This is a genomic window from Streptomyces yamdrokensis (assembly GCF_053890455.1).
The window spans coordinates 6,039,717-6,096,080 of the sequence record NZ_CM132679.1 but is presented as its reverse complement, the minus strand read 5'-3'; the positions used below and the strand labels follow the sequence as shown (position 1 = coordinate 6,096,080).

The 56,364-nt window shown below is 71.4% G+C and carries 48 protein-coding genes and 4 pseudogenes (2 of these 52 running past the window's edge); 29 read left to right on the top strand and 23 right to left on the bottom strand.

Translation table 11 applies throughout. The features are described from left to right. Positions 1 to 97: pseudogene (locus ACWZEH_RS27120) on the top strand (DUF5999 family protein); its annotated part reaches 17 nt to the left of the window's first position; the annotation flags it as partial. A gap of 75 nt (positions 98 to 172) precedes the next feature. Here ACWZEH_RS27120 and ACWZEH_RS27115 read toward each other — a convergent pair. Next, entirely contained in the window at positions 173 to 607 is a 435-nt protein-coding gene (locus ACWZEH_RS27115) for an NUDIX hydrolase (RefSeq protein WP_456199850.1), read from the bottom strand. A 285-nt stretch (positions 608 to 892) separates the two neighbouring features. On the opposite strand from ACWZEH_RS27115, the pseudogene ACWZEH_RS27110 reads away from it, so the two are divergent. After that, a pseudogene (locus ACWZEH_RS27110) lies at positions 893 to 2,101 on the top strand (IS3 family transposase). A gap of 12 nt (positions 2,102 to 2,113) precedes the next feature. Then, the gene (locus ACWZEH_RS27105) at positions 2,114 to 2,782 is read left to right on the top strand and encodes an IS630 family transposase (RefSeq protein ID WP_456193700.1); all 669 of its coding nucleotides are present in this window, start codon (positions 2,114 to 2,116) and stop codon (positions 2,780 to 2,782) included. A 33-nt stretch (positions 2,783 to 2,815) separates the two neighbouring features. Here ACWZEH_RS27105 and ACWZEH_RS27100 read toward each other — a convergent pair whose 3' ends face one another. Then, entirely contained in the window at positions 2,816 to 4,009 is a 1,194-nt protein-coding gene (locus ACWZEH_RS27100; protein WP_456193699.1) for an MFS transporter, read from the bottom strand. Between the two features lie 105 nt (positions 4,010 to 4,114). Between ACWZEH_RS27100 and ACWZEH_RS27095 the strand changes: the two genes are divergently transcribed. Continuing rightward, complete coding sequence (locus ACWZEH_RS27095) at positions 4,115 to 4,723, top strand: TetR/AcrR family transcriptional regulator (protein WP_456193698.1); 609 nt, start codon at positions 4,115 to 4,117, stop codon at positions 4,721 to 4,723. Between the two features lie 175 nt (positions 4,724 to 4,898). Here the strand turns inward: ACWZEH_RS27095 and ACWZEH_RS27090 are convergent. Then, a pseudogene (locus tag ACWZEH_RS27090) lies at positions 4,899 to 5,357 on the bottom strand (tyrosine-type recombinase/integrase); the annotation flags it as partial. On the opposite strand from ACWZEH_RS27090, the gene ACWZEH_RS27085 reads away from it, so the two are divergent. The 3 genes from ACWZEH_RS27085 to ACWZEH_RS27075 all read left to right on the top strand — a co-directional run bounded on the left by ACWZEH_RS27085 (position 5,331) and on the right by ACWZEH_RS27075 (position 7,220). Then, positions 5,331 to 5,513, top strand: a complete 183-nt coding sequence (locus ACWZEH_RS27085) for a DUF5999 family protein (protein WP_456193697.1) — start codon at positions 5,331 to 5,333, stop codon at positions 5,511 to 5,513. The pseudogene ACWZEH_RS27090 and the gene ACWZEH_RS27085 sit on opposite strands and share 27 nt — an antisense overlap. A 170-nt stretch (positions 5,514 to 5,683) precedes the next feature. Continuing rightward, positions 5,684 to 6,496 carry a PaaX family transcriptional regulator gene (locus ACWZEH_RS27080; protein WP_456193696.1) on the top strand — a complete coding sequence of 271 codons (813 nt, stop codon included), beginning with the start codon at positions 5,684 to 5,686 and terminating at the stop codon, positions 6,494 to 6,496. Between the two features lie 289 nt (positions 6,497 to 6,785). Continuing rightward, positions 6,786 to 7,220, top strand: coding sequence for an ATP-binding protein (locus tag ACWZEH_RS27075; protein WP_456193695.1), 435 nt, complete (start codon positions 6,786 to 6,788; stop codon positions 7,218 to 7,220). Between the two features lie 28 nt (positions 7,221 to 7,248). On the opposite strand, the gene argF is transcribed toward ACWZEH_RS27075, so the two are convergent. Next, positions 7,249 to 8,259 (bottom strand): ornithine carbamoyltransferase, encoded by a 1,011-nt coding sequence (gene argF / locus ACWZEH_RS27070; protein WP_456193694.1) that lies wholly within the window; start codon positions 8,257 to 8,259, stop codon positions 7,249 to 7,251. Between the two features lie 415 nt (positions 8,260 to 8,674). On the opposite strand from argF, the gene ACWZEH_RS27065 reads away from it, so the two are divergent. Then, positions 8,675 to 10,357: an IS1182 family transposase gene (locus ACWZEH_RS27065; RefSeq protein ID WP_456193693.1), complete on the top strand. Its 1,683-nt coding sequence runs from the start codon at positions 8,675 to 8,677 to the stop codon at positions 10,355 to 10,357. A gap of 427 nt (positions 10,358 to 10,784) precedes the next feature. On the opposite strand, the gene ACWZEH_RS27060 is transcribed toward ACWZEH_RS27065, so the two are convergent. Further along, positions 10,785 to 11,135: a putative quinol monooxygenase gene (locus ACWZEH_RS27060; protein ID WP_456193692.1), complete on the bottom strand. Its 351-nt coding sequence runs from the start codon at positions 11,133 to 11,135 to the stop codon at positions 10,785 to 10,787. A 143-nt stretch (positions 11,136 to 11,278) separates the two neighbouring features. Between ACWZEH_RS27060 and ACWZEH_RS27055 the strand changes: the two genes are divergently transcribed. Then, positions 11,279 to 11,653, top strand: a complete 375-nt coding sequence (locus tag ACWZEH_RS27055; RefSeq protein ID WP_456193691.1) for a MerR family transcriptional regulator — start codon at positions 11,279 to 11,281, stop codon at positions 11,651 to 11,653. Between the two features lie 608 nt (positions 11,654 to 12,261). Here the strand turns inward: ACWZEH_RS27055 and ACWZEH_RS27050 are convergent. From ACWZEH_RS27050 to ACWZEH_RS27040, 3 genes are all read right to left on the bottom strand, one after another. Next, entirely contained in the window at positions 12,262 to 13,485 is a 1,224-nt protein-coding gene (locus ACWZEH_RS27050) for an arginine deiminase (RefSeq protein WP_456193690.1), read from the bottom strand. Between the two features lie 380 nt (positions 13,486 to 13,865). Then, entirely contained in the window at positions 13,866 to 16,445 is a 2,580-nt protein-coding gene (locus ACWZEH_RS27045) for a polynucleotide kinase-phosphatase (protein ID WP_456193689.1), read from the bottom strand. Continuing rightward, the gene (locus tag ACWZEH_RS27040; RefSeq protein ID WP_456193688.1) at positions 16,442 to 17,905 is read right to left on the bottom strand and encodes a 3' terminal RNA ribose 2'-O-methyltransferase Hen1; all 1,464 of its coding nucleotides are present in this window, start codon (positions 17,903 to 17,905) and stop codon (positions 16,442 to 16,444) included. The genes ACWZEH_RS27045 and ACWZEH_RS27040 overlap by 4 nt, the downstream gene beginning before the upstream one ends. A 790-nt stretch (positions 17,906 to 18,695) precedes the next feature. Between ACWZEH_RS27040 and ACWZEH_RS27035 the strand changes: the two genes are divergently transcribed. Together ACWZEH_RS27035 and ACWZEH_RS27030 are read left to right on the top strand one after the other, a co-directional pair. Further along, positions 18,696 to 20,369: a PP2C family protein-serine/threonine phosphatase gene (locus ACWZEH_RS27035; RefSeq protein WP_456193687.1), complete on the top strand. Its 1,674-nt coding sequence runs from the start codon at positions 18,696 to 18,698 to the stop codon at positions 20,367 to 20,369. Next, on the top strand, positions 20,366 to 20,833 hold the full coding sequence (locus tag ACWZEH_RS27030; RefSeq protein WP_456193686.1) for a response regulator: 468 nt from the start codon (positions 20,366 to 20,368) through the stop codon (positions 20,831 to 20,833). Before ACWZEH_RS27035 ends, ACWZEH_RS27030 begins: the two co-directional genes overlap by 4 nt. Here the strand turns inward: ACWZEH_RS27030 and ACWZEH_RS27025 are convergent. Continuing rightward, the gene (locus ACWZEH_RS27025) at positions 20,815 to 23,103 is read right to left on the bottom strand and encodes an ATP-binding protein (RefSeq protein WP_456193685.1); all 2,289 of its coding nucleotides are present in this window, start codon (positions 23,101 to 23,103) and stop codon (positions 20,815 to 20,817) included. The genes ACWZEH_RS27030 and ACWZEH_RS27025 overlap by 19 nt on opposite strands. Positions 23,104 to 23,716: 613 nt before the next feature. Here ACWZEH_RS27025 and ACWZEH_RS27020 point away from each other — a divergent pair. Continuing rightward, positions 23,717 to 23,986 (top strand): hypothetical protein, encoded by a 270-nt coding sequence (locus tag ACWZEH_RS27020; protein WP_456193684.1) that lies wholly within the window; start codon positions 23,717 to 23,719, stop codon positions 23,984 to 23,986. A 134-nt stretch (positions 23,987 to 24,120) separates the two neighbouring features. Here the strand turns inward: ACWZEH_RS27020 and ACWZEH_RS27015 are convergent, their stop codons facing one another. The 5 genes from ACWZEH_RS27015 to ACWZEH_RS26995 all read right to left on the bottom strand — a co-directional run bounded on the left by ACWZEH_RS27015 (position 24,121) and on the right by ACWZEH_RS26995 (position 27,947). Further along, the gene (locus tag ACWZEH_RS27015) at positions 24,121 to 25,044 is read right to left on the bottom strand and encodes an LLM class F420-dependent oxidoreductase (RefSeq protein ID WP_456193683.1); all 924 of its coding nucleotides are present in this window, start codon (positions 25,042 to 25,044) and stop codon (positions 24,121 to 24,123) included. A 95-nt stretch (positions 25,045 to 25,139) separates the two neighbouring features. Further along, positions 25,140 to 25,610, bottom strand: coding sequence for a DUF6099 family protein (locus ACWZEH_RS27010; RefSeq protein ID WP_456193682.1), 471 nt, complete (start codon positions 25,608 to 25,610; stop codon positions 25,140 to 25,142). A 218-nt stretch (positions 25,611 to 25,828) separates the two neighbouring features. Then, entirely contained in the window at positions 25,829 to 26,152 is a 324-nt protein-coding gene (locus tag ACWZEH_RS27005) for a nucleotide pyrophosphohydrolase (protein ID WP_456199848.1), read from the bottom strand. 37 nt (positions 26,153 to 26,189) lie between these two features. Further along, complete coding sequence (locus ACWZEH_RS27000; protein ID WP_456193681.1) at positions 26,190 to 27,443, bottom strand: AAA family ATPase; 1,254 nt, start codon at positions 27,441 to 27,443, stop codon at positions 26,190 to 26,192. 105 nt (positions 27,444 to 27,548) lie between these two features. After that, positions 27,549 to 27,947 carry a cell division protein SepF gene (locus ACWZEH_RS26995; protein WP_456193680.1) on the bottom strand — a complete coding sequence of 133 codons (399 nt, stop codon included), beginning with the start codon at positions 27,945 to 27,947 and terminating at the stop codon, positions 27,549 to 27,551. A gap of 394 nt (positions 27,948 to 28,341) precedes the next feature. Between ACWZEH_RS26995 and ACWZEH_RS26990 the strand changes: the two genes are divergently transcribed. Both ACWZEH_RS26990 and ACWZEH_RS26985 read left to right on the top strand, forming a co-directional pair. Continuing rightward, positions 28,342 to 29,700, top strand: a complete 1,359-nt coding sequence (locus ACWZEH_RS26990) for a hemolysin family protein (RefSeq protein WP_456193679.1) — start codon at positions 28,342 to 28,344, stop codon at positions 29,698 to 29,700. Further along, entirely contained in the window at positions 29,697 to 30,716 is a 1,020-nt protein-coding gene (locus ACWZEH_RS26985) for a hemolysin family protein (protein WP_456193678.1), read from the top strand. The genes ACWZEH_RS26990 and ACWZEH_RS26985 overlap by 4 nt, the downstream gene beginning before the upstream one ends. A 115-nt stretch (positions 30,717 to 30,831) precedes the next feature. Here the strand turns inward: ACWZEH_RS26985 and ACWZEH_RS26980 are convergent, their stop codons facing one another. From ACWZEH_RS26980 to ACWZEH_RS26960, 5 genes are all read right to left on the bottom strand, one after another. Continuing rightward, positions 30,832 to 31,014 (bottom strand): hypothetical protein, encoded by a 183-nt coding sequence (locus ACWZEH_RS26980; protein ID WP_456193677.1) that lies wholly within the window; start codon positions 31,012 to 31,014, stop codon positions 30,832 to 30,834. Between the two features lie 22 nt (positions 31,015 to 31,036). After that, positions 31,037 to 32,527 (bottom strand): glycoside hydrolase family 3 protein, encoded by a 1,491-nt coding sequence (locus tag ACWZEH_RS26975; protein ID WP_456193676.1) that lies wholly within the window; start codon positions 32,525 to 32,527, stop codon positions 31,037 to 31,039. 7 nt (positions 32,528 to 32,534) lie between these two features. Next, on the bottom strand, positions 32,535 to 33,365 hold the full coding sequence (locus tag ACWZEH_RS26970) for a carbohydrate ABC transporter permease (protein WP_456193675.1): 831 nt from the start codon (positions 33,363 to 33,365) through the stop codon (positions 32,535 to 32,537). Then, the gene (locus tag ACWZEH_RS26965; protein ID WP_456193674.1) at positions 33,362 to 34,357 is read right to left on the bottom strand and encodes a carbohydrate ABC transporter permease; all 996 of its coding nucleotides are present in this window, start codon (positions 34,355 to 34,357) and stop codon (positions 33,362 to 33,364) included. Before ACWZEH_RS26965 ends, ACWZEH_RS26970 begins: the two co-directional genes overlap by 4 nt. 82 nt (positions 34,358 to 34,439) lie before the next feature. Beyond that, positions 34,440 to 35,714: an extracellular solute-binding protein gene (locus tag ACWZEH_RS26960; RefSeq protein ID WP_456193673.1), complete on the bottom strand. Its 1,275-nt coding sequence runs from the start codon at positions 35,712 to 35,714 to the stop codon at positions 34,440 to 34,442. Between the two features lie 370 nt (positions 35,715 to 36,084). Here ACWZEH_RS26960 and ACWZEH_RS26955 point away from each other — a divergent pair, with 370 nt between their 5' ends. Both ACWZEH_RS26955 and ACWZEH_RS26950 read left to right on the top strand, forming a co-directional pair. Continuing rightward, a complete protein-coding gene (locus tag ACWZEH_RS26955; protein WP_456193672.1) occupies positions 36,085 to 36,849 on the top strand; it encodes a GntR family transcriptional regulator in 765 nt (254 codons plus the stop codon). Positions 36,850 to 36,980: 131 nt separating this feature from the next. Next, positions 36,981 to 37,919: an aldo/keto reductase gene (locus ACWZEH_RS26950; protein WP_456193671.1), complete on the top strand. Its 939-nt coding sequence runs from the start codon at positions 36,981 to 36,983 to the stop codon at positions 37,917 to 37,919. Between the two features lie 68 nt (positions 37,920 to 37,987). Here the strand turns inward: ACWZEH_RS26950 and ACWZEH_RS26945 are convergent, their stop codons facing one another. Continuing rightward, entirely contained in the window at positions 37,988 to 39,166 is a 1,179-nt protein-coding gene (locus tag ACWZEH_RS26945; RefSeq protein WP_456193670.1) for an endonuclease/exonuclease/phosphatase family protein, read from the bottom strand. A gap of 141 nt (positions 39,167 to 39,307) precedes the next feature. Between ACWZEH_RS26945 and ACWZEH_RS26940 the strand changes: the two genes are divergently transcribed. The 7 genes from ACWZEH_RS26940 (at position 39,308) to ACWZEH_RS26910 (ending at position 47,107) form a co-directional block, all read left to right on the top strand. Continuing rightward, complete coding sequence (locus tag ACWZEH_RS26940; protein WP_456193669.1) at positions 39,308 to 40,309, top strand: glycosyltransferase family 2 protein; 1,002 nt, start codon at positions 39,308 to 39,310, stop codon at positions 40,307 to 40,309. Beyond that, positions 40,306 to 41,274 (top strand): lysylphosphatidylglycerol synthase domain-containing protein, encoded by a 969-nt coding sequence (locus tag ACWZEH_RS26935; RefSeq protein ID WP_456193668.1) that lies wholly within the window; start codon positions 40,306 to 40,308, stop codon positions 41,272 to 41,274. The genes ACWZEH_RS26940 and ACWZEH_RS26935 overlap by 4 nt, the downstream gene beginning before the upstream one ends. After that, positions 41,261 to 42,661 (top strand): aspartate aminotransferase family protein, encoded by a 1,401-nt coding sequence (locus ACWZEH_RS26930; protein WP_456193667.1) that lies wholly within the window; start codon positions 41,261 to 41,263, stop codon positions 42,659 to 42,661. The genes ACWZEH_RS26935 and ACWZEH_RS26930 overlap by 14 nt, the downstream gene beginning before the upstream one ends. Next, positions 42,655 to 43,677 (top strand): NAD-dependent epimerase/dehydratase family protein, encoded by a 1,023-nt coding sequence (locus ACWZEH_RS26925; protein WP_456193666.1) that lies wholly within the window; start codon positions 42,655 to 42,657, stop codon positions 43,675 to 43,677. Before ACWZEH_RS26930 ends, ACWZEH_RS26925 begins: the two co-directional genes overlap by 7 nt. A 10-nt stretch (positions 43,678 to 43,687) precedes the next feature. Further along, on the top strand, positions 43,688 to 44,782 hold the full coding sequence (locus ACWZEH_RS26920) for a UbiA prenyltransferase family protein (RefSeq protein ID WP_456193665.1): 1,095 nt from the start codon (positions 43,688 to 43,690) through the stop codon (positions 44,780 to 44,782). A gap of 97 nt (positions 44,783 to 44,879) precedes the next feature. Continuing rightward, the gene (locus ACWZEH_RS26915) at positions 44,880 to 45,884 is read left to right on the top strand and encodes a glycosyltransferase family 2 protein (RefSeq protein WP_456193664.1); all 1,005 of its coding nucleotides are present in this window, start codon (positions 44,880 to 44,882) and stop codon (positions 45,882 to 45,884) included. Further along, positions 45,881 to 47,107: an endonuclease/exonuclease/phosphatase family protein gene (locus tag ACWZEH_RS26910; protein WP_456193663.1), complete on the top strand. Its 1,227-nt coding sequence runs from the start codon at positions 45,881 to 45,883 to the stop codon at positions 47,105 to 47,107. Before ACWZEH_RS26915 ends, ACWZEH_RS26910 begins: the two co-directional genes overlap by 4 nt. A gap of 198 nt (positions 47,108 to 47,305) precedes the next feature. Here the strand turns inward: ACWZEH_RS26910 and ACWZEH_RS26905 are convergent, their stop codons facing one another. After that, on the bottom strand, positions 47,306 to 48,052 hold the full coding sequence (locus tag ACWZEH_RS26905) for an AfsR/SARP family transcriptional regulator (RefSeq protein WP_456193662.1): 747 nt from the start codon (positions 48,050 to 48,052) through the stop codon (positions 47,306 to 47,308). Between the two features lie 267 nt (positions 48,053 to 48,319). Here ACWZEH_RS26905 and ACWZEH_RS26900 point away from each other — a divergent pair, with 267 nt between their 5' ends. From ACWZEH_RS26900 to ACWZEH_RS26875, 6 genes and pseudogenes are all read left to right on the top strand, one after another. Beyond that, positions 48,320 to 49,855, top strand: a complete 1,536-nt coding sequence (locus tag ACWZEH_RS26900) for a glycoside hydrolase family 3 protein (RefSeq protein WP_456193661.1) — start codon at positions 48,320 to 48,322, stop codon at positions 49,853 to 49,855. A 201-nt stretch (positions 49,856 to 50,056) separates the two neighbouring features. After that, complete coding sequence (locus ACWZEH_RS26895; RefSeq protein ID WP_456193660.1) at positions 50,057 to 51,100, top strand: phytanoyl-CoA dioxygenase family protein; 1,044 nt, start codon at positions 50,057 to 50,059, stop codon at positions 51,098 to 51,100. Then, complete coding sequence (locus ACWZEH_RS26890) at positions 51,097 to 52,473, top strand: DUF6271 family protein (protein ID WP_456193659.1); 1,377 nt, start codon at positions 51,097 to 51,099, stop codon at positions 52,471 to 52,473. Before ACWZEH_RS26895 ends, ACWZEH_RS26890 begins: the two co-directional genes overlap by 4 nt. Then, positions 52,470 to 53,627, top strand: a pseudogene (locus ACWZEH_RS26885) (type III PLP-dependent enzyme); the annotation flags it as partial. The gene ACWZEH_RS26890 and the pseudogene ACWZEH_RS26885, both read left to right, overlap by 4 nt. Continuing rightward, entirely contained in the window at positions 53,622 to 54,224 is a 603-nt protein-coding gene (locus ACWZEH_RS26880) for a GNAT family N-acetyltransferase (protein WP_456199846.1), read from the top strand. The pseudogene ACWZEH_RS26885 and the gene ACWZEH_RS26880, both read left to right, overlap by 6 nt. 20 nt (positions 54,225 to 54,244) lie before the next feature. Beyond that, positions 54,245 to 55,462, top strand: a complete 1,218-nt coding sequence (locus ACWZEH_RS26875; RefSeq protein WP_456193658.1) for an MFS transporter — start codon at positions 54,245 to 54,247, stop codon at positions 55,460 to 55,462. 62 nt (positions 55,463 to 55,524) lie between these two features. Here the strand turns inward: ACWZEH_RS26875 and ACWZEH_RS26870 are convergent, their stop codons facing one another. Continuing rightward, positions 55,525 to 56,091, bottom strand: coding sequence for a TetR/AcrR family transcriptional regulator (locus ACWZEH_RS26870; RefSeq protein WP_456193657.1), 567 nt, complete (start codon positions 56,089 to 56,091; stop codon positions 55,525 to 55,527). Positions 56,092 to 56,098: 7 nt separating this feature from the next. Beyond that, positions 56,099 to 56,364, bottom strand: the 3' end of a protein-coding gene (locus ACWZEH_RS26865; RefSeq protein WP_456193656.1) for a sugar O-acetyltransferase. Its footprint extends 316 nt past the window's final position; only the last 266 of its 582 coding nucleotides appear in the window; its start codon lies off the right edge, out of view; its stop codon occupies positions 56,099 to 56,101.

Sequence of the window (56,364 nt, the reverse complement as noted above, 5' to 3'; positions counted from 1 at the left end):
GTCATGCCCCCGGACCCGTGTGCAGGTCCCCCATGTGGTCGCCGCCCACCCGGAGCAGGGCTGGAACCTGCTGTGCGACGGGGTGCTGCTCTTCGACGTTATGCCGATCTCCGGCTTAGGTCATGCACTTGACCTGCCTATTTGCGAGATGGACATGTCTTCTTCGCGGCCTTCAGCTTGGGTCCTGTGTGAGCCGGGCCAGGTATGCGTCGAGTGGCTGAACGCGTCCTGGAAGGGGCTCGTAGAGGTCCCACCAGCGGATGGCCGAGATCTCATCGTTCGCACGAAAGCTGCGGGGATTTGTGATGTGGCCGGTGAACAGCGCGGCGTATTCAGCGTGCTGGTCGGGCGCAAGCACGAATCCCGCGTAGCCCACGAACTGCAAAGGGCTGTCGGGACTCTGACCGGTCTCTTCCAGCAGCTCGCGCGTGGCTGCCTGACGAGGAGTTTCCTCGGGTTCGATCACCCCTCCGGACAGTTCCCAGGACTGCCGGAACCGGTCGAAGACCATGAGGACCCTGCCGCTGTGCCAGAGAGCGACCAGGGCGGCGGGCATCGGCGCATCTGTGGGAGCAACACCTTCTGCGCCGTGGTCGAAGACGATCAAGGCATTTCCGTGGTCGTCGGCGACCAACGGTTCAGTCATGCGATCAATCACCCGTTGATGCTTTCCAGCCTCGTCTGCAGACAAGCCTCAAGGGCTCTTGCCGTCCAGCTCAATCATCTTCAGCAGGGGCCGATCACGGTGCTGGACGGCCTCGCCGACAGGGTGCGGAGCCGCCGGATCTCACCGTGGGCGGTTTCCAGTTTCCGGGTGAGGTCGGGGCCTGTCCCCGAGTGGTGGACATCTCTGATCCCGGCCCCGGTAGGGGTCGGGCAGGAGGCGTCTTTTATGGTGATGAAGGTCTACTCGCCCGAGTTCAAAGCGGACGCCGTCGCGCTGTACCTGTCGGACCCGAACCACACCTTCGAGGGCATCGGCAAGGACCTGGGGATCAGCCGGGAGACGCTGCGCAACTGGGTGCGGGCCGAGCGGGCGCGCCGCGGCGGGGGCAGCACGACGAGCACGAACACGAAGGACATTTTGGTGGGCGAGGCCACGAAAGAAGGGCTGGAGGCTGGGGTAGCGGCCCTGCGCGCTGAACTGAAGACCGTGCGCAAGGAGAACCAGGAACTGGCCACCGAGCGGGACATCCTGCGCAAGGCAACCAAGTTTTTCGCACAAGAGATGACCTGGTGAACCGCTGCCAGTTCATTGAGGACCACCACCGCGCCTGGGGCGTGAAGCGGTTGTGTGCTGTGCTGGAGGTCGCCCGCTCCAGCTTCTGCAAATGGCGGGCCGGCCGCGCAGCCCGCGCCGCACGTGAGCAGGCCGATGCGGCGCTTGCCGAGCGGATCAGGGCCGTGCACACCGGGTGGGACGGCGCCTACGGCCGCCCCCGGATCACCGCCGAGCTGCGCGGCGAGGGCGAGCGCGTGAACCACAAGCGGGTCGGACGGGTGATGCGGAAGTTCGGCATCGCCGGGCTGCGGCTGCGCAGGCGCCAGGTCACCACCGTGTCCGAACCGTCCGCCACACCGGTACCGGACCTGCTGCGGCGCGACTTCACCGCGAGTGCGCCGAACACCAAGTACGTCGGGGACATCACCTACCTGCCGGTGGGCGACGGCGAGTTCCTGTATCTGGCGACCGTGATCGACTGCTTCTCACGCCGCTTGGTGGGCTGGTCGATCGCCGACCACATGCGCACCTCACTGGTCACCGACGCGCTCAGGGCTGCCGCCGCGACCCGCGGCAGCCTGGCCGGAGCCGTGTTCCACAGCGATCACGGAGCCCAGTACACCTCCCCTGACTTCGCTGATGTCTGCGCCGAGTTGGGCGTCAGGCAGTCCATGGGCGCGGTCGGCGCGAGCGCGGACAACGCACTCGCCGAGTCGTTCAACGCGGCCCTCAAACGCGAGACGCTCCGTGGCGCCCGCCGCTTCGACGGGGCCCGCGCCTGCCGCCCTGACGGTCTTCCGCTGGACCACCCGCTACAACACCCGCCGACGGCACTCGGCGAACGGACAGCAGGCAGCCACCCTGACACTCGCCGCATAACGACACGAACAGGTGTCCACTCCTCGGGGACAAGGCCCCACAACCACGTGGAAGGCCTCTACCGATCCGAACTTCATCGCCAAGATGCGCGGGGTCCTGGCCCTGTACGACACCCCGCCGGCCGACGGCCGGGTGATACGCGTCGACGAGTTCGGCCCTCTCAACCTTCAGCCACGCAAGGGCAGGGCCTGGCGTCCAGTAGGCAGGCCCCGCCGGCTGCGGGCCACCTACAACCGGTACGGCGGCGTGATGCACATGCTTGCCGCCCTCGACCTGGCCACTGGCAAGATCTACTACAAGATCCGGCAGCGCAAACGCTGGCGAGAGTTCCTCGGCCTGCTCAAGACCCTGCGCTCCCGCCGGCCTGAGGAGAAGCTGTACGTCGTCCTGGACAACTTCTCCCCCCACAAGCACGCCGAGGTCCGCAGCTGGGCCGCTGACAACGACGTCGAGCTGGTCTTCCTGCCGACCTACGGATCCTGGCTGAACTGGATCGAATCGGAGTTCGCGGCCCTGTGCTACTTCGCCCTCAACGGCGCCGACCACCGCACCCACGAGGAGCAGAACGCCGCCATCGCCGCCTACCTCCGCTGGCGCAACGCCCGCGCCGAGCCCAAGACCAACTTCGCCCCCGACTCGCCAATCCGCCAGTGGACCGCATACCCGTCCAAGGCTGCATGACAAGCCACGAGGAGTGGTCCGGTCAGTTCTCGATCAACGCCCTGCGGGAAATGCTGCGCGCCGGCCGCAGCCGACGATGACGAGCGCCATGAGTGTGAGAGCGATCATCCCGGCTGGAAGAACCGGTGCGCCCACGCCATCGACGACCACAGCCCCCACAGCACCACCCGCAAAGATCGCCATGTTGAAGGATGTCGTCAGCATCGCGTTCGCCGCATCGGCGTTCTCGCCCGCGGCCTCCCCCATGGCCGTCTGCAACTGCGTCGCCGAGCCGCCGAACGCGAGGCCCCACAGGACGATCGCGAGCAGCACGAGCACAGTGGACTGCTGCGCGGCGGCAAGAAACGCTGCGGCGACGATGAACAGGGTCACGCTCGCCAGGGTGAGCCTGCGAAGTGCGCGGTCGATGAACACGCCGGTGATCCAGATCCCTCCGAGCGCAGCGACGCCGAAGACGAGAAGTGTGACGTCGGGCCGGAGCGCGAGACGCATCTGCTGCAGGTAGGAAGCGATGTAGGTGTAGAGCAGGTTGTGCGCGAGCATCCAGACGAATACGACGGCGAGGATGGTCGCCACGCCGGGAGTGCCCAGCACTCGACTGAGCGGAGCGCGTGTCCGCGCCGGCTGCCCCGGGGCGTCGGGCACGAGGAACTTCGCGAAGACCATGACGATGACGCTGAGCAGTGACATCGCGGCGAAGGACCAGCGCCACCCGACCGTCGAGCCCAGCCAGGCGCCAAGGGGGGTTCCGACGGACAGCGCGACGGGGGTTCCGGTCATGGCGATGGCAAGGGCACGCCCGGCGTGCTCAGGTGCGGCGATACGCCGGGCGTATCCGGCGAGCATGCCCCACAGCAGACCGGAGAATGCTCCCGCGACGAACCGGGCGACAAGGGCGACGGTGAACGACGGCGATACCGCGGTGGCGGTGTTCGCGACGAGGAACCCGAGCAGGCCCGCAAGGAGGAGCGGCTTGCGCCGTGCCCCGCGCGTCAGCGTGATCGCGGGTATCGCCGCGAGGACCGTTCCGATCGCGTAGGCGCTCACGAGCTGGCCGGCGCCGCCTTCGGAGACGTCGAGTCCGGCAGCGAGCTGCGGGAGCAGCCCCGCCGGCAGCGTCTCGGTCATGATCACGATGAATCCGGTACACGCCATCACCACCAGTGCCGGAACGGGGAACGACTCGTGCGCTCGCTCGCGGACCGGCGTGGGGCTCGTTGTGGTCATCGGGTCGGACTCCTCCACTGATTATGGATTGATTGATCCGATATTGATCTATGTGCTTACGGGTGTCAAACTGGATCAGTCAGTCCGCAATAGAGGAGGTTCGCCGTGTCCCCTGTCGGCCGTCCCCGCATCTTCGACATGGAGGCCGTCTTGGAGGCCGCGATGCTGCTGTTCTGGGAACAGGGCTACGAAGCGACATCGCTGGCCCAGCTCCGCGAGACCACAGGGCTGTCCTCCGCGAGCCTTTACGGCGCCTTCGGCTCGAAGGAGGGACTGTTCGAGAAGGCCGTTGAGCACTACATCGCCGGACCGGGCAGCGTCACCGATGTCGTGGCCGACGAGGCGGAAAGTCCCCGCGAGGCCATCGCCCGGCTCCTCCACGGGTCGATCAACATGCAGACCGACACATCCCACCCTCGCGGATGCCTCGTCGCCCTCTCGGGGACGGTCCGGGCACCGGGAGCGGGCGAGGCCGGAGCGCGCAAGGTCGTAGCGGCGCGCCGCGCAGCGGACCGAGCGCGCATCAGGGCGTGCATCGTACGCGGTATCGCCTCAGGAGAACTCGCCGAAGACACCGACGTGGACGGCGTCACGTCAATGATCCACGGCTTCTTGCTCGGTATTTCGACACAGGTCTGTGACGGCACATCAGCACGGCACCTGCACGCCGCGGCCGACGCCGTGCTCGCGAACTGGGACACACAGGGACGCTGACGCTCACGCGCCCCACACGTCGGCAGCGGTCCACGCACAGCCCCCCGGAACCGCACGACTTCAGGCGACATGAATCGCGTGCACAACCGGCGGCGCACCTGGCCGCCCTGGCCTGCTGACTGCCGGGCAACCCGTCGATTACCCGGCCAACGATGGGAGCCGAGCCATTAGCGAACACGAAGTCGCGGTCCAGCGTCCCGTACTCGCTCTCCATGTAGGCGGCGTAGCGGTCGAACAGCTCCGGCCGCACCGGGATGATCCGGCCCTTCATGCTCTTGACCCGGGCCTGGTTCGCGTTGTTCTCGCGCGAAACGACGCGCACCTCGCCCTTGCGGAGGTTCAAGTCAGCGTGCCGCAGGCCCAGGGCTTCGCCGATCCGCAGCCCCGCCTCGTCCAAGAGCGCGATCAAGAACCGGTCCCGGCGCCGGTTGCAGGCGCTCATCAGCCGCCGGACCTCGTCATCGGTCAGCGTCCGGGGCGGCTTGCGGTGGACGTGGATGCGGATCGGGCTGTACTCGACCTCGCCCACCACGGTGTACGAGACCGGATCGTCCTCGGACAACCGCAGCCTCTGCACTGCGAACGACACACCACACCCCACGCCGACATGGACAGGCGAACAGAACCCGTCCATGTAGCACCGAAAGGCCCTCCCGTGACAGCGGGTTGGACATCGAAGACACCCGGACGGCTGATCGGCATAGTCGACGACACGGGCGAACTGCTGCCCGACGGCCGCGCGATCGCCCCGCACCGGGTTCCTGCGGACCGCCTCACCGTCGCCGCCTGACCGGACGCGGTGCGACACGGGGCGGTACGGCACGACGCCCACACGGCACGGCGCGACGCGTCGCCCGGTGCGGGAAACGCCCCGGTACCGGAACCCTCTTGCCCGTCAAGGGAGATGACCAGGCGTGATGCCGGTGCCCCGGGGGAGGGCGCCGATCGGCACGACCTAAGATGATCAACGTGTCCGACCAGCCTGCCCCACGGTCTCTCATCGTCACGTTCTACGGCGCGTACGGCCGCTTCGTGCCGGGTCCCGTACCCGTCGCCGAACTGATCCGGCTGCTGGCCGCGGTCGGCGTCGACGCTCCCGCCGTGCGTTCCTCGGTGTCCCGGCTCAAGCGGCGCGGGCTGCTCCTGCCGGCCCGCACCGCGCAGGGCGCGGCGGGCTACGAACTGTCGCCGGACGCCCGCCGGCTGCTGGACGACAGCGACCGCCGCGCGCACGCCGCCGCGAGCCCCGGCGACGAGGGCTGGGTGCTCGCCGTGTTCTCCGTGCCCGAGTCCGAGCGGCAGAAGCGTCACATCCTGCGCTCCCGCCTGTCCGGTCTCGGCTTCGGCACCACCGCTCCGGGCGTGTGGATAGCGCCGGCCCGGCTGCACGAGGAGACCAGGCACACCCTGGAGCGGCTGCGGCTGGACGGTTACGTCGACCTCTTCCGCGGCGAGCACCTCGGGTTCACGCCCACCGCCGAGGCGGTCGCCCGCTGGTGGGACCTGGCCGGGATGGCCAAGGAGCACGAGGCGTTCCTGGACCGGCACGCGCGCGTACTGGACGCCTGGCGGCAGCGCGAGGACACCCCGCCCGAGGAGGCGTACCGCGACTACCTCCTCGCTCTCGACTCCTGGCGTCACCTCCCCTACACGGACCCCGGGCTCCCTGCCGGGCTGCTCCCCGAGGACTGGCCGGGAACGCGCTCGGCGCACGTCTTCCACGGCCTGCACACGCGCCTGCGGGACGCGGGGGCGGTCTTCGCAGGCCTGTGACACGTGTCACACGATACTTGACGAGCGGCTCACGGCTCACGAAGCTTCCTTCCGGCATCGCGCGTCACCGATCCGTGACCACCGTCATGATTGCGCGACGGACGGGCCGGGCATGATCGACGCGACGGGCCCGCGGGCCCGTCCGGCGGGGGCGGGCAGCGTGCCGGCCGCGCACTCCGGAGACATGACGCCCGTCACGGGCCGGCGACACCACCCGGGGGGCCACGCCGTACCATTGAGTAGTTGAAAGCAGGACTGCCTGCCTGCTCTCCATGATCGGATCTCCAGCGTGCACGAACCCTCGACCTCCGCCTCCTGGCGCGTCGCGCTGCCGCACACCACCGCGGCCGTGCCCGTCGCCCGTGCGCTGGTCCGTACCGCGCTGGCCGAGCGGGAGCACGCCGCGGACAGGGACACGGCGGAGCTGCTCACCGCCGAGCTGGTGGCCAACGCCGTGGAGCACACCGCCGGGGGCGCGCCGATCGAGCTGGTGGTGGAGTTGCTGCCGACCGGCTGCCGGGTCGAGGTGCACGACACCGATCCGCGGCCGCCCGTCGAGCTGACCCGCCCGCCGCTCCGCGAGCCGGACCCCTGGCAGGAGCACGGGCGCGGGCTGCTGCTGATCCGCACCCTGAGTTCGTCGTGCGGCCACCACCCGACCGCGTCGGGCAAGGCCGTGTGGTTCCGGCTGCCGGCGGTACCGCGCCAGCGCCGGCCCGACTGAGCCGGACCGGCCGCCGCCCTCTCCCGGCTCAGGCCAGGGTGGCCACCAGGACCGCCTTGATCGTGTGCATCCGGTTCTCCGCCTCGTCGAAGACGACCGAGTGGGCCGACTCGAACACCTCGTCGGTCACCTCCAGCGACTCCAGGCCGTGCTTCTCGTACACCTCACGGCCGACCTGCGTCCCCAGGTCGTGGAAGGCCGGCAGGCAGTGCAGGAAGCGGACGTCCGGGTTGCCGGTGGCCCGCAGCACGTCCATGGTCACCGCGTACGGCGCGAGGGCGGCGATCCGCTCGTCCCAGACCTCCCGGGGCTCCCCCATCGAGACCCAGACGTCGGTGACGACGAAGTCCGCGCCCGCGACGCCCTCGGCGATCTCCTCGGTGAGCGTGATGCGGGCCCCGCTGGACTCGGCGAGCGCGCGCGCCCTGTCGATGACGTCCTGGGCGGGCCAGTAGGCCTTCGGGGCGACGATGCGGACGTCCATGCCCAGCAGGGCCGCGGTGACGAGGTAGGAGTTGCCCATGTTGAAGCGGGCGTCGCCGAGGTAGGCGAAGGAGATCTCCGTGACCGGCTTCCCGCCGCCGTGCTCGGTCATGGTGAGCACGTCGGCGAGCATCTGGGTGGGATGCCAGTCGTCGGTCAGACCGTTGTAGACGGGCACGCCCGCGTGGGCGGCGAGGGTCTCGACGGTGGACTGGGAGTCGCCCCGGAACTCGATCGCGTCGAACATCCGGCCGAGCACCCGCGCGGTGTCCTTCGCGGACTCCTTCTTCCCGATGTGCGAGCCGTTCGGGTCGATGTACGTCGTGGAGGCACCCTGGTCGGCGGCGGCGACCTCGAAGGAGCAGCGGGTGCGCGTCGAGGGCTTCTCGAAGATCAGCGCGATGTTCCTGCCCTGGAGGTACCGGGTCTCGGTGCCGGCCTTCTTGGCGGCCTTCAGCTCCGCGGCCAGGTCGAGCAGGCCGAGGAACTCCTGCGCGGTGAAGTCCACCTCCTTGAGGAAGTGGCGGCCGGCGAGGGCGGTCGGGACTGTCGCCATGGGGCGCTCCAGAGGTACGGGGCAGGGTCGGGCCAGATCGGACACGGGGACGTTTGGAAGTCTATACGAGCATCAGCATTTATATGCACCCACCGCCCTTGGGGGTTCCCCCTAGGGGGTGACGCTGTCGGGAATCTTGGTTTCCAAGGTTGTCGATCATGACGAAGATACCGGGCGAGCGACCCATTTTCGCTGTTCAGGGACCCGGCCCACAGGCCGACGGCTCGATGGAGAACGCAGCAGCGGTCCGGTGACCCTTCGGCGAACGCATCGTTCGTGCTCTCTGGCGTTGGAGCTGCTGTCGTGACTGGTGCGTCGAAGGCGTTCACCCGTTCGTGGTAGCCGCTCCAGGAACCACGGTCCTCGTGATCCGGACGGGTGGGAGGGTTGGCGCCCACGATTTTGGGGGTCCGAGATGTGTGTCCGTGCCCGTACCGGCTGTGTGGTCCCGGAACTGACCGTTCGGGTGGCGCGGGCGTGCAACCCGCACGGCACCACGGCGATGGCGATCCGTGACCATCTCAACGGTCTGTGGAGCGATGAGGACTTCGAGGAGTGGTACCCGCGGGACGGCAGGCCGGGCCTGTCACCTGCCCAGTTGGCCACGGTGTCCGTCCTGCAGTTCCTGCTGGAGCTGTCCGACCGGCAGGCAGCCGAGTCCGTGCGCAACCGCATCGACTGGAAGTACGCCCTGGGCATGGAGCTGGAGGACCCCGGCTTCCACCACAGTGTGCTGGCCGACTTCCGCGAGCGCCTGGCCGAGGAGGGCCGGGCCGACAAGCTGCTCGGCCTGGTGTTGGAGAAGATTCGGGCCGTTGGCCTGGTCCGCGAGCGGGGCCGGCAGCGCACCGACTCCACCCACGTCCTGGCCGCGGTGCGCGATCTGACCCGCCTGGAGCTGGTCACCGAGGCCATGCGCGCCGCCCTGGAGGAACTCGCCCGCCGGGCGCCGCACGAGCTCGTCGGCCTCGTGACCGAGGACTGGGGCAAGCGCTACGGGCGCGCCGCCCGGCTCGGCAAGAACCCCTCCAGGCCGAAGACCCGGATCAAACAGACCGGCGAGGACGTGCGCCTGCTTCTGCGCTATGTCCACCGCTACCTGCCCGGCCTCCGCGACGGCGAGCAGGTCCAGGCTCTGCGCCAGATCTTCGTGCAGAACTACTGCATCGACGCACAGGACCGGCCGGCGTGGCGCGAGCCCCAGGACGCCGGCCTGCCGCCCTCAGCGGTCGCGATTGTCTCGCCCTACGACATCAGCGCCCGCTACGCACGCCGCGGCGAGACCCGCTGGAAGGGCTTCCTCGCCCACGTCACCGAGACCTGCGACCCGGATACCCCCAGCGTGATCACCGACGTCACGACCACCAAGGCCCCCGTCCACGACACCAGGGCCCTGCCCGGCATCCTGGCCAACCTGGAGGATCGGAACCTGCTGTCGAAGGAGCACTTCGTCGACGGCGGCTACCTCTCCGTCGCACTCAAGCAGCAGGTCGCCCGCGAGCACGGCGTCGGCCTGGTCGGACCGATCCGGGCCAGAAGCACCCGCCAGTCCCGCAAAGGCACCGTCTTCCACCGCGAAGCGTTCACCATCGACTGGGACGCCCAGCAGGTCACCTGCCCACAGGGCAAGGTCAGCCGCCGGTGGTCGACACCGCCCTCCCTCGCCCCCTACGTCAACGCCGAGTTCTCCCCGGACGACTGCCACGAGTGCCCGGTGAAGAGCGCCTGCACCCGCACCGACGCCCGGAAGGTCTCCTTCCTGCCCCGCGATCTCCACGCCATCCAGTCCGAGTCGCGCACCGAGCAGCAGACCCAGGAATGGCTCTCGCGCTACGCGCTGCGGGCCGCCATCGAGAGCACGATCAGCGAGTTCGTCAACGGCCACGGCATGCGCCAGTGCCGCTACCGCAACGAGGACAAGGCCCACGTCCAGCACGTCCTGACCGCCATCGCGGTCAACCTCGAACGCATCGACGTCCACCTGCCACCGACTCCCGCTCGCCGACCCAGGAATCCCACCGCACTCCAGGGTTTCCTCGACTGGCAGCACATCCCCCGGCCACGATCCTGGCGCGCCGCTACCCACCCCGCAGGCTGACATGATCGTTCTCAAGACGGCGACCACCGTCTTGGCCCAGTACCGCTCAGTGGAGTCCACCCGATGGGCTCCATTCTGGTGCGCTCCACCGAGTGAACTCCGGATGACGATGGACTCCACTGAGCTTGCGCCAACCTAAAGCTGCAGGTCACCGACCACTTGAGTGAAAGGGCGCCGTGGCGGACTCTCGAAGGCAGGAGGCCCGAGATGCCGAACAAGCGCCCCCGCGGGCCGCAGCCGCACTGGCGGCCCAAGCGGGAGACCCTGCGAGTGCTGGTAGCGGTCGACACCGTCCTCGACCGCTACCGCGACCACCTGTCCGTCTCGCTCCGCCAGCTCTTCCACGTGCTCCTGAGCGACAGCGTGCTGGAGAGGACGGAACGCGACTACGGCCTCGGGGAACATCCGTACAGCCGTGTGCAGTGGGTCAGGAGAGGGGGTGCAGCCAGTGGGCCTCCAGTTCCCCCTCGACCAGGTCCGCGATGGCGGCGAAGTACGTCTGCATGAACGGCTGCGAAACGTGCGCCAGCAGGTGGGCGCCGGAGGACCAGCGCTCGTAGAAGGCGAAGGCGCCCGGCTGGTCCGGCGTGGTGTGCACCACGTACTGCTCGCATCCGTCCTCCTTACGGGTGAGGCCGATGATCGCCTGGATCTCACCCAGCATCCGGCCCTCCTCGCCCGCCTTGGCCCGGGCGTATCCATATACCGCGACCGGCGTGTCCGAGGCGAGGACGGCGCCGGGGATGAGGCCGTCGGGTGTGGTGTCGTCAGTGCTCATGAAGGTCCTACTCCGTAGTGGTCGGTTCCGCCGGTGTTGATGTCCGGCTGCTGGAGTGTAAAAGTTGACGTTGGTGTCAAAGGCAAGTCGGGTGACGAGCCCCGGGATGGCCCGGCGGCATGTGGAGCGGAGAGAGCGACGGGATGCGTATCGGCGAGGTGGCATCGGCCGCGGGAGTGAGCACGCGGGCGCTGCGCTACTACGAGCAGCAGCAGCTCATCGTGTCGAGCCGCAGCGCGGGCGGGCAGCGTCTCTACGCGCCGGACACGGTCGAGCGGGTGCGGTGGATCCAGCTCCTCTACGCCGCCGGGCTGAGCAGCCGGACGATCGTGGAGTTCCTGCCGTGCGTGCACACCGGTATCGCCGGCCCGGAGATGATCGCCCGGCTTCGCGCGGAGCGGGACCGCCTCGACGAGCACATGCGGGACCTTGCCGCCACACGAGCCCGACTGGACTCTGTCCTCGCCTCCGCCGAGTTCGGCGCGACACGGCCGGCCGGCGAGGCCGCGGGGGTCTGAGGCTCGACCAGCACGCGTCGGCCTTGGCCCGGTGCCCAGGCCGAGGCTGGCTTTATCGACGTCTCACACAGCGGTTGTTGACGACCGCGGATGGCACCTACTTCGCCGAGATGTCGTTGTCGACAAGAACGGGAGGCACCTGCCGGTACCCGGCGACGGACCGTACCGGCTGCCACCTGCGCCCGTAGCCAGCGCTTTTCCCCCGAGCGCCGAACGGGCGGTCGACGGCGTCTCGCCGGTCACCACCGAGCTGCTATCCGATGCCGTGGACGTTCGGCGCGGGCAGCACCTCCTGACCTGCCAGAGAAGTGCTGCTCTTCGTCATCGACAGAGCCACTGGCGGATTTGGGCAGGTGTCGGGATTGAAGGACGTAGTTACGCCGGTTCCTCGCGTACTCCTCTTCGTCTCGCTTGCCGAACCCGCACCACCTGGCAGTGCTGGTACGTTCCGGCTTTGTCAGGGCCGCTCCCGCCCTCCCCGGCACCACCCGGATCAGGCTGCCCTCAGCCACACTGAACTGCTGCGACAGGCCAGAGGTGATGGTCTTTCACCTCCACTCGAACCACAGCGCCTCACGGCGCAACCAAGATCCCCGACAGCGTCACCCCTAGACCGCCTCCCGCTCGACCGGGCAGCTCATGCAGCGCGGTCCGCCCCTGCCCCGGCCCAGTTCGCTGCCGGGGATCTCGATCACCTCGATGCCCTGCTTGCGCAGATGCGTGTTGGTGGTGGCGTTCCGCTCGTAGGCGACGACGACGCCCGGTTCGACGGCCAGGACGTTGCAGCCGTCGTCCCACTGCTCGCGCTCGGCGGCGTGGACGTCCTGGGTGGCGGTCAGCACCCGGATCTCGCTGAGCCCGAGCGCGGCGGCGATCGCGCGGTGCATGTGCTCCGGCGGGTGGTCGGTGACCTTCAGTTCCCTGTCCCCCGAGCCGGGTTCGATGGTGTACGAACGGAGCATGCCGAGGCCCGCGTACTGGGTGAAGGTGTCGCCGTCGACCATCGTCATCACCGTGTCCAGGTGCATCACGGCGCGTCTCTTGGGCATGTCGAGGGCCACGATGGTCTCGGCGGAACCGGCGGCGAACAACTTGTGCGCCAGCATCTCCACGGCCTGCGGGGTGGTCCGCTCGCTCATGCCGATCAGCACCGCGCCCTTGCCGATGACCAGGACGTCCCCGCCCTCGATGGTGGACGGGTAGTCGGCCTGCCCCTCGGACCAGAGGTGGAAGCTCTCCTCCCGGAACAGCGGGTGGTGCCGGTAGATGGCCTCGAAGTGCACGGTCTCGCGCTGCCGGGCGGGCCACCGCATGGCGTTGATGGAGACCCCGTCGTAGATCCAGGCGGAGGTGTCGCGGGTGAAGAGGTGGTTGGGCAGCGGGCGGAGGAGGAAGTCGTCGAGTTCCATGGCGTGGAAGCGCACGGACGTCGGTTCCGGGTGGGCGTCCAGGAACTCCCGCTTGGTCATCCCGCCGACCAGCGCCTCGGTCAGCTCGGCCGACGGCAGCGTCTCGAACGCCGCGCGGAGGTGGTCGGTCGCCAGCGGGCCGTACTCCTTCTCGTCGAAGACACGGTCCAGGACGAGCGAGCGGGCCGCCGGGACGTCCAGCGTGGAGGCGAGCAGGTCACCGAAGAGGTGGACGGTCACCCCCCGGTCGCGCAGGACGTCGGCGAACCCGTCGTGCTCGGCGCGCGCCCGGCGCACCCAGAGCACGTCGTCGAACAGCAGGGCGTCCTTGTTGCTGGGGGTGAGCCTTTTGAGCTCGAGATCGGGCCGGTGCAGGATGACGCGGCGCAGCCGTCCGGCCTCGGAGTCGACGTGGTAGGTCATGTCTCCATCCTGACCACCCGAGGGGCCCTTCACCCCCCGCGGACGGGACGGACATCGGCCGGCACGGGCGGCCGGTGCGCCGCGGACGCGGCGGCGGGACGAGAGACCGGGCCCGGCCCGTCGCCGTCGGGCACCCGGACCGCGACCGGCCCGCGCGCCGACGACGATCCGGCCGGACGGCACGGTCGGCCACGAGGAGTGCGCCGGGGGCGGGGAGCGGCCCGGCCTGCCCGCCCCTCGCCTTTGCCCCGGCCGCGGCCCGACGTCCGTACTCACGCCCTCGTCGGCCCGCCCGGCGCCTCGGCCGCCCGGCGCCTCGGCCGGACGGCGCAGCGGCTCCTTGGCGGGCACCGTCCACCCACCAGGCCAGGTGGTGTTCGCTACAGCCGCGGGTCGACCGGCTCCGACTCCAGGGCCAGGACGCCGAAGACGGCCTCGTGGACGCGCCACAGGGGTTCGCCGTCGGCCAGGCGGTCCAGGGCCTCCAGGCCGAGGGCGTACTCGCGGATCGCCAGGGACCGCTTGTGGCCGAGGGAACGGCCGCGCAGCCCGGCCAGGTTGTCGGGGCGTGTGTACTCGGGACCGTAGATGATCCGCAGGTACTCGCGGCCCCGGCACTTGATGCCGGGCTGCACCAGGCGGCCCTTCGGGTCGCGGGCCAGGGCCCCGACCGGCTTGACGACCATGCCCTCACCGCCGCGTCCGGTCATCTCCAGCCACCAGTCGACGCCCGCCCGCACCGACTCGGGGTCGGCGGGGTCGACGTACAGGCGCCGGGTGGTCTGCAGCAGGCCCGTGGGATCGTGCTCGACCATGCGGTCCAGCAGGGCGAGCTGCTCGTCGTGCGGCAGCCCGGCGAGGCTGCGCCCCTGGGCGGCGAGGAGCTGGAACGGGGCGAGGCGTACGCCGTCCAGCTGGTCGGTGGCCCAGCAGTAGCGGCGGTACGCCTGTGTGAACGCGCCGGCCGCGTCCGCCCGTTCCCGCTGGCGCTCCAGCAGCTCCCCCACCTCTACGCCCCGGGCGGCCGCGCTCTCCAGGGCCGCCAGCACACCCGGGAACACCGCGCCACTGGCGGCGCCCACGGCGGCGTACTGCGAGCGCAGCAGCCCGGACGCCTTCAGCGACCACGGCATCAGCTCGGCGTCCAGCAGGAGCCACTCGGTTCCGAGGGTGTCCCACAGCCCGGCGTCGGTGATCGCCGTGCGCAGTCGGCCGAGGATCTCCTCGGTGACCGCCGTGTCGTCGAAGAACGGGCGGCCGGTGCGGGTGTAGAGCGACCCGGCAGGGCCGTCCTCGACGCCGAAGTGCCGGGCGGCGGCGTCCGCGTCCCGGCAGACCAGGGCGACCGCGCGTGAACCCATGTGCTTCTCCTCGCACACGACGCGCCCGACCCCGTCCTCCTTGTACTGGGCGAAGGCCTCGGCCGGGTGCTCCAGGTAGCCGTCCAGGTGCGAGGTGGCGGTGGGAGCCATGGTCGGCGGGAGGTACGGCAGCAGGCGCGGGTCGATCGCGAAGCGGCTCATGACCTCCAGCGCCGCGGCCGCGTTCTCCTCGCGCACGGCCACCCGGCCTGCGTACCGGGTTTCCACGGCCCGGCGGCCGTGGACGTCGGCGAGGTCCAGCGGGCGGCCGTCCTGCCCACCGGGGGCCTCGGTGCGCAGCGGGCGGGCCGGCTCGTACCAGACCCGCTCGGCCGGTACGTCGACCAGTTCCCGCTCCGGCCAGCGCAGCGCGGTGAGCTTGCCGCCGAAGACGGCGCCGGTGTCCAGGCAGATGGTGTTGTTCAGCCAGGTCGCCTCCGGGACCGGGGTGTGACCGTAGACGACTGCGGCACGGCCCCGGTAGTCCTCGGCCCACGGGTAGCGCACCGGCAGGCCGAACTCGTCGGTCTCGCCGGTGGTGTCGCCGTACAGCGCGTGCGAGCGGACCCGGCCGGAGGTGCGGCCGTGGTACTTCTCCGGCAGACCGGCGTGGCACACGACGAGCCGGCCGCCGTCGAGGACGTAATGGCTGACCAGGCCGTCGATGAACTCCCTTGCCTCGGCCCGGAATTCCTCGCTCTCCTTGTCCATCTGCTCGATGGTCTCGGCCAGGCCGTGGGTGTGCTGGACCTTGCGGCCCCTGAGGTACCGGCCGAACTTGTTCTCGTGGTTGCCGGGGACGCACAGCGCGCTGCCCGACTTCACCATGGACATCACCCGGCGCAGCACGCCCGGGCTGTCCGGGCCGCGGTCGACGAGGTCGCCGACGAAGACCGCGGTGCGGCCCTCGGGGTGGACGCCGTCGGCGTAGCCCAACGCACCCAGCAGCGACTCCAGTTCGGCGGCGCATCCGTGGACGTCGCCGATGATGTCGAAGGGCCCGGTGAGGTGGGTGAGGTCGTTGTAGCGCTTCTCGGTGACGACGGTGGCGTTCTCGACCTCGTCGGCGCCGCGCAGGACGTGCACCTTGCGGAATCCCTCGCGCTCCAGGTGCCGCAGGGAGCGCCGGAGTTCGCGGGTGTGCCGCTGGACGACCCGGCGGGGCATGTCGGCGCGGTCGGCGCGGGCCGCGTTGCGCTCGGCGCACACCTCCTCGGGCACGTCGAGCACGACGGCTATCGGCAGCACGTCGTACTGCCGTGCCAGGTCGATCAGTTGGCGTCTGGCGTCCTGCTGGACGCTGGTGGCGTCGACGACGGTGCGGCGGCCGGCGGCCAGCCGCTTGCCCGCGATGTAGTGCAGGACGTCGAAGGCGTCCCTGGAGGCGCTCTGGTCGTTCTCGTCGTCGGCGACCAGGCCGCGGCAGAAGTCGGAGGAGATGACCTCGGTGGGCTTGAAGTGGCGGCGGGCGAAGGTGGACTTGCCCGAGCCGGAGGCGCCGATGAGCACCACGAGGGAGAGGTCGGTGACGGGCAGGGCCCGGCCGCGGCCCTCGTTCTCGCTCCCACTGTGCCGGGCGCCGGTGGTCCGGTCGCTCATGCCGCCTTCGCCTCCTTCTTGTCCCCGGTCACGAACACGGCCATCTGGGTGGGCGGGCCGACCTCGGGGTCTTCCGGCCCCACGGGTACGAACTCGACGTCGTAGCCGTGCCGTTCGGCGACCTTGGCCGCCCAGGCGCGGAACTCCTCGCGGGTCCACTCGAAGCGGTGGTCGCCGTGCCGGGCATGCCCGGCCGGCAGGCTCTCCCAGCGCACGTTGTACTCGACGTTCGGCGTGGTCACGAGGACCGTGCGGGGGCGGGCCGTGCCGAACACGGCGTACTCCAGGGCGGGCAGCCTCGGCAGGTCGAGGTGCTCGATCACCTCGCTGAGCACGGCCGCGTCGTACCCCTTGAGCCGCTTGTCGGTGTACGACAGAGAGCCCTGGAGGAGCTTCACCCGCGCCGCCTGCCGCTCCCCCATGCGGTCCAGCTTGAGCCGCCGGGAGGCGATGGTCAGCGCGCGTATCGATACGTCGACGCCGACGATCTCGGTGAAGGCCGGGTGCCGCAGCAGTTCCTGCACCAACTGGCCCTGCCCGCACCCGAGGTCGAGCACACGGGCGGCACCGGAGGCACCGAGGGCTGCGACGATCGCGTCCCGGCGCCGCACGGCGAGCGGGGTCGGCTTCTCCTCGGACCCGGTGTCCGCCTCGACGGCGTTGTCGATCTCCTCGACGTCGCTGTCGTCCGCCTCGGCCAGCCGGACCAGCTCGAGCCGCTCCAGCGCCTGGCGGGTCAGCGACCAGCGGCGGCTGAGGTAGCGGCTGGTGATCAGCTTCTGCTCCGGGTGGCCGGGCAGCCAGCCCTCACCGGCCCGCAGCAGCTTGTCGACCTCATCGGGCGAGACCCAGTAGTGCTTGGCGTCGTCGAGGACGGGGAGCAGCACGTAGAGGTGGCGCAGGGCCTGGGCGAGGGTGAGGGTGTCCGCCTCCAGGACGAGGCGTACGTAGCGCGAGTCACCCCAGTCCGGGAACCCGGTGTCCAGGGCCACCGGGTCGGCCGTGACCGTCCAGCCGAGCGGCTCGAAGAGCCGGCCGACCAGGGCGGGGCCGCCGCGCGCGGGCAGCGCGGGCACCTCGATGCGCAGCGGCAGCGGCTGTCCGGGCAGCTCCGGGCGGGCCTTGCACACGCCGCGCACCGCACTGGAGAAGACACCGCTCAGCGCGACGGCGAGCAGCGAGGACGCCGCGTACGGGCGGTCGTTGACGTACTGCGCGAGAGCGACGTCGGGGGCGCCACCGCGCCCCTTGCCCTTCCCCCGCCGGACCAGTGCCACCGCGTCCACCTCCAGCAGCAACGCCGCCGTGCACCGCTCGGCATTCGCCTCGGGATAGAGGACGTGGGCGGTGCCGTAGGACAGATGGGCCGAGAAGGTGCTTTCGGGGTGCTTGTGGAGGAGGAAGCCCAGGTCAGTAGCAGGGCTGGTCTTGTCGCCGGTGGTCGAGATCGTCAGGAACACGTAACCGAGTATGGGTGGCGTGGGGCCCGCGCCGGTACTTGATTAACCTTGCAACAACAGCGCCCCACCAGGCGGCAGGCGTCCAGCCGCACGGGGAAGCACCAGCCCTTGCCTCCTCCAGGACTCGGACGCCGCATGCCTGATCGCATCGAGACCGTTTTCCTGGACCCGGAGGGTCTTCCGGCCTGGATCGCGCGGGACCGCAAGTTCCCGGCACCGCTGCGGGGGTCCCACTGGGGTGTGTGCCGACCTTGCCCGCGGGGCCCCCACCGTCGTGGAGGTCGGTCCTCCGCCTGCCCGACCCACGGCGTGCGACCTTGGTGGACGCGTTCGCGGACGACGGCTCACAGCCGTTCGGCCCGGGCTGCTCGTCCGTACCGAGGGAAGGCAGGGACGGCCTCGCCGACATGGCCGACGGCCCGGTGGCCACCGCGGCCCTCGCACCACCGGGAGGGGAGATCGCCGGGGGCGTCGTGGCTCCCTGCCGTGCTGTCCTTCGCACACCGGACCAACCGATGTCCCCGGCGGGGCCGGCGACCGGTGCTCCGCCCTGATCGCCGGCCCCGGCCCCCGGCTGCCCCGGCCCCCGGCTGCCGCGGAGACCGCGCCTGGAGGCGGTCGGCGTCCGCCTGGCATAGCGTTTCCCGTGAGGGGCCGGGTCGACAGCGGCGACAGGAACGGCGGACCAGCGGTGGAGCAGCACGAGGGCGGAGCTTCCCCCCGGGCGGATGACGGATGGTGGTCCGGTCGGCTGCATGAGCTCTGGCGTGCCGCCGACACGGCGCAGGACGTGACGGAGCTGGAAGGCTTCCTCTACGACATGCTGCTCCGTATGCCCGGTGTGCTCGCCGTCGTGGGCACCCGCTGGAGCGGAGGGCTGCTGCACTGTCTGCGGAGTGTCACCCTGGCGGAGCCGACCCCGTCGTTCACTGAATTCGAACAGGGTTTTGGCGAAGCCGCCGCCGTGGGTGCTCCGGTCGACGGTCCGACCGTCACGGTTCACGAGGTGTCGGGGCTCGACGGCGCCATGCCGCATGTCCGGGTTCTGGCGGCGGCGGGCGCTCGGAGCGTGGCCGAGTGTGCCGTGCCGCTGGGGCAGGGCGGCTGGGCGTCGTTCATGGTCGGCACCGCGGCCGGGGACACGGTCGATGTGACGCTGCGGGCCCGGTTGAGGCAGGTGGCCGAGGTCGCCATGGTCTCCGACAGGCGCATCATGGCGCGGCGCGAGGACGAGTTGCGTCGGGTGAGTGACGCCTTCCTGGCGGAGGCGTCGCTGCAGATGGATTCGAGCCTTGATGTGGAGAGGACCGTGCAACGGGTGGCTCGGACGGCTGTTCCCGCTGTCGCCGAGGGATGCGTCCTGCACCTGTTTCTTTCCGGCGGACTGACTCCCGTGGCCTACTCGCACGTGGACGCGGGCGAGCAGCAGTGGCTCGGTGCGCTCGCGGCCGAGGACCGCTGGCTCACCGATGTCCTGCAGCAGGTCGTCAACCGCGGGCAGGGGCTGGTGTGGCAGGGCGACGAGCTGGAAGGCGGTCCCTTCGGGCCCGCCTCGTCCGGGGCGGGGCGGGCCGTGCGTGCGCTCAGTGTGAATCCGCTCAAGGCTCGGGGGCGGGCCCTGGGCACTCTGACGTTCCTGTACCACCGGACGAACATCGCCGAGGTGCCCCCGCGGTTCCTCGCCGATCTTGCCGACCGGGCCGCGTTGGCCATCGACACCAGCACCCTGTACGAACAGCGGCGCCGGCACGTGGTCTCCCTCCAGCGACATCTGCTGCCGAGAGAACTGCCGCGGATTTCGGGTCTCGTCCTGAGTGCGGCATACGAAGTGGGCGATGTCTCGCTCGATGTGGGTGGTGACTTCTATGACGCTGTCCCGGGGCCGCTGGGCGGTGTGACGCTCCTCATCGGTGACGTCTGCGGTCGCGGGGCGGAGGCCGCGGGGCTCACCGGTCTGGCCCGCCACACCCTGCGCACCCTGCTGGAGGACGGCAGAACACCCGAGCACGCGCTGGGACGGCTGAACCAGGCGCTGGTCAAGGAGGGCACGTCCCGCTTCGTGACGGCGCTCGTGGCGGTGCTGGTGCCGGACGGCAGGGGATTTCACCTGCGTTATTGGAACGCCGGACATCCGGCGCCTCTGGTGCGGCGCGAGGACGGCGCTGTGGAGGAGCTCACCGCCCACGGTGATCTGCTGGGTGTGCTGGAGGAGATCGAGTACGGATCCGGGTCCGCGCATGTGGCGCCGGGAAGCGCGCTGGTGATGTTCACCGACGGGGTGACCGAGGCGAGAGCGGCTGACGGAACGTTCTTCGAATCCTGCCTGCGGGACGCGGTGACCCGGCAGGGAGCCGGTGAGGGCCAGGGGTTCGCCGGACGGCTGGCAGCGGCTGTCGTGGAATTCCGGGCCACGGGTGCGGACGACATCGCCGTGCTCGTCGCACAGGCGGAGACGGCCGCGTGAGCGGGCCGGCCGGGGACGCGAGGATCGATCACGATCTCGTCTGGGTGGTCGAGGATTCGGCGGAGGACGCCGAGGCGATTCGGCGGGCGCTCGGTCGCACTCATCCGGACCTGACGCTGCTGTTCACGGACAGGGGGGCCGGAGTCGCCGAGCGGTTGCTGGGAGCCACCCGCCGGCCGGGGCTCGTCCTCCTGGATCTGAACATGCCCGGTCTCAGTGGGGCCGCGGTGCTCCGGTCGATCCGCTCCATGCCTGAACTGGACGACGTGACCGTGGTCGTCTTCACGTCGTCCACCACGCCGGACGAGGTCGACGCCACCTATGCGGCAGGGGCCGACAGCTACATCTACAAGCCGGTCAACTTCGAGCTCTTCCGCACCGTTCTGAAGGGGGCCGTGGACTACTGGCAGAGGAGGGCGAAGGGCGGGGGCGAGGGCCCTCCCGCTCAGTCGCCGCCTTCCTGACCCAGGGTGAAGCAGAAGCAGCTCCCGCGGCCGGGTCCGCTTTCGAGCCACAGCTCGCCGCCGTGCCGTTCGACGATCCGTTTGACGATGGCGAGACCCACGCCGGCGCCTCCACCGCGTTCGTCCGGCCCGTGCAGTCTGTGGAACAGCTCGAAGACCTCACCCTGCTGGTCGGCCGGGATACCGATGCCGTTGTCGCGGACCACGACGGTCTGCCGGGGGGTCCCGCCCGCCGGCGTGCGGAGTGTGTCGACCAGGACCTCGACCGTGCGGTCTTCTTGATCGGCGGCGTACTTGGCGGCGTTCACCAAGAGGTTGACCAGGACCTCGTGAAGCCGGTGCTCATCGGCGTACACCTCGGGCAGGTCTCTTCTGACGACCCGCACACGGGCCTCGGCCAGACGTTCCCCGGCCACGTCGAGTGCGGAGTCCAGCACCTGATTCAGTGGGACACGGGTGCGCTGCAGCCCGCCTCGACCCAGCCGGGCGAAGCGCAGCAGCGAGTCGAGCAGGTCGTCCATCCGGCCGGCCAGTCGCCGCACGGTGAGAAGCCGTCGGACGGTCGTCGCGTCGAGGTCCGCCGCGGCGTCCTCCATGACGAAGGTCGCGGCGTTGGAGATGCCTCGCAGTGGTTCCTTGAGGTCGTGGGCCGCCGCATGGGCGAACGAGTCGAGGTCGGAGTTGGTGACGCGCAGCTGTTCGTTGAGCGAGGCCAGTTCGGCCTCGTGCCGGAGTACGAGACCGGTCAGCGTGCGCCAGAGCTCCCGTGCGGTGGCACGGTCGGTCGGCGTCCAGGGAAGGCTCTGTCCACGTACCGTCGCGCGGAAGACCGCACCCGATCCGCGAGGGGTGAGCCGTTCCCCCCGCGGGCCGACCTGGACGGGCCGGAAAGGGTCTGTGGCCCACTGGCGGGCGGTGGGACGGTCCCTGCGGAACCAGGCGAGGAAGTCACCCGCGCGGCTCAGCGTCACCATCAGGACTCCCGCCGGGCCGCCTTCCGTCATGTCGCCGCCGGGCCGGTCCGGTTCCTCGGACAGGCGGTCCGTGCTCCAGACAGTGCCCGGTGACAGCTCTGCCGCGCGTGTCCGGAGGGCCTCCAGCAGAGCGGGCGCCACATTCATCCCGCTGGTGGTGCTGCGGCCGCCGCGGCAGAGTGCCGCACCATCGGCGTCCAGCAGCGTTGCGAGTGCTTCGTCGTCCGCCAGGAGCGAGTGCTCCAGATCGGACGTGAGCCGGGAGGTGATCCGGTCGAGGCGTTCACGGGACGCGCGGAGCGCCTCGGCCTGCTCTCGTTCCTCGATGACCGCGAGTTGCAGGGAGAAGGCGACACCGAAGAACTCACATGCCGCCCGCAGTTCCGGGGGAATCGTGGCGGCGGTGTCGCCGTGACAGGCGATCAGCCCCCAGAGCCCGCCCTCCCGAAGGACGCTCACCGACATCGACGACTTCACACCGATGTTCCGCAGGTACTCCAGGTGAAAGTCGGACACGGTGCGCAGTACGGAGTTCGACAGGTCCAGCGGCAGGCCGGAGCCCGCCTGCCGCGGGGGGTGCAGGCCCACACTGGTGTCGTCCACGTCGGCGATCACCCGGATCCAGTTGTCGCGGTAGAGCCGCCTCGCCTGGGGTGGGATGTCACTGGCGGGGAACCAGAGCCCCAGCCAGGGCTCGTGGCCGTCGGTGAGCACCTCCGCGACCACCTCTCCCGGCCCGTCCTCGTCCTCGAAGCGGTAGGCGACCACTCGGTCGAAGCCGGTCAGCACCTGGACCTCATGGGCGGCCGCCTGGCAGCACTCGACTACTGTCGTCGACGACCGGAGCCGTGTCAGGGCCCGCCTGACGCCCTGGTAGTAGCGCGCGAAATGCGGCAACGCGACGGTTCGGGGCTCGCACTCCAGGACGATGAGGGGCCCCTGCCCGTGTGCGGTCACGTCGAACATCCGGGGGGTGCCCGCCACATCGACGGAGACGGGGAGAACCAGGCTTGCCGCCTCGTGCTGAGCGCTGATCTCCAGAGCCTGGGCCCAGTCCTCGGGGGACAGCACCCGCGTGACGGGTCCCCCGACCAACTCCTCGGCCGCGATTCCCAGCAGACCGCCGGTGTTCAGGGCTGCGGTCTCCACGGTGCCGGTGTCGGCCTCCACCGCCAGCAGGGTGCCGTGGGACTGGATCCGGCCGAGCAGATGAATGGGCTCCTGGATGCATTCGCCGAGGTCGAAGCCGACGGCCGCCGCGGCTTCGGCCTCCCGCCCGGGATCCGGAAGGGACATCTCTTCTCCCACGTACCGTGTTCTCGATCCGCTCCGGGCGGCTGTCCGGCCCGCCGCGATCCTTCCATGGCGCCCCGGGGCCGAGGGGCTGCTGCGGCCGCGTGTCGTCGCTTCCGGCGGCGGCCGCCTGCTTTCCGGGCTGCCGGTGCGATCGGCCCTCCGCGGCCACGGGGCTCCCCGCAGCCGTGCCCGCCGCAGGGAACACCCGGTACTCGAAGGCGCAGGCCTTTGGGGCGGGTGCTCCACAAGCTGGGCGCCGGCCGGTCGTTCGACCTCGGCCACTTCGGCGTTCGTCACTGCGGCCGGTCCCGCAGACCACACGGCAGGGAGCCTTCTCGGGTACCGCGAACACCTCCCCGGGGCCTCGCGACCACCGTCGTGCCCTGCGGCTCCGCCCCGGTGACCGGTTCGGGCTCATCGGTCCGGTCGTCGTGCCGACCCGACCATCGCGTGACCACGAGAACGACCGGCGCCGAGCCTGCGGCGGCCACCGGCGTGCAGCACACCGGGCGCCCGCTTCCGGTTCGGTCCGCTCGGTGGCGCCGTCGCCCGCAGGCCGGTTCGTACCGCCCCCGCCGCCCGGGGCCCGGAGGACCGGACCGACGACGCCGCGGTGGTCATCACCGGGTCGGTCTCCGACGCCGTGGACCACGGCCGCCTCGTGTCGATCCGCGTGATCGTCCCGCGCCCCTCCGAGAACTGGATCCGTCTCGGGGCCGTCGACCGCTCCGAGGTCGTCCCGGCAGTGCGGACCGGCTCCGACGGCGACCGGGCACGGAGGTGTGGACCGGTCGTGACCGGCTCCCCGACCGAGCGGAGCACCGGCCTGTACCACTGGGGCAAGCGGGTCCGGGGCGAGCTGAAGTGCGGGCCGTCCCGGTGACCCGCTTCCGCGCGATCACGAGCGAGGACGGCGAGGCCCCGCCCGCAGGCCTGCCGGGAGTGCGCGCGGGCCTGCCGGCGGCCGATCCGGTCGGGTGGGCCGTGCGGGCGGGTCCGCCCGCACGGCCGGAGGTGTCAGCTCAGCTGGGACCGGACCTGGGAGGAGATCAGTTCCAGGTGGTCGAGGTCGGACAGGTCGAGGATCTGGAGGTAGACGCGGCCGGCGCCGGCCTCGGCGTAGCGGCCGATCTTGTCGACGACCTCGGCGGGGGAGCCGGCGAGGCCGTTGGCACGCAGTTCGTCGGGCTCGCGGCCGATCGCGGCGGCGCGGCGGGCGATCTCCTGTTCGTCCTTGCCTACGCAGGCGACCAGCGCGTTGGAGTACACGAGGGCGCCGGGGTCGCGGCCCGCCTCCTGGGCGGCGGCGCGCACCCGGCCGAACTGGCGCTCGCTGTCCTCGACGGAGGCGAACGGCATGTTGAACTCGTCGGCGTACCGCGCGGCCAGCCTGGGTGTGCGGACGGCGCCGTGGCCGCCGATGAGCACCGGGACCTTGGACTGGGCCGGCTTGGGGAGCGCCGGTGACCGCGTGAGGTCGTAGTACGTGCCGTGGAAGTCGTAGGTCCGGCCGGTCTCCGTGGCCCACAGGCCGGTGACGATCTCCAGCTGTTCCTCCAGGCGGGCCATCTTCTCCTTCGGGAAGGGGATGCCGTACGCCTTGTGCTCCTCCTCGAACCAGCCCGATCCCAGGCCGAGTTCGACACGGCCGCCGGACATCTGGTCCACCTGGGCGACCTGGATGGCGAGGACGCCGGGGAGGCGGAAGGTGCCGGCGGTCATCAGGGTGCCGAGCCGGATGCGCTTGGTCTCGCGGGCGAGGCCGGCGAGGGTGATCCAGGCGTCGGTGGGTCCGGGCAGGCCGTCCCCGGAGCCCATTTTGAGGTAGTGGTCGGAGCGGAAGAAGGCGTCGAAGCCGAGGTCCTCGGTGGCCTTGGCGACGGTGAGCAAGGTGTCGTAGGTGGCCCCCTGCTGGGGCTCGGTGAAGATACGGAGATCCATGCCCCCATCCTGCCTGCTCGGGGCCGGTACGGCCCGGCCGGCCCGGCGCGTCCGTGTCGTACCCGTGCTGTACCCGTGCTGTACCCGTGTCGTGCCTAGCCGGCCTCGCGTTCGGCGAGGGCCCGGTCGCGGTCCGCCAGTCTGCGGAGCATCTCCAGGACGCGGTCGCGGGCCTCGTCCGCCGCGTCGATGGCCTCCACGCACTGCCAGTACGCGCTCTCGTCGTACGCCGAGGAGGCCATGCCGACCAGCGCGATGCCGACCTCGCCGAGAAGTCCGCCCAGGTGCAGCAGGGTCTGCCGGGCGTCGCCCAACTCGGTGAGCAGGGCGGCGCGCAGCTCGCCCGGCCCGAGCCGCGGGGTGTCCAGCACACCGCAGCCGCGTCCCGCCAGCTCGGTCAGTCCCAGTGCCTCACCGCGCAGTTCGGGCGGGCCGGTGACCGCGAGGCGACTTCCTATCGCCTGCGCGAGTGCCTGTGCCTGCCACACCTCGGCCGAGAGCTCCGGCATACCACCGGCGGTGGTGAGGGCCCGTCTGCTCGCCACTATGAGCCGCACAGCGTCCATGCGCCGCCCCTGTCTGTCCGACGCGCTGCCCACGCGTCCGCCCAACTCTCCTGTTCACTACCCAGAGTGAGGCCGTTTGAGACAGAACACCGAACAGAAGGCGGAAATCTGGGGACAACAATTCGAAAACGGTCGGCATACAGGATACGGAGAGTGATAGCGGAGAAACCCGCTCCGGGGAGGGGTGCTCCGCGGTGGGCGGCGGGCGGAGCCCCCGTTCAGACCGGGAAGCGGTGTTCGTTGCGGTCGATCTTGGCGTTCAGGGCGGCCAGGGGGTCGATGCCGAGCACCTCGCACAACTGGAGGAGGTACGCGAGCACATCGGCCACCTCGTCGCCGACGCGGTGCGCGGTGTCCGGGTCGTCCATGACGCGGGCCGACTCCTCCGGCGTCAGCCACTGGAAGATCTCGACCAGTTCGGAGGCCTCCACGCTGAGCGCGGTGACGAGGTTCTTCGGGGTGTGGTAGGGCTGCCAGTTCCGGGCCGCGGCGAACGCGGCGAGCCTGCGCTGGAGTCCGGCCACGTCGGGCGGGGCGGGCAGGTCCGCGGGGGCGGCGGGGCGCGTCGGGTCGGGCGTGTCAGTCACGGTCCAGGTGTACCACCGTCACCCCCTCCACCCCCGCGGCCCAGGACGCGTCGCTCACCGTGCCGACCAGCCGGATGTGTCCCCGCTCGCACATCCGCGCCGCGAGCCGCAGCAGTTCCGCGCGCTGGAGCGGGTCCATGCCCCGGTCGAGCCCGTCGGCGAGCACGGTGAGGGTCTGCAGCGCGGCCGGGACCTCACCGGGTGCGTCCACCTCCAGCACGCCGGGCCCGGTGAGCAGCACCAGCGCGAGCGCGACGTACCGCAACTCGCCGTCGCCCAGGCGTCCGAGCGCGGTACGGATTCCGTCGCCCCGGTCGAGCAGGGCGCGGACCAGGCCACCGCCGTACGGCTCGGTGAGCAGGCCGGTGACCGGCCCGGCGCATCCGGCGCGTACGGCGGACACCAGGAGCCCGTACCTGATCGCGCACTCGGTGTGGGTGCGCCACAGCACGTCGGCGAGGTTGCCGCAGCCGCCGAGCAGCCGCCCGGTGCCGGTCGGCACGGGGTCGCGCATGCCGTCGGGCCGGGGATCGCAGGCGAAGACCGAGCGCAGGGCGACCACCATCTGCTCCGCGGCGGCCAGCACCCTGCGTTCGCCGGGCGTCCTGCCGGCGACGCGCAACGGCAGCAGCGCGGTGCCCAGCCGGTCGTCGGGCAGCGGGCCGCGGGTGACCGGGGCGGTCCCGGCGGTGTGCCACGCGGCCTGCACGGTGCGGCGTCCGGGGTCGCGCAGCGCGGACTCCAGCAGGACCACCCCGTCCGCCGTCAGCCGCTCCCCCGCGATCCGCAGCGTGGGTTCGGCCTGGACGGCGACCTCGAGCCGGACCGGGCCCTCGGGGCCGTCGGCGGTGCAGCCGATGCGAAAGCCCCGGCGGTCCTGTGCGTCGGCGCGGGCCCGTTCCGGCACGCACGCGTCCGGTTCGGGGAACGCATCGCCGAGTTCGGCCCCGCCACCGAGCCGGGCGAGCGCCTCGTAGGCCCGCAGGGCGCTGGTCTTGCCGCTGCCGCTGGCCCCGGCCAGCAGGGTGAGGGGTCCGAGCAAAAGCCCGGTGTTGCGGTGCCCGGCGAAGGCGGACAGCAGCAGCTCGGTGATGTGCGGCCGGTCGGGTCGCCGGCGCCCCCGGGCACCGCCCTCCCCCGAGGAGGCCCCGGCGGACGGGACGGAGGGCGGTGGGGAGGACGGGGAGGAAGTGGACAGGGCGGACAGGGCGGACGTGGCCGGCGGCGACCGGTGGGGCAGGGTCATGTGCGGGACGCTAGGGCTCCGGAGCGGGGCGAACCGTTCCGCTTGGGCGCGCTTCCCACGATCGGGCGAAGCGCCCGCCCCGGCCGTTCACTCCCCCGTGCCGGCTCAACCGTTTCCGGGAATCCCCATCCCCTGCATCAGACCGGTCACCTCGGTGTCGGCCGGGGTCAGCAGGAAGACGTTGCGGTCGACGCGGTGCATGCCGCTGCCCAGGCCGAAGACGACGCCGGTGCTGAAGTCCAGTATCCGCTTGGCGACGTCACCCTCCGCACTGGTGAGGTCGAGCAGGACCGGTATCCCGGACATCAGCGTCTCCGCGACGTCGCGGGCGTCCGCGAACACGTTCACCCTCAGGACCACGAGACGGCGCCGCGCCTCGGTCTCGACCTCGGGGGCGGACCGGTGACCCACCGAGGACGGCCAGGCGTCGTGGCCCCGCAACGGAACGACCTGGGCGAGCCCCTCCCACTGTTCGTCGGTGACATCGTGGCTGTTCACCGGCATGCTCCGTCCTGGGTGGTGCTGACTGTCTGCATCGGGTAATTCTTACCCATGGCCACCCGTTCGGCCCAACAGCGACACCCTCCGCCGACCCGGAACGCCCGGGTCCGGCACTTCTGCCCCGGGGGTCGGATCCGGTAGCTTCTACGTTGCTGTAGATACCGACTGTCGACAGCGGCCGGGGACCGGTGCGGTCCGGCCCGGCCCGGGAACATGTCCCCTGTCCGAATCGTTGGATCGCAGACAGATCCAGTCCGGCCGGCCGGCTCATCGGCCACCCGGCACATCCACGAGGAGTCATGCACGTGTCCGCCAGATCGACGGACCCCCCGGGGCACAGTCCCCGACCATCCCGTCACGCAACTGTTGAAATCGGCACCTGGCGGGGTGGTGTTCGATGAGTGCCGTAGAGGCCCTTCTGGGTCTGCTCGCCGTGTTCGTGCTCACCGCCGGTACCGGCTACTTCGTGGCCCAGGAGTTCGCCTACGTCTCCGTGGACCGGCTCGCGCTCGCGCGTGAGGCCGAGGCCGGGGACCGCAGGGCCGCCCGCGCGCTGAAGGTGCTGGAGCGGCTGTCCTTCATGCTGTCGGGCGCCCAGCTCGGCATCACCGTGACCGGTCTGGTCGTCGGTTTCATCGCCGAGCCGTCGGTGTCCGCCCTGCTCAAGCCGGTGCTCTCCGGTCTCGGACTGCCGGACGCGGCCCTGAGCGGTATCTCGGTCGTGCTCGCGTTCGTGCTGGCCACGATCGTCCAGATGGTGCTCGGTGAGCTGGCCCCGAAGAACCTCGCCATCGCCGTGCCCGAGCGGCTGGCGAAGGCGCTGGCCGGCTCGACCCTGGCGTACCTGAAGGTCGTCGGACCGCTGGTGCGGATCTTCGACAACACCGCCTCCAGCCTGCTGCGCCGCATCGGCATCGAGCCGGTCGAGGAGCTGCACCACGGTGCCACGCTGGAGGAACTCGGTCATCTGATCGGCGAGTCCCACGAGAACGGGACGCTGCCCGGGGACAGGGCCACCCTGCTGGACCACGCGCTGGAGTTCTCCGAGCGGACCCTGCACGCGGTGATGGTGCCGCGCGCGGACGCCGTCTTCGTCCGCGGGGAGGCGAGCGCCGACGAGGCGGTCGGCCTGATCGCGGCACACGGCCACTCCAACTACCCCGTGCTCGGTGATCACCCCGACGACGTCGCGGGGGTGCTGGGCGTGCGCGAGCTGATGGCGGTGCCCGCCGACCGGCTGGCCGGCGCGACCGCCGGCCGGGTGGCCAGGCGGCCCCTGCTGCTGCCGGACACGCTTCCGCTGCCGGACGCGGTCGCGCGGATGCGCGAACAGGAGGACGAGTTCGCGGTCGTCCTCGACGAGCACGGCGGCGTGGCCGGCATCGTCACCTACGAGGACATCGCCGAGGAACTGGTCGGTGACATCGCCGACGAGTCCGACAAGGTCTCCGAACTGGCGGTCGCCGACGGCGACGGCTGGCTCGTGGACGCGGGCCGCCGGCTGGACGAGGTGGCCGGGGCGACCGGCGTCCAGCTGCCCGAGGGGGACGACTACGAGACGGTGGCCGGCCTGATCGTGGACCGGCTGGGCCGTTTCCCCACCGTGGGTGACCGGGTCGCCGTCGAGCTGCCCGAGGACGGCCGCGCGGTGATCGACGTACGCACCCTGGACCGGCATGTCGCCGAACGGGTGCGGATCACCCGGATCGAGCCCTCGGTGGAGGACGACATGGAGAAGACGGAGGAGCCCGCATGAGTTTCCCGATGGCTCTCTTCGTGACCGTGCTGCTGCTGGTCGGCAGCGGGTTCTTCGTGGCGGCCGAGTTCGCGCTGGTCGCCGCCAAACGGCACCGCATGGAGAAGGCGGCGTCCGAGGGACGGCGCGGCGCCGGTGCCGCGCTGGCCGGCATGCGCGAGCTGTCGCTCATGCTCGCCGGTGCCCAGCTGGGCATCACGGTGTGCACACTGGGTCTGGGCTCGGTGTCCAAGCCCGCGATCTCGCACGAGCTGGACCCGCTGCTGCACGCCCTGGGTCTGCCCAGCGCGGTCAGCTACGGTGTGGCGTTCGCCATCGCGATGATGCTGGTGGTGTTCCTGCACATGGTGGTCGGCGAGATGGCGCCCAAGTCGTGGGCGATCGCCCACCCGGAGCGTTCCGCGATGCTGCTCGCCCCGTCGTTCCGGGCGGTGGTGAAGGTCGTCCGGCCGCTGATCCACGTGCTGAACGTGGTGAGCAACGCACTGGTGCGGATGTGCCGGGTGAGCCCGCGCGACGAGCTGGCCTCGGTCCACGACCGTGAACAGCTCACCCATCTGGTGGTGGAGTCGGAGCGGCTCGGCCTGATCAGCAAGACGGACTCGCAGCTGCTGACCCGTTCACTGACCGAGCCCGACACCCCGGTCGGCACCCTGCGGATCCCGGCCGAGGAGATCGACTCGGTGGAGGGTGACGCGGGGGTCGACGAGGTGCTGCGGGTGGCCACCGCGTACGACCGGACCCGGCTGCTCGTCCGTGACGGCGGTACCGTCCTCGGCGCGATCCACGCGCGGGACGCGCTGGTCGCCCGTGCCCGGGGCCGTGCCACGAGCGCCCGCGAGCTGGCCCGTCCGGTGCCCGAGCTGACGGACACCACGACGGTCGCCGACGCGATCGACGTACTGCGCCGCCGGCGGAGCACGCTGGCGGTCGTCCGGGACGACTCGGGCCGGCTGACCGGCATGGTCACACTGGACGACCTGCTGGCCCGGCTGATGCTGCCGGCCGGAGGCTGACCGCACACCGGGCGCGAGCGCGAGCACGACAGAGCGCCGGCCGGTCCGCGACACGCGGGCCGGCCGGCGCTCTCGTGTTCGGTTCCCGTCCTCGGTGGGATGGTGGCCGGCACCGTCAGCGCGTGAACCGCGCGCGGTGGAGGCCCTCGTCGGCGGGGCGTGTGCCGCCCGCGAGCGGCGGCGCCGGAGTCCGCGTCCGCGGGGCCACGGAGCGCGGTCCGTCGGCGGCGACGGCGCGGGGTGCCTCCTCGGTGTGGCCGTCGGCCGGGGTGATGCGGGCGCCGCCCACACCGCCCACGGCCGGGGCCTTCCCCCACAGGTCAGCCCGCGACGACCGCCTCGGCCGCCGCGACCCCGCACACGCGCGCCGCCCCGTGCGTGGCGACGTGCAGCGCACCGCGCGGCGCGGACTGCGGCACGCCCATCTCCACGACCACGGTGTCCGGCCCCGCCGCGAGCAGGGTGTCCAGGGCCGTACGCATCCACGCGTGCCGGTGCTCGTCGCGGACCACGGCGACCACGCGCCGGCCGGCCGCGGCCTCGAGTGCCCTCGCTCCGGCGTCGGGACCGGTGAAGGAGCCTGTGGTGGTGCCCGGCAGCAGCCGCTCCAGTTCCGCGCCGACGCCCCAGGGGGTCTCGTCGCCGACGGCGATGTTGGCGGCGGGGTGGAGGGTGGCCACGTACACCGGTCCGGTGACCGGTGCGGCGGGCCCGGTGCGGGTGACGGTCACCGCGCGGCGGGCCGCCGTGAGGCCGATCTCCGGCTCGCGGTCGTCCTCGGATCCCGGGGAGCGCCGCATCCCGGCGGTCCAGTCGGCCAGGGCGCGGACCCGGGCGGCGGCGTCGGCGAGCCGCTCCTCGGGGAGTTCGCCCGAGCGGACGGCGGCGACCAGCGCGTCCGTCAGACCCTGCACCGTGCCTTCGTCGCACAGCCCGCCGCCCACGCAGATCGCGTCGGCGCCGGCCGCGATGGCCAGGACGGCCCCGTGCTCGAGGCCGTAGGTGCCGGAGACGGCGCGCATCTCCATGCCGTCGGTGACGATCAGGCCCTGGTAGCCGAGTTCGCCGCGCAACAGGTCGGTGAGGATGCGGCGGGAGAGGGTGGCGGGGCGGTCCGGGTCGAGGACGGGGACGCGGATGTGGGCGCTCATGACGGCGCGGGTGCCGGCCCCGATCGCGGCCCGGAACGGCTGGAGTTCGCGTTCGTGGAGCGTGGTGGCGTCGAGGTCGATGTGCGGGACGGCGTGGTGGGAGTCGACGCCGGTGTCGCCGTGGCCGGGGAAGTGCTTGGTGCAGGCGGCGACGCCGGTGGACTGCAGGCCCTCGACCCAGGCGGCGGTGTGCCGGGCGACCAGGCCGGTGTCGCCGCCGAAGGAGCGGACGCCGATGACCGGGTTGTCGGGGTTGGCGTTGACGTCGGCGGAGGGAGCCCAGTTGAAGTTGACGCCGCACTCGGCGAGCCGGCGGCCCAGTTCGCGGGCGACGCCGTGGGTGAGGGCGGTGTCGTCGACGGCGCCGAGGGCGTGGTTGCCGGGGAAGGAGGAGCCGGTGCGGACCTCGAGCCGGGTGACGTCGCCGCTCTCCTCGTCGATGGCGACGAGGAGGTCGTCCCGTTCGGCCCGCAACTGCGCGGTGAGGGCGGCGACCTGCTCGGCGGTCGCGACGTTGCGGCCGAAGAGGGCGACGGAGGCGAGCCCCTCGGAGAGCCGGCGGCGCACCCAGTCGGGCGCGGTGGTGCCGGCGAAGCCCGGCTGGAGCACGGCGAGGGCGTCGCGGGTGAGGGTGCCGGTGCCGGTGGTGGATGTCGTCATCGAAGCGTCAGCCCTTCACGGCGCCGTCGGTCAGGCCGCTGACGGCCTTGCGCTGCAGGAAGATGAAGAGGATCAGGATGGGGAGCGCGAACAGGGAGGAGGCGGCCATCGTCGCGCCCCAGTCGTCACCGAAGGCGGTGCGGAACTGCGACAGCCACAGCGGCAGCGTCTGCGACTCGATGCTCTTGTTGAGGATCAGGACGAGGGGGAACTCGTTCCACGCGGTGATGAAGCCGAACAGGGACGTGGCCATGAGGCCGGGCGCCAGCAGGGGGAAGATCACCTTGACGAACGCCTGGGTCCGGGTGCAGCCGTCGACCATGGCCGACTCCTCCAGTTCCTTCGGCACGGCGGCCACGTAGCCGCGCAGGGTGAGGAGCGTGAGGGGCAGCACCATCATCATGTAGAACGCGGTCAGCGGTACCAGGCTGTCGAGCATGTCGCTGTCGCGCACCAGCATGTAGATGGCGATGACCATGACCTCCCAGGGCGCCATCTGGGCGAGCATGAAGGTCACGATGAAGGCGCGCCGCCCCTTGAAGCGCATCCGGGCCAGCGCGAAGGACGCGATCAGCGCGATGACCAACGACAGCAGGACCGCGACGCCGGTGACGGTGACGGAGTTGCGCACCAGCGTCCAGAAGTGGTCGGCGTGCACGGCCCGGTCGAAGTGCGCGAGGGTGACGTCGGTCGGGAACCACACGGGGCTCTCGGAGATGATGTCGCCCTGCGGTTTGAAGGCGGTGGCGAACATCCAGTAGACCGGGAACGCGAATCCCACGAAGAGGACGACGGCGGTCGCGTTGGGCCAGATACGGCCGAAGAGTGAGCGCTTCACAGCTCGTCCTCCTCCTGCTTGGTCACCGCGCGCAGGTAGTACGAGGTGATGACGATCAGCACCAGGATGGTCAGGAACGAGATGGCCGCGCCCATGCCGAAGTGCTGGTTTCCGACACCCTCGACGAAGGCGTAGATCGGCAGGGTCTCGGTGAGCCGGTCCGGGCCGCCCTCGGTGACGGCGAAGATCTGCGGGAACGCCTTGAAGACCCAGATGACCTCGAGGAACGTCGTGGCGTAGAGGAAGGGCCGCAGGAACGGGAAGGTGACCGAGACGAAGCTCTTCCACGCGCCGGCGCCGTCCAGGGACGCGGCCTCGTACAGCTCCCTGGGGATGGTGGTGCCGGCGGCGTACAGGTTGATCGCCACGAACGGGACCGACTGCCAGACGATCAGCAGGGTAATCACCGAGAACGCGGAGAGCTGGGTACCGAGCCAGTTGTGGTCCGCCATGGAGTGCCAGCCGAGCTTGTCCAGCGTCCAGTTGACGACGCCGAAGCGCTGGGCGAAGAGCCACTGGTAGACGGTGGTGGCGGCGATGACGGGCATGGCCCAAGCGAGGACCAGGCCCAGCATGAGCAGCAGCCGCATCCGGCGTCCCAGCCGGGCGAGCAGGAGACCGATGAGGGCGCCGAACCCCATGATCAGCACCACGTTGGCCGCGGTGAAGTAGACGGTGCGCCTGACGACCGCCCAGAACTCCGGGCTTCCCAGGGCCTCCTGGTAGTTGTCGACCCCGTTCCATTCGGTCAGGTGCTGGATGAGCTGCCGTGCGTTCAGGTTCTGGAACGACAGCATGCCGTTCTTCACCAGGGGCCAGCCGAGCAGGATCAGCGTGGCGGTCAGGGCCGGCAGCAGGAGCAGGTAGGGGACTGCGGCCTTCCGGCCGCGTGAGGTCCTGGAACCGCGTGTCCCACGCGGGCCCGAAGGGGCCTCGGCCTTGCGGACATCGGGCTCCCCTGCCGTGTCCGTGCCTCGGGTCTGCACTGGCATGACGTGTCGTCTCTTCCATGGCCGTACGAGCAACACAGCTGATGCCGGGGGTGCCGTGCGACGGCGCCCCCGGCACGAGGCGTCAGCTCTCCTGAGCCAGACGCTTGTTGATCTCGGCTTCGACGCTCTTGGCGGCCTCGGCCGGGGACTTCCCCTTCAGCACCGCCGTCATGTAGGCCTTGATCGGGTTGGGGGTGTTCTCCACCGCGGCCCACTGCGGGATCAGCGGGGTGGTGCCACCGCCGGCGGCGGCCGGGGCCGCGGCCTCCGCGACCGCGTTGCCCTCCAGGCTGGACTCCAGGGACTGCTTGTTCGGGATGACGCCGTTGGCCTTGGCGAGGGCGCCCTCGAACTCGTCGGACAGGGCGATCCTCAGGAACTCCTGGGCCAGTTCCTGCTTCTCGCTGCCGGCGGCGACGGCGAGGTTGGAGCCGCCGAGGAAGACGCCCTCGGGCTTGTCCGCCGTCTCACCGGGAATGGTGAAGTAGCCGAGGTCCTTCTCGATCTTTGGGTTGGCCTTGACGGCGGTCGCCGCCTCCCAGCCCATGCCGATGAACGCGCCGGTTTTCCCCTTGGCGAAGACGTCGGCCTGCTGCGGGGTGGCCTCGTCCTTGTCCTTGGGGGCCTTGGAGAAGGAGGCGTACTTCTGGTAGATCTCCATGGCCGCGGTGACCTTGGGGTCGGCGAGGTTGGAGACGTACGTGTCGCCCTCCTTCTTCACCAGATCGGCGCCCTGGCCGATGATCAGGCCGTCGAAGAAGTACCAGTTCTGGCCGGGCATGTAGATCGGCTCGGCGTCGGTCTTCTCCCCGATGGTCTCGAGGTCCTCGAAGAACTCGTCACGTGTCCTGGGCGTGTCCTTGATGCCGGCCTCGGCCCAGATCGCCTTGTTGTAGATGACGACGCGGTTGGCGAAGTACCACGGAGCGGCGTACTGCTTGCCCTCGAAGACGGAGGACTGGTTGACCGAGTCCGTCCACTCGGCGCCGATCTCCTTCTTCAGGTCCTCCAGTTCGGCAAGGCCCCCGGTCGCCGCGTACGACGGGGTCTGGGTGTTGCCGATCTCGATGACGTCCGGCGGGTCGTTCTCGGAGAGGGCCGTGGTGACCTTCTGCTGGATGCCGTCCCACTTCTGGGTCTCGAACTTCAGCTTCGCGCCGGTCTTCTTCTCGAAGGCGGCCTGCACGTCCTCGCTCCAGTCGGCCGGCGCCGAACCGTCCATCGTCCAGACGACCAGGGTCTGCCCCTCGAAGCCGTCCGCCCCGGTGTTCTTCCCGTCGCCGTCGTCTCCCCCGCACGCAGCGACGGAGAACAACATGCCCGCGACCCCGATCGCGGCTATCAGCTTGCGCTTCACGCGCCACCCCTCCTCAGGAATGCCTTCCACACCCACGCCCTCGGCGGTGACCCTCGCAGCGGCGCAGCACTCGGCGGGCTGGGACCCGGCTTCCATAAATGGTTTAGACCAGCAAGGGGGAGCTTGGCCTAGACCTATGGCCCTGTCAAGGGTCGCGCGACCGATCCCCCAAGCCGTTACCGGCACCCGTCCAGGGGCCCGGAACTCCCCCCAAACAGGGATGTGTCGAAGGTTGGACTAGACCAAAAGAAGACGTGCGGTTATAACGGGACCGCCGAGCGTGCGGCGCCGAACCCGGCCGTCCGCCGGCGTGCACCGCGGCCGGCGCCCGCCGTCCGCGCCGCCGGACCCCGCACCCGGAAGGCAGGTCATGAGCACGGACCTCAGCAGCGCCCAGGCCGAGACGGGGGCACCGGACCCCACCGGCCGCGTCCCGAAGTACTACCGCATCAAGCAGCGCTTACTGGGGATGACCGAGGCGCGCCCACCGGGCTCCCCGATGCCGGCCGAGCGCTTCCTCGCCCTCGAGTTCCGCACCTCGCGCACCACCGTGCGCAAGGCCCTCCAGGAGCTGGTGAGCGAGGGCCGGCTGGTCCGCATCCAGGGCAAGGGAACCTTCGTCGCCCGCCCCAAGATCTACCGGACCCTCCAGCTGACCTCGTACACCGAGGACATGCGCAACCAGGGACTCACCCCCGCCTCCAAGGTCCTGGAGATCGACTACATGGCGGCCGGTGAGGAACTGGCGGCGCTGCTCGAGGTGGAGCGGGGCGAGAAGGTGCTGCGCCTCGAGCGGCTGCGACTGGCCGGGGGCGAGCCGATGGCGATCGAGGCGACCCACCTGTCGGCGCGCCGCTTTCCCGGCCTGCGCCGGCACCTGGCCCGCCGCACCTCGCTCTACACCACGCTCACCGAGGTCTACGGCGTACGCCTGGCGGAGGCCGACGAGACCATCGAGACCTCCCCCGCCACCCCGCGGGAGGCCGGACTGCTCCACACGGACGTGGGCCTGCCGATGCTGCGGCTGTCCCGCCACTCACGGGACGAGCAGGGAACCCCGGTCGAGTGGGTCCGCGCGGTGTACCGCGGCTCGCGCTACCGGTTCACGGCGACGCTGTCCCGCCCGGCGCCCTGATCCCCTCCGGCACCCCGACGCCCTCCACCCCCGACACCACCGGATCCGAAGGGGAATTGGTCTGGACCTTTACGCGGTCCGGACGGTATACACGGATGGTCCATCCGGCTTCCACCCCAAGGACCCACCACATGGCCATTCGGCAACGCACCATCGCTCTCGGCACGTTGGGCTTCGGCACGAGCGTCGACGAGGAGACGTCGTTCCGGATCCTCGACCGTTTCACCGAACTGGGCGGCACCGTCCTGGACACGGCCGACAACTACGCGTTCTGGGTCGACGGCGCGAACGGCGACGAGAGCGAACTCGTCATCGGCGCCTGGCTCAAGAGCCGCGGGACACGCGACCGCGTGACGATCGGGACCAAAGCGGGCGCCCGGCCCACCGTCCCCGGCGCGGGTCTGGAGTCCGCCGAGGGGCTGTCGGAGAAGGCGGTCAGGTCGGCGCTGGAGGGCAGTCTGCGCCGGCTGGGCACCGACCGCGTCGACGTGTACTGGGCCCACATCGAGGACCGGTCCGTCCCCCTGGCCGAAACCGTGCACGCCCTCGCGGACCTCGTCGACGAGGGCAGGGTGGGCGAGCTGGGCGTGAGCAACCACGCGGTCTGGCGCGCGGAGCGGGCCCGCGCCCTGGCCGGGGACCGGCCGCGTTGCACCCACCTCCAGTACCGGTACTCGTATCTGCAGCCCCGCCTCGACATGCCGCTGCCGTCGTCCGCGCACGTGCACGCCACCTCCGAACTGCTCGACTACGCACGCAGCGAACCGGACCTGCGCCTGTGGGCGTACAGCCCGCTGCTGTCCGGCGGCTACACCCGCGAGGACGTGGAGATCCCGGCCGCGTACGACCACCCGGGCACACCGCCCCGGCTGACGGCGCTCCGCGAGGTGGCCGGCGAGACGGGGGCGACCGTGAACCAGGTGGTCCTGGCCTGGCTGCTCGACCACACCCCCCGGATCCTGCCGATCGTCGGGGTCAGCCGGGTCGCACAGGCCGAGGAGGCCATGGCGGCGCTCGACCTGACCCTGAGCGCGGAGCAGCGCGACCGGCTGGACCGGGCCGGCCGGTGACACCCGGCCGCCGGCGGTGAGAGGCCGCCGGCCGTGAGCGGTGCCCGGCACACGCCGGGCACCGCCCTTCAGCCGGGCAGTGACACCGTCAGGCGCTGCGCCTGGTGGTCGGAGAGTCCGCGCGGGTCGTCGAAGTCGTAACGGTGCACCTCGAGCAGGTCGTCGGTGAACGCCCAGTCGAGCCGCCACAGGCCCGCCCCGTCACTGTTCCAGGTGCCGGGCAGGACCGTCGCGGACGCGGGCAGCGCGTCCCGGAGGACGTTCCGTATCCCGTCCAGGTCACGCATGGCCGGTGTGGTGTTGAAGTCGCCCGCGACGAACACCGGGTGGGGGTTGTCCGACACGTCCCGGAGCAGGGCCTCGTAGTGGCCCCGCCGTGCGGCGTCACGGGAGCGGATCTCACCGTAGAAGCCGCCGCTCAGCACGCTGCGCTCGATGTCGAGCTGGACCGGGATGTGCACGTTGTAGAACGAGACCGGCCGGCCGCGCACATCGAGGTCCGTACGCAGCACCTTGCCCTGCTCGAACTCCTCCCGCCAGGAGGCGCCGTGCTCCGCGCCCCGGCCCTGTCCGACCGGCGTACGGGACACCACCGGGAAACGCGAGAGGGTGACCTGCTCCCCCAGCACCTCCACGTGATAGCCGGGGAACTCCCTGCGGACACGGTCCAGTTCGTCGATCGGCGCGGGCCGCCCGTCGACCCACGCCAGGTACTCCTGCAGCAGGTAGACGTCGGCCCGCTGCGCCTTGAGATAACGGTAGAAGGCGTCGGGCTCGTCCGTGGTGTCCCAGTACTCGGTGTTCCACGAGACCACCTTCACCGCGTCCGCTGGTGCCCGGCCGGGGCCCCCGCCGGGCACCAGTGCGGCCCAGTTGACGCCGGAGCGGGTGAGCCCCGAGAGCAGCAGCAGCGCGAGCACGACCGTCAGCGGCCGGCGCACCCGGCGCGCGGCCGCCGGCCCGGCGAGCGCCAGCAGGACCAGCGGCACGGCGACGAAGCAGACCGGCGGCACGAGGTCGGGAATCAGCCACACCCACCAGCGGCCGCCGAGCAGGAGATTGAGTGCCGAGTACAGCGCCCACAGCGCGGTGAGGCAGACCAGCGCCCCCGAGGCGGCGGCCCGTCCCCGGCCGGAGCGCGGCGGGCCTGGGCGCGGCGGGCCTGGTGGGGTGTCGCAGGTGGCGGGCCCCGGAGTCCCGGTGGGGGCTGAAGCGGCAGGTCGCAAGGGGTCGGCGTGGGCCGTCATACGTCCTCGGGCGTGCGATCGTACGGGTCTTGGACGAACACGCGGCCGAACACTAGCAGCGTCCCGGCGGCGTTCCGGGTGGCTCCCGGACAATACCGATCCGATACCGGTCCGATACGCAGAGCGATCAACACTGGCCGCATGCCGCACTCCGTATCGGTCGTGATCCCCGCCCACAACGCCTCCCGTACCCTCGCCGCCTGCCTGGACTCCGTCCACGCCCAGACCTGGCCGATCCACGAGGTGATCGTGGTGGACGACGGCAGCACGGACCGGACGGGCGAGATCGCCCGGAGCCGTCCGTGCACGGTGGTCCGGCTGGAGCCCAACCGGGGTGTCTCGGCGGCACGCAACACCGGTGTCGCGGCGGCCACCGGGGACATCGTCTTCTTCCTCGACTCCGACGAGGCGCTCACCCCCGACTCGGTGGCGGCCGCCGTGGAGATCCTGGCCGCGGACCCGGAATGCGGCTGCGTGCACGGCGTGATCGCCCCCGCGCCGCTCTTCGACGACGGCCCGGTCGAGTGGTACAAGGTGCTGCACGCCCACTGGTGGCGGGCCCGCGGGGTGGGCGAGGTGGAGACGGCGTTCTTCGCCCAGGCAGCCGTGCCCCGGCGGGTGTTCGAGGTCGTGGGCGGGTTCGACGAGCGGCTGCGGGACTCGGAGGACCTGGAGTTCAGCGACCGGCTGGCTCCGCACTTCAGGATCGTGCTCACCGACCGGATCGTCGCCCGGCACGACGAGGAGCACGAACTGGGCGCGCTGCTCGCCGAGACGTTCCGGCGGGCCCGGCTGCTGGTTCCCGCGCTGCGGTCGGCGCGGCGCGGCGGGCGCCGGAACCTGACCGCCAACAGCCCCGCCTCCGTCGCCGCCGCGGCCCTGTTCTTCCTGACGCTGCCGCTGGCCCCGCTGTGGCCGCCGGCTCCCGCGGCGGGACTGGCCGCGTTCTGCGTCGCCAACCTCGGGCTGCTGCGGTTCACCGCCCGGCAACGGGGCGCCCGGTTCGTACCGTTCTTCGTCGCGGTCCACCTGGCGGCCCACGGCGCCCTGCTGAGCGGCGCCGCGCTCGGCGCCCTGCACGCACCCGGCGAAAGGACCCCGGTGCACAGCGGGGCCGGCACACGCCCGGAGCCGGGGCGGTGAGGCGTCTGCTGCGCAGGCTGCTGACCCCGGCCGTCGTACTGACCGCGCTGGTCTTCGTCGGCCTCGCGCTGCGCGAGGACGGCCCCGAGGCGGTGCGCGCGCTGGCCCGGCCGGACGCCGTGCCCCTGCTGGTCGCGGCGGTGCTCACCAACGTCGCGGGCCTGGTGCTCGCCGTGCACGCCTGGCGGGTCCTCATCCCCGGCGACCACGGAGTGCGGGGTCTGTACGCGGCGAAGGTCTACTTCCTGGGCCAGCTCAGCAAGTACATCCCCGGACGTGTCTGGGGCGTGCTCACCCACGTGGCGCACGGCCGCGCGGCCGGGGTTCCCGCTGCGCAGATGACCTCGGCGTACGTGCTGAGCCTCGGTCTGACCCTGCTGACCGGGACGGGGGTGGCCCTGCTCGCCGCGCCCGCCGCGATGCCCGGGAACTGGCTGTGGCTGCTGCTGCCGGCCCTGGCCCTGGTGTCCTGCGTGCTGCGGCCCGCGCTGATCACCCGGCCGCTGACGGCCCTGGCCTCGAGGTTCCGCGGGCCGGTGGAGGCGCCCGGGGACGGCACGGTCCGCCGGGCGATGCTGCTGGCCGTCGCGTCCTGGCTGGTCTCCGGCGTGCACCTGTGGTTCGTGGTCCTCGCCCTGGGCGCGCCGGTGTGGCCCAGCCTGGGCACGGCGGTGGGTGCCTTCGCCCTGGCCACGGTGGTCAGCAGCCTGGCCCTGATCGTGCCGGACGGGTGGGGCGTGCGCGAGCTCACCATCACCGCCGCGCTGGCCACCGTACTGCCCGGGGGCACCGCGGTGACCGCCGCCCTGGCCAGCCGTCTCGTCTGTGTCCTGGCCGAACTGGGCAGTTCGGCCGTCGTTCTCGCCTGGGCCCGGTTCCGGGGCACCCCCGCGCTTTTGACGAGCGCGCGGCCCGCGTGCCCGCAGTCCGTGAATTCGATGGGAGAAACCCGTGTACACCCTTGAAGACGCCGAACGGCTCCCGGTCGACGAGGTGCATGACCTCTACCGGCGGTACGTGAACAAGAGCCAGGTCTCCCTGATGACCTCGTTCGGCTTCGGCCGTGAACTGGTCGACCACGCCGAGGGCGCTTACCTGACGCTGAAGGACGGACGCCGTGTCCTCGACATGACCGGGGGCGTCGGCGTCCTCAACCACGGTCACAATCACCCCCGGATCCTGGCCGCGCGTGAACGGTTCGCCAAGGGCCGGCGGATGGAGGTCCACAAGACGTACTTCTCCCCCTACCTGGCGGCACTCGGCCGCAATCTGGCCGAGGTGCTGCCCGGCGACCTCGACATGTCGTTCCTGCCCAACTCGGGCGCCGAGGCGGTGGAGGGAGCGGTCAAGCTCGCGTACAAGTACCACGCCGGCAAGCGGCACACGGTCCTGCGCGCGGACTGCGCCTTCCACGGCAAACTGCTCGGCTCGGGCGGGCTGACCGGCCAGAACCAGTTCGACTTCCCGACGATCCCCGGCGTCGACACCTTCCGGTACGGCGACCTGGACTCGGTGCGCGAGGCGGTCGGCCGCCACCCGAGGGACGTCTACGCGATCCTGATCGAGCCGTTCAGCGCCTCCACCGTCCAGTGGTGCTCCGAGCAGTTCCTCCGCGGGCTGCGGGAGTTGTGCACCCGGCACGACATCGTGCTGATCTTCGACGAGATCTACACGGGGTGGGGCAAGACGGGCAGCATGTTCTACTTCATGCGCTACCCGGGACTGATCCCGGACGTGGTCACCACGTCGAAGTCCTTCGGCGGCGGCAAGTCGTCCATCTCCGCCTACGTCGCCCGTGAACCGGTCTTCCGCAAGGCCTACGACAATCTCGGCGACTCCCTGCTCAACTCGACGTCCACCACCTACTACGGGTTCGGCGAGGAATGCGCCACCGCCCTGGAGGCCGTCAACATCGCGGTGGAGGACGACTATCCGGCGCGTGCGCGCGCCCTGGAGGCCGTCCTGGAGCCGGGGCTGGCCCGGCTCGCCAAGGAGTATCCCGACGCGATCGGCAGGGTGGCGGGCGCCGGTGCGCTGTGGGGCGTCTTCGTCGACGGCGGCCCCAAGGTGCTCGACCTGGTGTCGAAACTGGCGCCCGGCGGCATGGCCAGGGACCCGCGGTTCAGGACCAAACTGGTGACCTGCGCGGTGATCAACGCGCTCTACGAGGACCACGGCATCTTCGCCTACTACACCCTCAACGGACTCAATCCGCTGGTTCTCGGGCCGTCGCTGGTCACCGAGCCCGACGAGGCGGAGCGCACGGTGGACGCGCTCGGTGCCGTGCTCGACCGGGGCCTGGGCCGGCTGGTGGCCCGTTTCGTCAAGCAGAAGGTGAGCTCGCAGTGGTGATCGCCATCACCGGCGCGGCCGGCATGCTCGGTGGCCGGCTCGCCGAACGTCTGACGGCCGACGGCCGGCAGGTACGCGGTGTGGACCTGCGTCCCGGCCCCGGGGTGGAGTACGTCGGGGACATCCGCGACCGGGACCTCATGCGCCGTGCCCTGGACGGCGTGGACGTCCTGGTGCACGCGGCCGCCGCCCTGCCCAGTTACCCGGACGAGCAGATACGGTCCATCATCGTCGGCGGTACCAAGAACGTGTTCGCCGCCGCGAAGTCGGCCGGTGTCCCCCGGGTGGTGCACGTCTCCTCCACCGCCGTGTACGGGCTGCCGCGGACCGTACCGACGACGGAGGACCATCCGCGCGAGCCGGTGGACACCTACAGCCGGGCCAAGACCGCCGCCGAGGAGGTGGCCGAGCGGTACCGCGCGGACGGGATGTGCGTACCGATCCTGCGGCCCAAGACCTTCGTCGGGCCGGGCCGCATGGGCCTGTTCTCGATGCTCTTCGAATGGGCGGAGGAGGGACGCAACTTCCCCGTCCTCGGCAAGGGCGACGTACGCATCCAGATGTTCGCGATCGACGACCTGGTCGACGCGGTGGTCACCGTGCTCACCGCCGACGAGGAGATCGCCGACGACACCTACAACCTCGCCGCCGCCGAGTTCGGCACGATCCGCGAGGACTTCCAGGCCGTCCTGGACGCGGCGGGCCACGGCGGACGTGTGGTCGGACTGCCGGCCCGCCCGGCGCTCGGGGTGCTCGGGGCCCTGCAGCGGGTGCGGCTCTCACCGGTGTACGGACGCCTGCTGCACAAGCTGATGGCGGACTCCTACGTCAGCATCGACAAGGCCGCCGAGCGGCTCGGGTTCACCCCGAAGTACTCCAACCGGGAGGCCGTACTGCTGACGTACGAGTGGTGGCGCACCGCCCGGCACACCTCGCCCGTCGGCGGGGCCACCGGCCGCACCAGCCGCGATCCGTGGCGTCAGGGTCTGCTGTCCGCGGCCAAAGTCTTCTTCTGAGGAGTGGGCCATGACCTTCGTCGACGAACGGGCGAAGTCCGCCACCGCCGCGGGCAAGGCCGCGGACGACGCCACGAACAGCGACCCGGGCGGCGCGACGGGCGGCGCCCCCGATGCCCTCGATCCCCCCGGCGCACCCGACGCCCAGGGCGGGGAGCCGGGCCGGGACACGGACAGGGACAGGGCCGGGGACACGGTCCCGGTCCCGGTCCCGGTCCCGGTCCCGGTCGTACCGGCCGGTGGCCGGACGTACCGGTCCGCGGTGGCCGGACTGATCACCCTGATGCGCCCGGGCCAGTGGCCCAAGAACTTCCTGGTGGTTCCCCTGCCGTTGCTCGGCGCGCCGTGGAGCTGGTCCGCGGCCGGGAACGTCGCCGCGGCCACCGCGGCCTTCGTGCTGGCCTCGTCCCTGGTGTACGTGGTCAACGACATGGCGGACGTGGAACGCGACCGTCGTCACCCGGTCAAGCGGCACCGGCCGCTGGCCTCCGGGCGGGTGCGCATGCCCGCCGCGGTCGCGTTCGGCGGCCTCCAGGCCGTGCTGCTGGTGCTGCTGCTCGCGCTGCTCAGCCCGGAGGGGACCTGGGCGGTCCTGCTCTACCTGGCCGTCAACGCCGCCTACAGCTGGCGGCTCAAGCACCTGCACCTGCTCGACGTGTTCATCGTGGCCACCGGCTTCGTGCTCCGGCTGCTCGGCGGGTACGAGGCGAGCGGCCGGCCCGTGGCGGGCTGGCTGGTCCTGACCGTCCTGACCCTGTGCCTGCTGCTGATCCTGGGCAAACGCCGCCACGAACTGAGCGTCTCCGGCACCGGCCACCGGCCCGCGCTGGCCGGCTACTCCGCGCACTTCCTGGACCTGGTGCTGGTGATGTGCTCGGCGCTCACCATGGTGAGCTATCTGCTCTTCCTGCGTACCGAGTCGGGCTACGCCCCGGCCGCGCTGCTCACGGCTCCCTGCGCGCTGTTCGCGCTCTTCCGCTATCTGCAGATCGTGGTCGTGAAGAGCGAGGGGGGCACTCCGGTGCGGACCCTGTTGCGGGACCCCGTCATGCTCGCCAACTCGTCCGTGTGGGCGGCGCTGCTCCTGCTGTTCCAGGCCGTCTGACCGCGCGTCCGGCCGCGTCCCGGCGCCGCCTGCCCCGGCTCCCCTCACTTCTTGTCCGTTCCCGCCTGTCGGCACCCCGTCTCGAGCGAGGACCTGAATGGCTGCACCCCTCGTGTCGGTGGTCGTTCCCCTGTACAACGACCGCCGCACCGTCGACCTCTGTCTGCGCTCCGTACTGGAGCAGACCTACCGGAAGCTGGAGGTGATCGTCGTCGACGACGCCAGCGCCGACGGATCGGCCGAACTGGCCGGCCGGCACCCGGTCACCCTGGTGCGCGCCGAACGCAACGGCGGCCCCGGCGCCACGCGCAACCTGGGTGTCCGAAACGCCCGGGGGGAGATCATCTTCTTCCTGGACGCCGATCTGACACTGCACCCCGAGGCGGTGGCGCAGGCGGTGGAGCTCTTCGAGGAGAACCCGGAGTACGGGGCCGTCTTCGGCATCCCGGACAAGGAACCGCTGTTCGACGACGGGCCGGTGTGCGACTACCGCATCCTCCAGTACCACTACTGGCGCAAGAGCGCCGAGGGCCTGGTCAGCGGAGGCTTCTACGCGCTGGGCGCGGTGCGCCGGTCCGCCTTCCTCGAGGCGGGCTGGTTCAACTCCGCGCTGCGGCAGACGGAGGAGATCGATCACGCCGAACGCCTCGCGGCCCGCTTCCCCCTGCTGCTCACCTCGCGCATACGGGGCAGGCTCTCCGACGAGTCCCGGATGCGGCCGCTGCTGCGCAAGGCGTTCGTCCGCAGCCGGCTGCGTGTGCCGTTCTACCTGGACCGCGGCCGGGCGATGCAGGGCATGGAGACCGGCGGGCGTGCGGCGGCCTCGGTACTGGCGGCGCTCACGCTGCTGACGCTGCCGTCCGCCCTGGTGTGGCCGGCCACCGCTCCGGTCCCGGTGCTCGCCCTCCTGGCGTGTGTCCTCGCCGATCTGGGCCAGTACCTCTTCGTCGCCAGGGAACGCGGCCCGGCCTTCCTGGTCTTCTTCACCGGCTGCCACCTGCTGGTGAACACGGCCGTGGTCGCGGGCCTCGCCACGGGCCTGGCCCAGTGGTCGTTCAGCGGCCGCTTCCGCCGCATGTACCGGACCGGGGTGCCGGCATGACCACACAGCCCGCGGCGGCCCGCGAGCGGTCCCTGTCCGAGCCCGCTCTGAGGAGCGGCGGCGAGGAGGCACGGCCGGCTCCCGCCCGCCGGGTGGCCCGTGCCCTGCGGCTCTGGTACGGCCGCGCGCTCGTGGTCGTCGCCGGAGCCTGGCTGCTGTACGCGGTCGTCCGGTGGCTGGTCAGCGGCCGCTGGCACTGGAGCATCCTGCTGGACGCCGCCCCGCCACTGCTGCTGGTGTCCGTCCCGGCCGTCCTGCTCCTCGCGGGCGCCGCGGCCTGCGGCCGGCGCCGGCCGTGGGCCACCGGGCTCGCCTCGGCCGCGCTGCTGCTGGCGCTCACCACCGGCTCGGGCATCAACTGGCCCGCGCTGTGGCGTGATCCGGGGCCCGTACCACCGGACGCGCTGCACGTGGTGTCGCTGAACACCCAGTACTGGGGCCAGGGGCAAGGGCCCTCGGGCAGTGACCGGGTGTACGAGCTGCTGCACCGGCACGAGGCCGACGTCTACCTCCTCCAGGAGCACGTGGCCTGGCAGCCGGGCCTCGGGGAGGACGGGTACAGCGAGCTGCGGGACGACGAGCGGCTGCGCGAGGAGTTCCCCGGGTATCACATCGCCCGGCGCGGCGAACTTCTCACGCTGTCCCGGTTTCCCGTGGTGGCCACTCCCCCGGTCGGGCCCGGCGCGGAACTCGACGCCCGCCCGAACGCGGACTTCAACACCGTCTTTCAGCGGGACAAAGTGATGCGCACGGACCTGGCGGTCGGCGGCCGTGTACTCAGCGTCTACAACGTGCACATCACCGTGCCCCTCGCCGTCGACAATCTCAATCTCTTCTCCGGATACGACTTCGACTCCTACTTCCAGCGGAAGTTCGCATGGCGACTGGAGGAACTGCGCGGATTGGAAACCGATCTGGACCGGAATCCGAATCCGACGCTGGTCTCCGGTGATTTCAACTCCACCGCGTCCATGCGGGAACTGAACGGGATTCGGGAGCGGACCGACGACGCCCTGCGCGCCAACGACGATCTGTTCCCGCTGTCCTGGAAGTTCGACGCCCCGGCCGGCTTCGAGTGGGACAGCGTGTTCAACCGGCCGCTGCCCCTGTGGCGGGTCGACTGGAGCTTCACCGCCCGCCAGGTGCGACTGCACCGTTACGACCTGCTGCCCACCGACGGGCTGTCCGAGCACCGGCTGCAGGACCTCTGGCTGTCGCTGTGACCGGGACCCGCGGCGGGCGGCAGGCCGGCGGGGCCGGCCCCGGCGGGCACCCGGGGCGGGAGCACGCGGCCGTCGGGGCCCCCGGGGCGGACACCTGGCGGCCGGGTCCCGGGGGCCGGGCCGTGCCGGGTCCCCGGGGCCCGGCTCCCGGTCCGGCCTGAGCGGACGAACGGCCCCGGCCCGGTGCGAAGCGGCCGGTCAGCTCGCCCTGGCCACCCCGCGGACGGGCTGGTCGGCCTCCATGCCCAGCAGGATGGCCTGCTCCAGGTCGGCGAGTTCGGGGCCCGGTTCGATGCCCAGCTCCTCGACCATCGTCGAACGGATCCGGCGATAGGCCTCCAGCGCCTCGGCCGTGCGCTGGGACCGGTACAGCGCGAGCATCAACTGGGCGTGCAGGTCCTCGCGGTAGGGATGCTCGGCGGACAGCTGCATCAGTTCGCCGATCAGGTCGTGGTGGCGGCCCAGTTCGAGTTCGAGGCGGATCCGCTCCTCCGTCACCCGCAGCCGCTCCTCCGTCAGCCGCCGCGCGCCCGATTCCAGCGGCCGGCTGGACAGCCCCGAGAAGGCGGGCCCCGTCCACAGGGAGAGGGCACGGCACAGGACGTCGACGGCCTCCTCGGTCAGCCCGGTCTCCGCGAGGGCACGGGCCCGGCGCACGAGGGTGTCGAAGACCGAGGCGTCCAGTTGGGACTCCTCCAGGCACAGTCGGTAGCCCTGCGGATGGGTCTCGATGAGCCCGGCCAGTCCGGCGGCCTCGAATTCTCGGCGCATGGCGGAAATGCAGATACGGATCTGCGTACGGGCGCTGGCGGGCGGCGAGCCACCCCAGACCGCGTCCACGAGATCGTCGACGGATACGACCCAATTCACTTCCAGGGCCAGCACCGAAAGAATGATCTGCGCCCGCCTGCCGCCGAGATGAATGTTCTTACCGTCGGCGGACACGCGCAACGGTCCGAGGATATGGACTAACAAGACAGAGACCCCCCGTATCTGTGCTTCAGGCTCGGCCAGCCTGGTATGAACCAAGGAGGGTGTCAAGGGCCCCGGCCCGTGAGGGAATTGCTCGCCCCCTGCCCTCACTTCCGTAGCCGCGGGGGCGGCCGGGGGTGCGGCGAAAGAGACGGCCGGCATTCCTTGACAGCCTTGATTGGTATAGGCCAACCTTGCCATGGTCTGAACCAATCCTGGCGCCGTTCGGAGGGTCCACGCATGGCCGAGAGCAGCCACCCGCGCCTGCTTCGGCTGGCACATTCCGTGCTCCAGCCGGGCTTCCCCGGTGCCACGGCACCGGACTGGGTGCGCCGCCGGATCGGCGAAGGGCTCGCCTCGGTCGTCCTGTTCGGCCACAACGTCCGAAGCGGCGAACAGGTGGCCGCGCTCACCGACGCGCTGCACACGGAGAATCCCGACCTCGTCATCGCCATCGACGAGGAAGCGGGCGACGTCACCCGCCTGGAGGCGCGCACCGGTGCCTCCAGGCCCGGCAACCTCGCCCTGGGCGTCCTCGACGACATCGATCTGACCGAGCAGGTCGCCCGGGACACCGGCCGGGAACTGCACTCGCTCGGCATCACCCTGAACTACGCGCCGAGTGCCGACGTCAACACCAACGCGTTGAACCCGGTCATCGGAGTGCGTTCCTTCGGCGCGCGCACGGACGTGGTCTCCCGGCACGCCGCCGCATGGGTGCGCGGTCTGCAGACCGCGGGGGTCGCCGCGTGCGCCAAGCACTTTCCGGGCCACGGTGACACCGTTGTCGACTCCTACCACGGCCTGCCCCAGGTCTCCGCGCCCGGCGGCACCCTGGCGCTCACCGCGCTGCCGCCGTTCATCGCCGCGATGGACGCGGGTGTGCGGGCCGTCATGGCCGGGCACCTCCTGGTCCCGGCCTACGACGCCCGGTGGCCGGCGTCCCTGAGCCGCTCCGTCCTGCACGAACTGCTGCGCGGCGAGCTCGGGTTCACCGGCCTGGTCGTGACCGACGCCGTCGAGATGGGCGCGGTGGCCGACCGCTACGGCCTGACGGGCGCCGCCGTACGGGCGGTCGCCGCCGGGGCCGACGCCGTCTGTGTCGGCGGGGCCCACCCGGACGAGCGGACCACGGCCCGGCTGGCCGGCGCCCTGGTGGGCGCCGTACTGGACGGCCGCCTGCCGGAGGAACGGCTCGCCGAGGCCGCCGGCCGCGTCCAGGAGTTCGCCGCCTGGTCCGGCACGCTGCGCCGTGCGGGTGCGGGTGCGGCGTCCGTGTCCGAAGCGGCCCGCGGTGTGGGGCTCGCGGCGGCCCGGCGAGCGGTCCATGTCCATCACCGGCCGGACCACGACACGCAGTTCCCGCTCGTGGGCACCCCCCACGTGGTGGAACTGTCCCCCGCCACCATCAGCCTCATCGACCGCGGTACCCCGTGGGGTGTGGCGGAACCGCTGAGCGCGCTGCGGCCGGGCACCACCTCCGTCCGGCTCGGCGAAACCGAGTGCGCGGACGGCGCCGAGGTGCTGGACCGCCTGGCGCTGGAGCCCGCGTCCGGCCGGCCACTGGTCGTGGTGGTCCGGGACGCGGCCCGCCACGGCTGGATGACCAGGGCGCTCACCTGCCTGCTGCGCCGACGGCCCGACGCCCTGGTCGTCGAGATGGGCGTCCCCACGGGCGCCCGGCCCGGAGCCGTGTACCTGGCCACGCACGGCGCGACCCGCGTGTCCGGCATCGCGGCGGCCGAGGCCCTCGTGGGCGGCCGCACCGGCCCGTAGCCCCCCGACGGGCGAGGCGCCGAAGGCCTCGTTTCCCCCTCTTCCCCTCTCCCGCCCTGCCGCGCCGCAGAGGCGACGGCCCCGACCGCCCCCTGTCCGTATGCGCTCGGCCACCCCGTCCGGACCCCGGGCGGCGGCCACGAGTGCCGTCCCGACCGTCATCCATGTCCCAGAGTGCCACCCATGTTCCGGAGTGACCGCATGACGACGCACCACCGTTTCTTACACCGCGCCGCCTCCGAGCGCCCCTACTTCAGTGCCGACGGCGAGACCTACCTCGCCGGGACCCAGCTGCGGCACCTCACCAAGTCCCGGCCGCTGCGGGTGCTCTCCGAGGAGGAGTTCGCCTTCTGGCAGGCCTACGGGTACGTGGTGCTCCGGGAGGCGATATCCCCGGACGCGGCCAAGCTGCTGCTGGAGTTCGCCTGGGACTTCCAGGGCCTCGACCCGCAGCGCCCCGAGACCTGGTACGAGGAGCGCACCTTCCGCTCGGACCTGGACCGGGACCTGTACGTGTACGGCTTCGTCGAGGCGTACCACCACCAACTGCTGTGGGACAGCAGGCAGTCGCGGCGCGTCTACGACGCCTTCGCCGACGTGTGGGACTGCGAGGAGCTCTGGGTCACCCTGGACCGCCTCAACCTCAATCCGCCCAATGTGGGGAACCGCTCCCGGTCGTTCATCGAGCCGACGGACGAGGGCTTCGACATCGAGCTGCACTGGGACGTCGACACCACGGCCAGTGTGCCGCCCCAGCGGGTGCAGGGCATCATCGCGCTCACCGGCACGGAACCGGACCAGGGCGGCTTCCAGTGCTCGCCCGGGCTCTTCCACCGCTTCGAGGAGTGGAAGGCCGCCCAGCCCCCCGGCCGCGACCCGATCCGTCCCGGCGTCGACCGGGCCGAGTTCCCGGTGATCCGGCCCCGGCTCAACGCCGGTGACCTGCTGATCTTCAACGGGATGCTGGCGCACGGCGTGGCCCCCAACAGCTCGGCCGACGGGGTGCGGGCCGTGCAGTACCTGTCGATGATGCCGGCGCTGGAGGGGCACGAGGAGCTGCGCCGGTCACGGATCGAGTCCTGGCGCACGCTCGGCACGCCGGACTGGAACGCCACCCTGCTCGGCGACGCGGAACGGCACGAGTCCGAGCGGTACGGCACCGCCGAACTCAACGGCCTGGGACGGAAACTGCTGGGCCTGGACTCCTGGCACGAGCACGGTGACCTTCCCGGGCGGACGCGATGACCGGGGCGTTCGGCGTGACCCGCCGGCACAGGATCGCCCTGGCCCTCCCGACCAACCGGGAGTGCTCTGCGACCATCGCCGCCGTTGCCGACGAAGCGGCTTACGCCGTAGGTGAGTTCGACGTCGAGGTGCACCTGCTGGTCCTCGACTCCTCCGACGCTTCGACCGTCGCGGCGCACGCCCGCACCGTCGCCGGACTGCCCGCCGTACCGGGGGTCGTGGCGCACCACCTCGACGAGCGGGCCCAGCGGGCCTTTCTGCGGGCCGCGATCGACCGTGCCGCGCTCCCGGAGCCTGACCGCCTGCTCGGTCTCATGCTCCCGGACGGCGTCTCGTACGGCGCCTGCACCAACAGGGCGTTCCTCGTCGCGGCCGCCCTGGGCTGCCGCTCGGTGCACCGCCGGGACTCCGACAGCCGCTACCAGGTGTTCGAGGGCGAGCCCGTCTTCCCGGTCCACCACGAACTGGCGTCCCTCGGCAAGCGGGCCGCCGACGCCCGTGCCGGGGTCTCGGAGGTGAACCTCGATCCCGCGCTCGCCCATCGTCCGGTGGCGATGGTGGGCGCGTCCTTCATCGGGGAACTGTCCGTCGACATCGGCGGCATCCGGGAGCTCGACAAGGAGGCGTACGACACGGTCGTGGGCCTGTGGGCCCCGGCCCACTGGTCCCAGGAGGAACGGGCGGGCCTGGCCGAGGAGTCCTTCAGGGGCGCCGGGCTGCTTCCCTTCCAAAAGGACCACGCGACGCTGACGCTGGTCGACCCCATGCGGGTGGACATGTGCAACATCGCCTTCCACCAGGACGTGTACGAGCGGCTGCCGCTGCCGCCCGCGACCGACACCATCGGCAGCGACTACTTCCTCATCCACGCGGTGCACGACGCCACGCTGCCCGGTGTCCTGCACAACCGGGACATCGAGAACTTCTACACCGGGGAACGCCGTACGCACGCGGGATTCATGGCGTACCAGCGGCGGTTCGTGAAGTTCCTGCTGTCGATGCTCCACTTCCACTTCGTCTACGACGGCATGGCCGAGGCCGGCCCCGCGCTCCTCGACGCCGGACAGCGGCTCGACCCTGCCCCGGTCCGTGCCCTGCTGGCACAGAGCGTGCGGCTGGACCGCGCCGAGAACGAGCGCCGACTGGACGTCGTGCAGCGGACGTACCGGCGGTTGGGCGGCAGGTACGCCGAGTTCGCCGAGCGGGTGGCCGCGGACCGGGAGCGGCTGCTGGCCCGGGCGGGGCGGGACATCGAGGACTTCGTGCTGCTGATCGACGGCTGGGCGGCGCTGGTGGACGCCGGCCGGGTGGCGGACCTTTGGAGCACAGCCGGCTCCGGTGGCACCGCCCGGTCCCGGGGCACGGCCTCGTGAACCCGGCGCTGCGTGCCGCGCTCGAGGCTGCCCCGGACGACCGGATCATCCATGACCTGGACGGCATCGCCGGTCAATTCGACTCACTGATCGACGAGTTGCCCGGCGTCGGCGTGCGGTTCGCCGTGAAGGCGTGCCCCGTCGACGAGGTGCTGGCGTGCCTGGCCGGCCGGGGCGCCGGGTTCGACGCGGCGAGCCCCCGGGAGATCGTCCAGGCCCTCACCACAGGCGTACCCGCTCACCTGGTCCACTACGGCAACACCGTCAAGTCCGACGAGAACATCGCCCAGGCCCACCGGCTCGGCATCCGGGACTTCGCCACCGACAGCCTGGAGGACGTGGCGGCACTCGCCGAACACGCCCCGGGCTCACGGGTGTTCTGCCGGCTGGCGACCACGGGCCAGGGGGCGTTGTGGGGGCTGAGCCGGAAGTTCGGCTGCTCGGCGGACGACGCCGTACGCGTCCTGGAGTCGGCGCGGGCGGCGGGACTGGTCCCTGCCGGGCTGTCGGTGCACGTCGGGTCGCAGCAGATGACCACCGAGGCGTGGCAGCAGGCGTTCGCGACGCTGGGCGAGGTACTGACGGCGCTGCACGCGCGCGGGATCACGCCCGATCACGTCAACCTCGGTGGCGGCCTGCCCGCGCTCGGCTACACGGACCGGCGGGGCAACCGGCTGGAGCCCCCACTGGACAAGATCTTCGCCGTGCTGCGCGAGGGAATGGAGCACCTTTCCGAACTCGCCCCGGGCCCGGTGGACTTCCTCGTCGAACCGGGACGCCATCTGGTCGCCGACCACGGCGCTGTCAGGGCGCACGTCTCCCGGCTCACCTCGCGCCGGCGGCCGGACGGGGAACGCGCGTACTGGCTCTATCTGAGCTGCGGGAAGTTCAACGGCCTCTACGAGATGGACGAGGTGCAGTATCCGCTCGTCTTCCCGACCCACCCGGCCGACGCCGGCCTGGTACCCGCCGTGGTCGCGGGCCCCACCTGTGACAGTGACGACTCCTACGCGCCCGAGCACCGCCACGTCCTCGTGCCGAGGGCGGTCGCGTCGGGCGACCCGGTGTGGGTGCTGTCCAGCGGCGCCTACGCCACCAGCTACACCACCCGCGGCTTCAACGGCTTCGCCCCGCTCCCCCACACCTGCGTGGGCAAAAGCAACGGCGGTGCGCAAAGGGGTGGTCCGCCGGCGCTTTCCGGTCGGGAGCAGGTACCGGCCGGCCTGCGTGTCCGCCCCCTCGCCGAGGGCGACTGGCCGAGGGTCGCCGCCCTGGAGGCCGAGGTGTACGCACCCGCCGGGCTGTCCGAGGGCCGAAAGGCGCTGGAGTCCCGGGGCCGTGCCTCCCCGGCGACCTGCTTCGTCCTGGAGGCCGGCGACCGCATCGCCGGCTACGTACTCGCCCTGCCCTACCCGCCGTCGCGGTACCCGGACCTGGAGCGGCCCGAGGAGGAGTCCTTCACCTCCTCCCCCCATCTGCACCTGCACGACCTGGTCGTCGCCGACGACCTGCGCGGCCGGGGTCTGGGCAGCAGGCTCGTACACCATCTCACCGGGGCCGCACGGCAGCGGTACGAGGAGGTCTCCCTGGTCGCCGTGGGAGGCACCGAGAGCTTCTGGGCCCGGCACGGTTTCCGGCCCGACCGCCGGGTCGAACTCCCCGCGAGCTACGGCGCGAACGCGGTCTACATGTCCAGCCCGGTCCCGGGCGGCCCGGGCCGCCGGCCCGACGCCCCTGAAACGGAGGGCTGACGCCCGTGTCCCGTCCCCTCGTGCCCCGCACGCCCGCGCCCCGCAGGCTCGACGCCTTCCGGCGCGACCAGTTGGCCACCGCCGCGCTGTTCTGCTTCCTCGGCTTCCAGTACGCCACGTGGGTCTCCCGGCTGCCGGCCCTCAAGGACCGGTTCGACCTCGACGAGACGCGCCTGGGCCTGCTGCTGATGGTCTGCGGGGTCGGCGCCGCGGTGTCCTTCCCGCTGGTCGCCCGGCTGATGCGGCAGTTCGGTTCGCGGCGCCTGGCGCTCTGGTCGGCGTCGGCTCTGGCGGCGGTGCTGCCGGCGCTGTCCGCGGCCGGTTCCTATCCCCTCGTCCTGCTGGTGGTGTTCGTCGACGGGGTGGCCGTCGGTTGTCTGAACGTCGCCATGAACGCGCAGGGCGCGGCACTCGAGGCCCGGTACGAACGGGCGGCGATGGCGCAGCTGCACGCCACGTTCAGCGCGGGCTCGCTCGCGGCCGCGCTGCTCGCCTCGGGGGCGACCGTCGTCACGCATTCCGTATCCGCGCACTTCGCCGCCGCCGCGGCCCTGCTCCTCCTGCTGCTCGCCGTCGCGCGCCCCCGGCTGGCGGCCGACGGACGGGCGCCGGGGCCCGAGCCGAAGAAGGCTGCCGCCAAGGGCGTCCGGAGCTTGGCCGGTGCCTCCGGGGCGGCGCTCTGGCTGGGCTGCGCGATGGTGTTCGGCACCGTCACCGAGGGCGCGATGACCGACTGGTCGGCGCTCTACCTCACGGCGGAGACCGGGGCGTCGGGGCGGCTCGCGCCGCTGGGCATCGCCGTGGTCTCGGTGATGATGGTGCTGGCCCGCCTCCTCGGCGACGGCTGGCGTGGCCGCCTGGGTGACGCCCGGGTCGTCCACGTCGGCAGCGTGGTGGCCGGTACCGGTCTCGCGCTCGCCCTGCTGGCCGGCGGAACCTGGCCCGCGCTGATCGGCTTCGCCTGTGTGGGCCTGGGCATGGCGACCGTGACGCCCTGCCTCTACGTCGCCGCCGCGGCACAGGGCCCGAACGTCCTGGCCCTGGTCGCCGCGATGGGCACGACCGGCCTGCTGGCGGGCCCGGCGCTGATCGGCTTCGTGGCGGGCCGCACGGATCTGACGGTCGGCATGGCGGTGGTCGCCGCCTCGGCCCTGCTGGTGTCCGTCTCCGCGCGGCGCATCACCTGGCACAGGCCGGACGGGCCCGCTCCGACCGGTGCGGGCGGCGGAACCGGTTGAGGCGGTGGTGCCCGTGCGGCCCAGAGGTCGGGCCCGTGCCGCACGGGCGGCCGGTGGCCCGGTCAGGACTCCCGGGGCGGTGCGCCGCCGGGCGCCGTGATGCGGGCGATCGCCTCGAGGGTCAGGGCGCGGTCGTGGGGTTCCCGGGAGAGGGCGAGGTGGAGGGTCAGTCCCTCGATGAGGGCGTCGAGCTGGCGGGCGGTGTCCGGGTCGAAGTACTTCTCGAGGTGGACCCGGCTGCGGCGCATCCACTCGTGGGTGAGTTCCCGGTAGGCGGGCCGGCGGGCGGCGAGGGCGTACAGCTCCTGGGTGAGCACGAGGTCGCGCGTGCTGTCCTCGGACAGGGAGTGGATGAGGCCGGCCACGGCCTCGCGGGCCTCCTCGGGGCCGGACGGCGTCGCGAGATGGGTGTCGAAGATCGCGACCACATGGCCGGTGAACTCGCTGAACGCCTCCCTGAGCAGCTCGTCCATCCCGCTGAAGTGGTACGTCATCGATCCCAGCGGCACCCCGGCGCGCCGGGCGATCTTGCGGTGCGAGACCGCCGCGAGCCCCTCCTCGGCGATGAGGTCGAGGGTGGCGGTGATGATGCGTTCGCGGCGCCGCGGGTCGGTGTGTCCGGTGGCCACGGGAGCCTCAGACGCTGCGGACCGGGCGGGCGGGGCTGCCGACGGCGACCACGTTCGCCGGCACGTCCTTGGTGACGACCGCGCCGGCGCCGATCACGGAGTTGTCCCCGACTCTCACCCCGGCCAGGACGACGGCACCGCCGCCGATCCAGACGTTGTCGCCGATGGTGATCGGCTGCGCGGCCTCCAGTTTGTCGCGCCGGGGCCCGGGTTCCACGGGGTGTGTGGGGGTGAGGAGCTGGACGCCCGGGCCGATCTGGCAGTCCTCGCCGA

What these genes read in the sequence shown, in the direction of transcription:
- ACWZEH_RS27100 (WP_456193699.1), bottom strand. Translation starts at nt 4,009, where the DNA reads ATGACCACAACGAGCCCCACGCCGGTCCGCGAGCGAGCGCACGAGTCG.
- ACWZEH_RS27085 (WP_456193697.1), top strand. Translation starts at nt 5,331, where the DNA reads ATGGACAGGCGAACAGAACCCGTCCATGTAGCACCGAAAGGCCCTCCC.
- ACWZEH_RS27080 (WP_456193696.1), top strand. Translation starts at nt 5,684, where the DNA reads ATGATCAACGTGTCCGACCAGCCTGCCCCACGGTCTCTCATCGTCACG.
- argF (WP_456193694.1), bottom strand. Translation starts at nt 8,259, where the DNA reads ATGGCGACAGTCCCGACCGCCCTCGCCGGCCGCCACTTCCTCAAGGAG.
- ACWZEH_RS27065 (WP_456193693.1), top strand. Translation starts at nt 8,675, where the DNA reads ATGTGTGTCCGTGCCCGTACCGGCTGTGTGGTCCCGGAACTGACCGTT.
- ACWZEH_RS27060 (WP_456193692.1), bottom strand. Translation starts at nt 11,135, where the DNA reads ATGAGCACTGACGACACCACACCCGACGGCCTCATCCCCGGCGCCGTC.
- ACWZEH_RS27055 (WP_456193691.1), top strand. Translation starts at nt 11,279, where the DNA reads ATGCGTATCGGCGAGGTGGCATCGGCCGCGGGAGTGAGCACGCGGGCG.
- ACWZEH_RS27050 (WP_456193690.1), bottom strand. Translation starts at nt 13,485, where the DNA reads ATGACCTACCACGTCGACTCCGAGGCCGGACGGCTGCGCCGCGTCATC.
- ACWZEH_RS27045 (WP_456193689.1), bottom strand. Translation starts at nt 16,445, where the DNA reads ATGAGCGACCGGACCACCGGCGCCCGGCACAGTGGGAGCGAGAACGAG.
- ACWZEH_RS27025 (WP_456193685.1), bottom strand. Translation starts at nt 23,103, where the DNA reads ATGTCCCTTCCGGATCCCGGGCGGGAGGCCGAAGCCGCGGCGGCCGTC.
- ACWZEH_RS27015 (WP_456193683.1), bottom strand. Translation starts at nt 25,044, where the DNA reads ATGGATCTCCGTATCTTCACCGAGCCCCAGCAGGGGGCCACCTACGAC.
- ACWZEH_RS27010 (WP_456193682.1), bottom strand. Translation starts at nt 25,610, where the DNA reads ATGGACGCTGTGCGGCTCATAGTGGCGAGCAGACGGGCCCTCACCACC.
- ACWZEH_RS27000 (WP_456193681.1), bottom strand. Translation starts at nt 27,443, where the DNA reads ATGACCCTGCCCCACCGGTCGCCGCCGGCCACGTCCGCCCTGTCCGCC.
- ACWZEH_RS26995 (WP_456193680.1), bottom strand. Translation starts at nt 27,947, where the DNA reads ATGCCGGTGAACAGCCACGATGTCACCGACGAACAGTGGGAGGGGCTC.
- ACWZEH_RS26990 (WP_456193679.1), top strand. Translation starts at nt 28,342, where the DNA reads ATGAGTGCCGTAGAGGCCCTTCTGGGTCTGCTCGCCGTGTTCGTGCTC.
- ACWZEH_RS26985 (WP_456193678.1), top strand. Translation starts at nt 29,697, where the DNA reads ATGAGTTTCCCGATGGCTCTCTTCGTGACCGTGCTGCTGCTGGTCGGC.
- ACWZEH_RS26975 (WP_456193676.1), bottom strand. Translation starts at nt 32,527, where the DNA reads ATGACGACATCCACCACCGGCACCGGCACCCTCACCCGCGACGCCCTC.
- ACWZEH_RS26965 (WP_456193674.1), bottom strand. Translation starts at nt 34,357, where the DNA reads ATGCCAGTGCAGACCCGAGGCACGGACACGGCAGGGGAGCCCGATGTC.
- ACWZEH_RS26955 (WP_456193672.1), top strand. Translation starts at nt 36,085, where the DNA reads ATGAGCACGGACCTCAGCAGCGCCCAGGCCGAGACGGGGGCACCGGAC.
- ACWZEH_RS26950 (WP_456193671.1), top strand. Translation starts at nt 36,981, where the DNA reads ATGGCCATTCGGCAACGCACCATCGCTCTCGGCACGTTGGGCTTCGGC.
- ACWZEH_RS26945 (WP_456193670.1), bottom strand. Translation starts at nt 39,166, where the DNA reads ATGACGGCCCACGCCGACCCCTTGCGACCTGCCGCTTCAGCCCCCACC.
- ACWZEH_RS26940 (WP_456193669.1), top strand. Translation starts at nt 39,308, where the DNA reads ATGCCGCACTCCGTATCGGTCGTGATCCCCGCCCACAACGCCTCCCGT.
- ACWZEH_RS26920 (WP_456193665.1), top strand. Translation starts at nt 43,688, where the DNA reads ATGACCTTCGTCGACGAACGGGCGAAGTCCGCCACCGCCGCGGGCAAG.
- ACWZEH_RS26915 (WP_456193664.1), top strand. Translation starts at nt 44,880, where the DNA reads ATGGCTGCACCCCTCGTGTCGGTGGTCGTTCCCCTGTACAACGACCGC.
- ACWZEH_RS26910 (WP_456193663.1), top strand. Translation starts at nt 45,881, where the DNA reads ATGACCACACAGCCCGCGGCGGCCCGCGAGCGGTCCCTGTCCGAGCCC.
- ACWZEH_RS26900 (WP_456193661.1), top strand. Translation starts at nt 48,320, where the DNA reads ATGGCCGAGAGCAGCCACCCGCGCCTGCTTCGGCTGGCACATTCCGTG.
- ACWZEH_RS26895 (WP_456193660.1), top strand. Translation starts at nt 50,057, where the DNA reads ATGACGACGCACCACCGTTTCTTACACCGCGCCGCCTCCGAGCGCCCC.
- ACWZEH_RS26890 (WP_456193659.1), top strand. Translation starts at nt 51,097, where the DNA reads ATGACCGGGGCGTTCGGCGTGACCCGCCGGCACAGGATCGCCCTGGCC.